General features: G+C 59.8%; 48 protein-coding genes and 1 pseudogene (1 of these 49 cut by a window edge). 24 read left to right on the top strand and 25 right to left on the bottom strand.

Annotated elements, in window-relative coordinates:
- Positions 1-8: 8 nt before the first annotated feature.
- The 5 genes from ABTW55_RS23385 to ABTW55_RS23365 form a co-directional block, all read right to left on the bottom strand.
- On the bottom strand, positions 9-419 hold the full coding sequence (locus ABTW55_RS23385) for a hypothetical protein (protein ID WP_060420966.1): 411 nt from the start codon (positions 417-419) through the stop codon (positions 9-11).
- 3 nt (positions 420-422) lie between these two features.
- Positions 423-881, bottom strand: coding sequence for a hypothetical protein (locus ABTW55_RS23380; protein ID WP_072008444.1), 459 nt, complete (start codon positions 879-881; stop codon positions 423-425).
- 141 nt (positions 882-1,022) lie between these two features.
- Entirely contained in the window at positions 1,023-1,400 is a 378-nt protein-coding gene (locus ABTW55_RS23375) for a hypothetical protein (protein ID WP_033650451.1), read from the bottom strand.
- A 1-nt stretch (position 1,401) separates the two neighbouring features.
- Positions 1,402-5,712, bottom strand: coding sequence for an RHS repeat-associated core domain-containing protein (locus ABTW55_RS23370; protein ID WP_080435358.1), 4,311 nt, complete (start codon positions 5,710-5,712; stop codon positions 1,402-1,404).
- Between the two features lie 31 nt (positions 5,713-5,743).
- Positions 5,744-6,175, bottom strand: coding sequence for a DcrB-related protein (locus ABTW55_RS23365; RefSeq protein ID WP_033655257.1), 432 nt, complete (start codon positions 6,173-6,175; stop codon positions 5,744-5,746).
- A gap of 234 nt (positions 6,176-6,409) precedes the next feature.
- On the opposite strand from ABTW55_RS23365, the gene ABTW55_RS23360 reads away from it, so the two are divergent.
- Together ABTW55_RS23360 and ABTW55_RS23355 are read left to right on the top strand one after the other, a co-directional pair.
- The gene (locus ABTW55_RS23360; RefSeq protein WP_060420962.1) at positions 6,410-7,411 is read left to right on the top strand and encodes an alpha/beta fold hydrolase; all 1,002 of its coding nucleotides are present in this window, start codon (positions 6,410-6,412) and stop codon (positions 7,409-7,411) included.
- Between the two features lie 69 nt (positions 7,412-7,480).
- Positions 7,481-8,131: a dihydrofolate reductase family protein gene (locus tag ABTW55_RS23355; RefSeq protein WP_060420959.1), complete on the top strand. Its 651-nt coding sequence runs from the start codon at positions 7,481-7,483 to the stop codon at positions 8,129-8,131.
- A 43-nt stretch (positions 8,132-8,174) separates the two neighbouring features.
- Here ABTW55_RS23355 and ABTW55_RS23350 read toward each other — a convergent pair whose 3' ends face one another.
- Positions 8,175-9,791, bottom strand: coding sequence for a serralysin family metalloprotease (locus ABTW55_RS23350; RefSeq protein ID WP_060420955.1), 1,617 nt, complete (start codon positions 9,789-9,791; stop codon positions 8,175-8,177).
- 410 nt (positions 9,792-10,201) lie between these two features.
- Here ABTW55_RS23350 and ABTW55_RS23345 point away from each other — a divergent pair, with 410 nt between their 5' ends.
- A complete protein-coding gene (locus ABTW55_RS23345; protein ID WP_060422303.1) occupies positions 10,202-10,555 on the top strand; it encodes an AprI/Inh family metalloprotease inhibitor in 354 nt (117 codons plus the stop codon).
- Between the two features lie 4 nt (positions 10,556-10,559).
- Here ABTW55_RS23345 and ABTW55_RS23340 read toward each other — a convergent pair whose 3' ends face one another.
- Positions 10,560-11,081 (bottom strand): chromate transporter, encoded by a 522-nt coding sequence (locus ABTW55_RS23340; RefSeq protein WP_033655286.1) that lies wholly within the window; start codon positions 11,079-11,081, stop codon positions 10,560-10,562.
- Complete coding sequence (locus tag ABTW55_RS23335; RefSeq protein ID WP_033634481.1) at positions 11,078-11,644, bottom strand: chromate transporter; 567 nt, start codon at positions 11,642-11,644, stop codon at positions 11,078-11,080. The genes ABTW55_RS23340 and ABTW55_RS23335 overlap by 4 nt, the downstream gene beginning before the upstream one ends.
- Positions 11,645-11,747: 103 nt before the next feature.
- Between ABTW55_RS23335 and ABTW55_RS23330 the strand changes: the two genes are divergently transcribed.
- Together ABTW55_RS23330 and ABTW55_RS23325 are read left to right on the top strand one after the other, a co-directional pair.
- Positions 11,748-12,659, top strand: a complete 912-nt coding sequence (locus tag ABTW55_RS23330) for a LysR family transcriptional regulator (protein ID WP_033655263.1) — start codon at positions 11,748-11,750, stop codon at positions 12,657-12,659.
- Positions 12,660-12,946: 287 nt separating this feature from the next.
- Complete coding sequence (locus ABTW55_RS23325; protein ID WP_060420952.1) at positions 12,947-14,116, top strand: cupin domain-containing protein; 1,170 nt, start codon at positions 12,947-12,949, stop codon at positions 14,114-14,116.
- A 43-nt stretch (positions 14,117-14,159) separates the two neighbouring features.
- Here the strand turns inward: ABTW55_RS23325 and ABTW55_RS23320 are convergent, their stop codons facing one another.
- Positions 14,160-15,080 carry an alpha/beta hydrolase gene (locus tag ABTW55_RS23320; protein WP_060420949.1) on the bottom strand — a complete coding sequence of 307 codons (921 nt, stop codon included), beginning with the start codon at positions 15,078-15,080 and terminating at the stop codon, positions 14,160-14,162.
- A 151-nt stretch (positions 15,081-15,231) separates the two neighbouring features.
- Between ABTW55_RS23320 and ABTW55_RS23315 the strand changes: the two genes are divergently transcribed.
- Positions 15,232-16,143 carry a LysR family transcriptional regulator gene (locus ABTW55_RS23315; protein WP_033655268.1) on the top strand — a complete coding sequence of 304 codons (912 nt, stop codon included), beginning with the start codon at positions 15,232-15,234 and terminating at the stop codon, positions 16,141-16,143.
- 23 nt (positions 16,144-16,166) lie between these two features.
- Here the strand turns inward: ABTW55_RS23315 and ABTW55_RS23310 are convergent, their stop codons facing one another.
- The 5 genes and pseudogenes from ABTW55_RS23310 to ABTW55_RS23290 all read right to left on the bottom strand — a co-directional run bounded on the left by ABTW55_RS23310 (position 16,167) and on the right by ABTW55_RS23290 (position 21,780).
- Entirely contained in the window at positions 16,167-17,471 is a 1,305-nt protein-coding gene (locus ABTW55_RS23310; RefSeq protein ID WP_060420946.1) for a cytochrome c, read from the bottom strand.
- Positions 17,472-17,482: 11 nt separating this feature from the next.
- Positions 17,483-17,941, bottom strand: coding sequence for a (2Fe-2S)-binding protein (locus tag ABTW55_RS23305; protein WP_047567588.1), 459 nt, complete (start codon positions 17,939-17,941; stop codon positions 17,483-17,485).
- The gene (locus tag ABTW55_RS23300) at positions 17,941-20,163 is read right to left on the bottom strand and encodes a molybdopterin cofactor-binding domain-containing protein (RefSeq protein WP_060420943.1); all 2,223 of its coding nucleotides are present in this window, start codon (positions 20,161-20,163) and stop codon (positions 17,941-17,943) included. Before ABTW55_RS23300 ends, ABTW55_RS23305 begins: the two co-directional genes overlap by 1 nt.
- Positions 20,164-20,428: 265 nt before the next feature.
- Positions 20,429-20,662 (bottom strand): annotated as a pseudogene (locus tag ABTW55_RS23295) (M55 family metallopeptidase); the annotation flags it as partial.
- Positions 20,663-20,724: 62 nt separating this feature from the next.
- Complete coding sequence (locus ABTW55_RS23290; protein WP_060420937.1) at positions 20,725-21,780, bottom strand: P1 family peptidase; 1,056 nt, start codon at positions 21,778-21,780, stop codon at positions 20,725-20,727.
- Between the two features lie 170 nt (positions 21,781-21,950).
- Here ABTW55_RS23290 and ABTW55_RS23285 point away from each other — a divergent pair, with 170 nt between their 5' ends.
- On the top strand, positions 21,951-22,109 hold the full coding sequence (locus ABTW55_RS23285) for a hypothetical protein (protein ID WP_154609293.1): 159 nt from the start codon (positions 21,951-21,953) through the stop codon (positions 22,107-22,109).
- Positions 22,110-22,179: 70 nt separating this feature from the next.
- On the opposite strand, the gene ABTW55_RS23280 is transcribed toward ABTW55_RS23285, so the two are convergent.
- Together ABTW55_RS23280 and ABTW55_RS23275 are read right to left on the bottom strand one after the other, a co-directional pair.
- Positions 22,180-22,446, bottom strand: a complete 267-nt coding sequence (locus tag ABTW55_RS23280; protein WP_060422300.1) for a hypothetical protein — start codon at positions 22,444-22,446, stop codon at positions 22,180-22,182.
- A 287-nt stretch (positions 22,447-22,733) separates the two neighbouring features.
- Positions 22,734-23,480, bottom strand: a complete 747-nt coding sequence (locus ABTW55_RS23275; RefSeq protein WP_060420933.1) for a sulfite exporter TauE/SafE family protein — start codon at positions 23,478-23,480, stop codon at positions 22,734-22,736.
- Between the two features lie 107 nt (positions 23,481-23,587).
- Here ABTW55_RS23275 and ABTW55_RS23270 point away from each other — a divergent pair, with 107 nt between their 5' ends.
- On the top strand, positions 23,588-24,493 hold the full coding sequence (locus ABTW55_RS23270) for a LysR substrate-binding domain-containing protein (protein WP_060420930.1): 906 nt from the start codon (positions 23,588-23,590) through the stop codon (positions 24,491-24,493).
- Here the strand turns inward: ABTW55_RS23270 and ABTW55_RS23265 are convergent.
- The 5 genes from ABTW55_RS23265 to ABTW55_RS23245 form a co-directional block, all read right to left on the bottom strand.
- Complete coding sequence (locus tag ABTW55_RS23265; protein WP_033648247.1) at positions 24,477-25,337, bottom strand: alpha/beta hydrolase; 861 nt, start codon at positions 25,335-25,337, stop codon at positions 24,477-24,479. The two genes, ABTW55_RS23270 and ABTW55_RS23265, sit on opposite strands and share 17 nt — an antisense overlap.
- A gap of 99 nt (positions 25,338-25,436) precedes the next feature.
- Positions 25,437-29,009, bottom strand: a complete 3,573-nt coding sequence (locus ABTW55_RS23260; protein WP_060420928.1) for a molybdopterin cofactor-binding domain-containing protein — start codon at positions 29,007-29,009, stop codon at positions 25,437-25,439.
- Positions 29,002-29,544 carry a (2Fe-2S)-binding protein gene (locus tag ABTW55_RS23255; protein WP_060420925.1) on the bottom strand — a complete coding sequence of 181 codons (543 nt, stop codon included), beginning with the start codon at positions 29,542-29,544 and terminating at the stop codon, positions 29,002-29,004. Before ABTW55_RS23255 ends, ABTW55_RS23260 begins: the two co-directional genes overlap by 8 nt.
- A gap of 85 nt (positions 29,545-29,629) precedes the next feature.
- A complete protein-coding gene (locus ABTW55_RS23250) occupies positions 29,630-30,103 on the bottom strand; it encodes a MarR family winged helix-turn-helix transcriptional regulator (protein WP_033634451.1) in 474 nt (157 codons plus the stop codon).
- A 66-nt stretch (positions 30,104-30,169) separates the two neighbouring features.
- Complete coding sequence (locus ABTW55_RS23245) at positions 30,170-31,228, bottom strand: 2,5-dihydroxypyridine 5,6-dioxygenase (RefSeq protein ID WP_015377796.1); 1,059 nt, start codon at positions 31,226-31,228, stop codon at positions 30,170-30,172.
- Between the two features lie 327 nt (positions 31,229-31,555).
- On the opposite strand from ABTW55_RS23245, the gene ABTW55_RS23240 reads away from it, so the two are divergent.
- From ABTW55_RS23240 to ABTW55_RS23220, 5 genes are all read left to right on the top strand, one after another.
- On the top strand, positions 31,556-32,707 hold the full coding sequence (locus ABTW55_RS23240) for an FAD-dependent monooxygenase (RefSeq protein WP_033655192.1): 1,152 nt from the start codon (positions 31,556-31,558) through the stop codon (positions 32,705-32,707).
- Positions 32,704-33,498 (top strand): alpha/beta hydrolase, encoded by a 795-nt coding sequence (locus ABTW55_RS23235; protein ID WP_039566278.1) that lies wholly within the window; start codon positions 32,704-32,706, stop codon positions 33,496-33,498. The genes ABTW55_RS23240 and ABTW55_RS23235 overlap by 4 nt, the downstream gene beginning before the upstream one ends.
- A 15-nt stretch (positions 33,499-33,513) precedes the next feature.
- Entirely contained in the window at positions 33,514-34,266 is a 753-nt protein-coding gene (locus ABTW55_RS23230) for a maleate cis-trans isomerase (RefSeq protein ID WP_015377793.1), read from the top strand.
- A gap of 9 nt (positions 34,267-34,275) precedes the next feature.
- Positions 34,276-34,905, top strand: coding sequence for an N-carbamoylsarcosine amidohydrolase (locus ABTW55_RS23225; protein ID WP_033655190.1), 630 nt, complete (start codon positions 34,276-34,278; stop codon positions 34,903-34,905).
- 142 nt (positions 34,906-35,047) lie between these two features.
- Complete coding sequence (locus ABTW55_RS23220; protein WP_033655189.1) at positions 35,048-36,358, top strand: MFS transporter; 1,311 nt, start codon at positions 35,048-35,050, stop codon at positions 36,356-36,358.
- A 71-nt stretch (positions 36,359-36,429) separates the two neighbouring features.
- Here the strand turns inward: ABTW55_RS23220 and dcp are convergent, their stop codons facing one another.
- The gene (gene dcp / locus ABTW55_RS23215) at positions 36,430-38,631 is read right to left on the bottom strand and encodes a peptidyl-dipeptidase Dcp (protein WP_060420923.1); all 2,202 of its coding nucleotides are present in this window, start codon (positions 38,629-38,631) and stop codon (positions 36,430-36,432) included.
- Between the two features lie 316 nt (positions 38,632-38,947).
- Here dcp and ABTW55_RS23210 point away from each other — a divergent pair, with 316 nt between their 5' ends.
- The 9 genes from ABTW55_RS23210 (at position 38,948) to ABTW55_RS23170 (ending at position 50,583) form a co-directional block, all read left to right on the top strand.
- Positions 38,948-39,223 carry a hypothetical protein gene (locus ABTW55_RS23210; RefSeq protein ID WP_060420559.1) on the top strand — a complete coding sequence of 92 codons (276 nt, stop codon included), beginning with the start codon at positions 38,948-38,950 and terminating at the stop codon, positions 39,221-39,223.
- The gene (locus ABTW55_RS23205) at positions 39,220-39,507 is read left to right on the top strand and encodes a hypothetical protein (RefSeq protein WP_125460888.1); all 288 of its coding nucleotides are present in this window, start codon (positions 39,220-39,222) and stop codon (positions 39,505-39,507) included. The genes ABTW55_RS23210 and ABTW55_RS23205 overlap by 4 nt, the downstream gene beginning before the upstream one ends.
- Before the next feature lie 81 nt (positions 39,508-39,588).
- On the top strand, positions 39,589-41,115 hold the full coding sequence (locus tag ABTW55_RS23200; RefSeq protein ID WP_128884729.1) for an MchC protein: 1,527 nt from the start codon (positions 39,589-39,591) through the stop codon (positions 41,113-41,115).
- An 18-nt stretch (positions 41,116-41,133) separates the two neighbouring features.
- Positions 41,134-41,574 (top strand): toxin-activating lysine-acyltransferase, encoded by a 441-nt coding sequence (locus ABTW55_RS23195; RefSeq protein ID WP_060420920.1) that lies wholly within the window; start codon positions 41,134-41,136, stop codon positions 41,572-41,574.
- A 27-nt stretch (positions 41,575-41,601) separates the two neighbouring features.
- The gene (locus tag ABTW55_RS23190) at positions 41,602-45,408 is read left to right on the top strand and encodes an AMP-binding protein (RefSeq protein ID WP_060420918.1); all 3,807 of its coding nucleotides are present in this window, start codon (positions 41,602-41,604) and stop codon (positions 45,406-45,408) included.
- Positions 45,408-49,556, top strand: coding sequence for a non-ribosomal peptide synthetase (locus ABTW55_RS23185; RefSeq protein WP_060420916.1), 4,149 nt, complete (start codon positions 45,408-45,410; stop codon positions 49,554-49,556). Before ABTW55_RS23190 ends, ABTW55_RS23185 begins: the two co-directional genes overlap by 1 nt.
- 244 nt (positions 49,557-49,800) lie before the next feature.
- Positions 49,801-50,061 (top strand): hypothetical protein, encoded by a 261-nt coding sequence (locus tag ABTW55_RS23180; protein ID WP_049196799.1) that lies wholly within the window; start codon positions 49,801-49,803, stop codon positions 50,059-50,061.
- A 24-nt stretch (positions 50,062-50,085) separates the two neighbouring features.
- Positions 50,086-50,253: a hypothetical protein gene (locus ABTW55_RS23175; RefSeq protein WP_154609292.1), complete on the top strand. Its 168-nt coding sequence runs from the start codon at positions 50,086-50,088 to the stop codon at positions 50,251-50,253.
- Between the two features lie 42 nt (positions 50,254-50,295).
- Positions 50,296-50,583, top strand: a complete 288-nt coding sequence (locus ABTW55_RS23170) for a hypothetical protein (RefSeq protein WP_025302730.1) — start codon at positions 50,296-50,298, stop codon at positions 50,581-50,583.
- Between the two features lie 184 nt (positions 50,584-50,767).
- Here the strand turns inward: ABTW55_RS23170 and ABTW55_RS23165 are convergent, their stop codons facing one another.
- From ABTW55_RS23165 to guaD, 3 genes are all read right to left on the bottom strand, one after another.
- Positions 50,768-52,867 carry a peptidase domain-containing ABC transporter gene (locus tag ABTW55_RS23165; protein ID WP_033638474.1) on the bottom strand — a complete coding sequence of 700 codons (2,100 nt, stop codon included), beginning with the start codon at positions 52,865-52,867 and terminating at the stop codon, positions 50,768-50,770.
- Positions 52,860-54,146 carry an HlyD family secretion protein gene (locus ABTW55_RS23160; protein WP_033648236.1) on the bottom strand — a complete coding sequence of 429 codons (1,287 nt, stop codon included), beginning with the start codon at positions 54,144-54,146 and terminating at the stop codon, positions 52,860-52,862. The genes ABTW55_RS23165 and ABTW55_RS23160 overlap by 8 nt, the downstream gene beginning before the upstream one ends.
- A 439-nt stretch (positions 54,147-54,585) precedes the next feature.
- Entirely contained in the window at positions 54,586-55,908 is a 1,323-nt protein-coding gene (gene guaD / locus ABTW55_RS23155) for a guanine deaminase (protein WP_033655182.1), read from the bottom strand.
- Positions 55,909-56,333: 425 nt separating this feature from the next.
- Between guaD and fecI the strand changes: the two genes are divergently transcribed.
- A complete protein-coding gene (gene fecI, locus ABTW55_RS23150; protein WP_033638471.1) occupies positions 56,334-56,858 on the top strand; it encodes a ferric citrate uptake sigma factor FecI in 525 nt (174 codons plus the stop codon).
- A protein-coding gene (gene fecR, locus ABTW55_RS23145; protein WP_060420911.1) for a ferric citrate uptake sigma factor regulator FecR crosses the window boundary here: on the top strand, positions 56,855-57,671 show its 5' portion. The gene runs 140 nt beyond the window's last position; 817 of the gene's 957 nt are visible here — the first part of the coding sequence; its start codon is at positions 56,855-56,857; the stop codon falls past the right edge of the window. Before fecI ends, fecR begins: the two co-directional genes overlap by 4 nt.

Raw genomic sequence — 57,671 nt, 5'->3', positions numbered from 1 at the left:
AGGTTTTTCTATGAAATCAAAAAACCAAAGAAATTCTTTGGCTCTAAATGCAGTGAACTTTCATGGTCACCATCTTTATATCTTACAATGAATACTGAGAACGGCTTTTCACTATAATCCACTGCAACTATTTTAACTTCCCGTTCAGTTTTAAACGCTTGTGAATAGATTGACATCATAGAAAATTGATCATCCACATCTACCTCAAACCACGGAGTGATGTTTTCAACCAAATGTGAATTAACAACCCCATCATCATCAATGTAAAATTCAAATATAACCTCACCAGATATAAAGTAAGCCCTGTCATACATCGGGTGAAAAACCGGCGGCATATCCGAATCTATGTAACCAGTGACAACTATATCACTGACCCCAAATTTAATCACATGCTCACTAAACTTACTCACATACTCCATAAGCTATCGCCAGAATGAAAAATCAGATACGAAAATTTCGTTTATTGTCAATCCACTAGGAATATGGCTTATCGCATCGGCGATTTCATCATATGGAGGTGGGAGTATAAACGAAACGCCAAAGTCATCATTAATAATGATTGAACCATTGTATATTTTCTGTGAAACCGTCAGCTTGATTACATCTGTTATTTCCATTCCGGGGGATATGATTTCGTTGTAACTCCCATTATAATAAGAATTACATCCAAGTGATAAAATAATACCGTCTTTATCAGTTACGACGGTCAAGGTATTGTCGACTATATATGACTTTCGCTCACTCCCGTCAGGTAGGAAGTGGGTTTTAATCTTAACGCTAAATCTGGAGTGCATCTCATTAATATATAATGAAATATTTTCATTTAGAACGACATTCCCTATAGAAGCACCCGAAACAATTCTAGCGTTAAAATCAATCATGTTAGATACCGTAATATTAAATTATTTATCAATGTGTACGGATGGATATTTGAAAATTATCAAATCTGCTCGTTTAGATACTTTTCATTCTAAACATTCAGAACCGACTGAGAATTGTCGGCTCTAGCAACATCACTTATTTTAATCATTAAAAACTAGAGTGTTTCTCTCAAGATTGTGATCTTTTATATAGCTATCCTCCCATTCAAAATAATCATCCGGTGCTGTACGAGGAAAACCCTTCTCAAAATATCTATCACCATGTGACATTACCATACCCCAATAATATTCATCCTCATGACCTAACATACAGGCCTCCATGAAATTCTTGGGTGGTGTCGTAAACATAGGTGTATTGTTAATTATGTAACTTGCTTCCTCTTCACTTTTTCTTCCATAAAAAACAATTACTCCATAAATAATATGGACCCAAGAATAAAAATTCATAATGACACTTTCATTTTTATTGGATTCATTCACAAACACCAATCCATCTTTTAGTTCATTTCGTTCAATCATGTTACTTACATCCTGATTTGTATTTATTAAATGTTGTTGCTGCTTTATCACTATATATTGCAAATTGGGAACCACCAGCCCTAGGTTTACCCCCTCTCCTGAAATCTTTTAAATTCAATAGCATAGGGCCACTCACGGCATCATATGAATGTGCAAGAGTTCCTGCTCTAGCCTTCGTGACAAACTCAGCCCACTCTGCATTTGCTGAACCAAACGTTTTAATATTAAGTTTGGCTAATTCTGAATTTGGCACATCAAATTGAGTTATAGACATATTTCGGTCGGTTCTCATCTGAGCCCACCTTTCCGCTTGAGCTCTATCAGTCGTAACATAGAATCCACCTTTGCCTGCTGGATCAAAGTCTTTTAGTCCGTTTCCGTAAGAAGGGTCTATTGCTCCTTTAATATCACCAGCATGATAGAATGTCGTTACATCCTCATTTGTCAACCCCAACGGATCCACCCACATCAGCGGGTTCGGCGCATACTGATACAGGTTCAACCCGCCGCGCAACCCTATCGGATCCTGCGTGGTGAAACGCCCCACCTCGGGTTCGTAGTAGCGGAACAGGTTGTAGTGCAGGCCGCTTTCGTCGTCCTGATATTGCCCGGCGTAGCGCAGCGGCTGCTGGTATTGCGCGCCCTGCCGCTGCGCCGCGCCGGCCACCGTCTGGCCCTGCAGCTTGCCGAAGGTGTCGTATTGCCCGGACCAGCACAGGTTGCCCGCCGCGTCGGTCACCTCCAGCGGCGCGCTGTTCAGATCGGTGTGATACCAGTAAATATCTGCCGAGCGGCTGTCGCCCGCCTGCTCCAGCGCCGCCAGCGGGCTCCACGGGCTGGCCGGATCGTAGCTCCAGCTGCGGCGGCTGCTGTCGTCGCGCTGCTCCTGCAGCAGCCGGTAGCCCTGCCACAGGAAACGGGTCGTCTGTTCGGTTTTGCCCTTGTAGCGCACCGCCTTGCGGCTGCGGCGGCCCAGCGCGTCGTAATGATACTGCGCCTCGAACTCGCCCTGCGGGCCGCGGCCATGCGCCTGCACCAGCCGGTTGTCGGCGTCGTAGCGGTAGTGCTGTTCATACAGGCCGTTGCGCCGGCTGATCAGGTTGCCCCAGGCGTCGTAACGGTAAAACAGTTTTTGCCAGTGCGTCAGGCGGTTATCGGCGATCGGCGCCAGCGGCAGGTGCGCGTCGATGTCGTTCTGCGGGCTACGCTCGCCCAGCAGGTTATCCGCCAGATCGTACACCAGCCGTGCGCCCGGTTTGCCCTGATTGGGCTCGCGGTGTTGCAGCAGGCGGCCTTCGGCGTCGTAACCGTAGTGTACTTCGCCGCGCAGCGCGTCGCTCACCCCGGCCAGCTCGCCGCGGCCGGTGTAGCGATAGGCGCGCCACAGCACGCCGTCTTCCGGCCGGGTCAGTTTGTCGTGGCCGAAGGCGCTGCTCTGCCAGCTGCTGCGGCCCATGGCGTCGTAACGCCGCTGCTGCTGCAGCGCGCCCTGGCTGCGGCCGGTTTCCCGGTGCAGGCGATCGCGGGTGAACTCGCTCACCACCTGCTGGTTGAATTTGATGGCGCTGGCGTGGCCGGAGCCGTAATACAGCCACTGCAGGCGATCGCCCTGCGGCAGCGTCAGCGCCTGCAGGTTGGCCAGCGCATCCCACTGGTATTGCAGCTCGCCGTTCACGCCCTGCTCGCCGAGCAGCCGCCCGGCGGCGTCATAGCGCATCTGCACGCTGTCCGGCTCGATGCCCAGCGCCGCGCCGCTCGCGGTCGGCAGGCGGTTCAGCTCGCGCAGCCGCCCCATGGCGTCGAAGCGGTAATGCCATTCCGCGCTGGCGTTGCCGCGCCAGACCAGCTGCCCCGCCTCGTCGAAGCGGAAGCGCTGTTCGCGCTGCGTCAGCTCGCCCGCGCTGCCCGGCAGGCCGACCTCGCGGTGCTCCTCCAGCAGCCCGGCCGCGCCGTAGCGATAATAGTGGCGGGTGTCGTCCGGGCGCTCTTCGGCCAGCACGCGGCCCACCGCATCGTAGCTGAAGCGGTATTCGCCGCCGTTGCCGTTCTCCAGCCGCGTCAGCCAGCCCTGCGGGCTGTAGTGATAGCGCCGGGTGCGGTTGATGCGGTCGGTGATGCTGACCGGCAGCCCCAGGGCGTTGTACTGCCAGCGGGTCAGGCTGCCCAGCGCGTCCTGATGTTCGGCCAGCTGGCCGTGTGCATTCCAGTTAAAGCGCTCTTCACCGCCGTCCGGGTGGATCAGGGTGTGCAAGCGCCCGCCGTTATCCCACCGGTAGCGCGTCTGGTGGCCTTCGGCATCGGTCTGCGCCGTCAGTTGCCCCAGCGCATCGTAGGTATAAGCCGTCACGCTGCCGGAACAGTCGGTGTAGCGCGTCAGCTGGCCGCGGGCGTCCCACTCCAGCTTCACTTCCCCGCCCAGCGCGTCGATCACGCCGGCCGGCAGGCTCTCTTCGTCATCCGGATAGCGGTACAGCGTGGCATTGCCCAGCGCATCGACATAGCGCGTCGGGCGCCCCAGCGTATCCCAGTGCTGCGCCTCGCTGCTGCCGTCCGGGTACGCGACGGCGAACAGCCGGCCGCTGTTGCGCGAATATTGATAGCGCGTCACGCGGCCGAGCGGATCGGTCTCCGACAGCAGGCGGCCGTAAGGATCCCATTCGCTCTGGCGCTGCGCGCCGCCGGGCAGCAGCACGCTGCACAGTTCGCCGCGTTGGTAGATAAAACCGTAGCGGCGCTGGTCGAAGTCGGTGTACTGCGCCACGTTGTCGTCGTCATCCAGCCGCCACTCCGCGCGCTTGCCGTCGCCGCGCACCGCGCTGCGGCGCCCACCGGCGAAGTCATAACCGAACTCCAGCGATTCTCCGGCGCTGTTGCGGTAGGCCGTCACGCGCGGCACGCCGTCAATCTCTTGCCATTGGTATTCGTTCAGCAGCCCGGCGGCGTCCTGGTGGCTGATCATCAGGCCGTCGCGCCAGCCGAAGCGGCGCGTTACCTCACCGGCACGGTTGCTCACCGTCGTCAGTTGGCCCTGCTCATCGTAATCGTAGCGCGCCAGCGTCCGTTCGCCTTCAGCGGTTTGCAGCGCCACTTCGCGCAGGCGGCCCTGCGCATAGCGGCACATCAGGCGCTGCCCGGCGCTGTCCACCAGTTCGCTCAGCAGCCCCTCGTCGTCGTAAAACAGCGAGGTGGCGTTGCCGATGGCGTCGGTGATCATGCTGAGCCGGCTCGGCTGGTCGCCCGCCAGCGGCGGGTAGTGGAAAATCTGTTCGCCGACGTCAAACAGCTGCCAGCTGCCGTCGTCGTTGTGCATCAGCCAGCATTTTTCGGCTTCGCAGTAGGTTTTGTGGCCGCGCGGCACTCTGGGGAAAGCGACGAAGTCGCCGGAAGGCGCGCGCCACACCAGGCCGTCCTGATACGGCTGCAGGCTGCTCTCCCAGAACAGGTTCCAGCCGCGGCCCAGTACGCCGTCGCCGGGGTTGCCGCTGCGCCAATAGCGCTGCCAGGCGACCGGCAGGCGCGAAGGCAGCACGAAATCGAGATCGTCTTCGCCGTCGAGGAATTTCTGGCCGCTGACGATATCCACCGGCCGGGCGATAATGCCGACGGCGGCGGTGGCGGTCATCAGGGTGCCGGCGCGGCAGGCGATGCGCGCCAGCTTGTTGATGCCGGGCAGCTTGCCCAGCAGTTTGCCCAGCGCCCCCAGCTTGCCGGCGGCGCCGCCCACGCCGCCCACCAGGCCGGCGAACAGCAGCGTCAGGTCAGAGACCTTGTACAACCAATCCGGCACTTCGGGCTTGATCGGCAAGGTGGTGACGGTGCCGCCGCCGATAAACACGTTGGGAGAACCTTCCATCACCTGCGCGTCGCAGTTGGTTTTGTCCCCCACACGCGAGGCGGGCTGGCCGTTGATGCTGACCTTGTCGGAGCCCTGCGCCATCTGCATGCTCGGGCCGTCGTCGCTGCAGGCCACCTGGCTGTTGGTGGCGAGCGCGGCGGGTTTGCCGTTGATGAAGACGTTGGGGGAGCCGGTGACGATATTGCCTTTGGGGGTCAGGCTACCGGCGCCGGCGTCGGCAATGCCGTCGCGCGCCGCGGTGGCCGCCTCCCCGGTGAGATACCCCACCGCCAGGCTGGCGCCGATGAGCAGCACGCCGACGCCGATACAGGAAGCCGCCAGGCCGGCGACGAACAGCGCACCCGCCGCCACCGCGCCTGCGGCGGCGATCAGGCCGCCGACAATCGTGCCGGCAATCATGCCGGCCAGGGCATGGGAATGCCCGATGGTATCGCCGACGCGAGCCGCTTCGGTCATCGTAAGGTCCTTTTACGCAAAGAGTTCATCGTTAGGCCGCCCGGTAGCTGCTCAGCACCTGCTGCAGCAGCGCGTCGTCTTGCGGCGTCAGCTTGCGCGCCATCGCCAGGGTGAACACCAGCACCCGGCCCTCCGCCAGCGCGAACACCGCCTGGTTTTGCCAGATGCGCTTGCCGTCGCGCAGGTAGCTGGCGCGCACCCATTCACCGGCGGTTAATCCATCGCCCAGCGTCGCCGGCTCGCGGCTTTTGAATGCCCAGCCTTTCAGCCCCTGCGCCAGCGCGTCGAGCTGGCGGGTGACGTAGCCTTCCAGGTTCTCCGCCGGCTGCAGCGCATCGCGGGAAATATTGATTGAGGGGGAAACATCATCGCCGGCCAACAGCACGTTGACGGTGCGATCGGCATAACCTTCCGGCAAAGCGACGCTGCCTTCGCTGAAAGCGCAGCGGGATAAAGCGGACATGCGAGGATCCTTTTGCATAAATAATGCTTAAGCATCGCATAACTTAGCCTTGAAATAAAACCTTCAGGCTCCGCCAATATTGCGCGGCGTGACCGCGTTCACTGTGTACAAGGCCGTGGCCGGAACCTTGCCCGGGATCGGGCCGTAACATTACAGAATTATCTGAAACTGCTGGCGCGCCGACGCCCTGATTGTGGCTATACTCGGCTATCGTCCGTTTTTCAGGAGATCAGGATGCTGAGATTCACCCGTCGCGCGCTGCTGTGCGCCACGCTGGCCGCGTTCCCCGCCGCCGCCGAAACGCCTAAGTTCGGCCCGGAGCTGCAGGGCTTTCACTACCCTTACCCGTTGCAGCAGTTCAGCTTCACCTCGCAGGGGCAGCCGTTAAAAATGGGCTATATGGACGTGCCGCCGGAAGGTGCCGCCAACGGCCGCACCGCGCTGCTGCTGCACGGTAAAAACTTCTGCGCCGCCACCTGGCAGGACACCATCAAGGCGCTGAGCAAGGCCGGTTACCGCGTCATCGCGCCGGATCAAATCGGCTTTTGCTCCTCCACCAAGCCGGCGCATTACCAGTACAGCTTCCAGCAGCTGGCGCAAAACACCCACGGCCTGCTGCAGAACCTGAAAATCAGCAAGGCCATCGTCATCGGCCACTCCACCGGCGGCATGCTGGCCACGCGCTACAGCCTGATGTATCCGCAGGCAGTGGAGCAATTGGTCATGGTCAACCCGATCGGCCTCGAGGACTGGAAGGCCAAAGGCGTGCCGTGGCGCAGCGTCGATCAATGGTTCGAGCGCGAGCTGAACACCTCCGCCGAGGGCATCCGCAACTATGAGCAGCGCACCTACTACGGCGGCAACTGGAAGCCGGAGTACGATCGCTGGGTGGATATGCTGGCCGGGCTGAACAACGGGCCGGGCCATCGCCTGGTGGCGTGGAACTCGGCGTTGATCTACGACATGATCTTCACCCAGCCGGTGTACTACGAGTTCAAGGATCTGCAAACCCCCACTACGCTGATGATCGGCACCGCCGACACCACCGCCATCGGCAGCGATATCGCCCCGCCGGCGGTCAAGGCCAGGATCGGGCATTATGACGTGTTAGGCAAACAGGCGGCGAAGCTGATCCCGCACGCCACGCTGATCGAGTTCGCCGGGCTGGGCCATGCGCCGCAAATGGAGGAGCCAGAGCGTTTCCATCAGGCGTTGCTCAAGGCGCTGCAGCCCTGAGCGGCCGGTTGGCGCAGCCGCCGCGCGGCGGCTAAACTTTCAGCTGGCACTCAACGGCAGGAGACAGCCATGCGACAGATTATTGCCAGCGCCTTCGTCAGCCTCGACGGCGTGATGCAGGCGCCCGGCGGGCAGGACGAAGACCGCAGCGGCGGCTTTCGCTTAGGCGGCTGGACAGCCCCCTACTGGGATGACGCCATTGCGGAAACGATGGGCGATCTTTTCTCCGCGCCGTTCGATCTGCTGCTGGGGCGGCGCACCTACGACATTTTCGCCGGCTACTGGCCGCAGATCACCGACGAGGCCGACCCGTTATCCGCCGATATCGCCCGCGTGTTCAATCAGGCCACCAAGTATGTCGCCACCCACCACGGCGAGACGCTGGCGTGGCAGAACAGCCAGTGGCTGGGGCGGGACATCCTCGCCCGGCTGCGCGAGCTGAAACGCGCGCAGGGGCCGATACTGCTGGTGCAGGGCAGCAGCACGCTGATGCAACAGCTGCTGGCCAACGATCTGGTGGACGAACTGCGCCTGCTCACCTACCCGGTGCTGCTCGGCAGCGGCAAACGGCTGTTCGATGACAACGCGGCGCCGGCGGCCTTCACGCTGGCCCAATCGGTAGTCTCGCCCGGCGGCGTGATCGTGGCCCACTACCGCCGCGCCGGCGCGGTGACGACCGGCTCCTTCGTGGTGGAAAGCGCGGCGGTGGCCCAGCCGTAAAAAAAGGGCCGTTCGGCCCTTTTCTCTTTCCCCTGCATCGCCCTCAGGCAAACAGAATATCGCTCTGCTCCACCTGCCCGACCACATGGATCTTGAAGTCGGCGGCATAGCTGTTGCTTTGGGTGTTCATCAACAGATCGGTGGTGCCGTTGAAGGCGTCGAAGTTGAGCTGGATCTCGCCTTTCTGGCCGCTGAAGGCGCTGCCGCTGTCGATAAAGCGCAGCTCGCTCAGGCTGTTGTTGAAGCGCAGGCCGGAGAGATCGATCTTGTCGATGCCGTGCTCGAAGTCTTCAATCACGTCGAACGCCGCCACCGTGGACTCTTTGGCATTGAGATAGACGAAATAGTCGGTGAAGTTGTTGGCATCTTTGCCGCCCCACAGATGATCCGCCCCCAGGCCGCCGTACAGGATGTCGGAGCCGGCGTTGCCCGCCAGCAGGTTGTCCTGATCGTTGCCGATGATCACATCGCGCCCGCTGCCGCCGATGGCGTTCTCGATGATCGCCCCGCGCGCGATGGCGACGTTCTGCGTGCCGCCGCCGACGCTGGAGAACGCGCCGTCGTTCAGGTTGATCATCTGCTGCTGGCTGTAGCCGGAGAAGTCCAGCGTGTCGTTGCCGCCGGCGTCCCACACCGCGAAGTTGACCGGTTTGCCGTTGTCCGCCGTGGCGGTCAGGAAATCGCGCCCGGTGTTGGAGTTAAAGCCGTACACCGTGTCGCCGGTGCGGGTGTTCATGTTGGCGCCGTACAATTTTTGGATCGCGGCGATGTCATCCACCATCGGGCCATAGCCATACACCCCTTTGGTGTCGGCGCCGGTGTAACCGGCGTTGAAATAGCTCATGATCGAGTATTGCAGCGAATCCTGATAGTAAGCCGCGTCGTTCTGGTAACTCGGGTTGCCCAACGAGGCGTCATAAGATCCCGGATGCGCCAGCCCCAGGGCATGCCCCAGCTCGTGGGTGAAGGTCTGGCTGCTGAAGTCGCCGCTAACCGGCGCCTGATGGGTGGCGAAGTTCTTGTTGAACCACACCGTGCCGGCAAAGGCGTTATCACTGCCCGGTTTGGAGCTCGGCGGGTAATAGGCGTAAGCATTAATGGCATTCGGGCCGCTGCCCTCAGCGGTGCTGCCGTCGGCGCGCTGGGTGAAGTAGGCGAAGGTGATGTCCGCGCGATGGTTGATATCGGTGGACGCCGTTTCGGTAAAGGTCACGTTCGCCACGTCGGCCCAGGCCTGCATCGATTTCAGCGCCTGCGCCTGCGCCGCCTGGGTCAGCGGCTGCAGCCCCTTGTCGCCGTCGCCGGTCTGGCCGATGCGGTTCAGCGCGCTCTGCGTCAGGAAGGAATAGGTCAGCGCGATCGGCTGATGATACACCTGATCGCCGTTGTGCGTCAGGCCCGGCCGCGTCAGCTGGTCGGCGGCGCGATCGAAGCTGAAGTTATCGCGGATTTTACCCAAGTTGTTGATGGCTGCCCCACCGCGCTGGTTACTGTAGAGGTTGGCGTTGTCCAGCGTAAACAGCGCGCCGTAGCCCAATCCGTCATAGGGGCTGCCGGGCTGGTGATAGTAAAATTGATAGTTATGATCGTTGGGGGATGTGGCGGCCAGGCTGGTGAACTCATCATCATCTTGCAAAATGTCGTTGTAGCGACTGCTCATTGCATTCTCCTTTTACACAATAGGAACCCACTCGCTTTGTAAGACTATTCATCAGTCGTTCTAATCTAAGCCAAGGCTTAGGAATGACCAGTATAGTGACTCACCCCGGCGGCGCGAGCCCGCTCGGCCTGGCTTCACCGTGCCGGGCATTGAGATGAAGATACTCGTAACAATTTGTATTCTCACTATATTAATGAGAAAAATAAGTGCATTAACGGGTTAATCATTCGTCTTTTTGCGCATTTTATCGCCGGTTAGATCAGAATAATCGAGGATTAAAAAACCTAATCCTTCCCTCATCAGCACGGGGGTACGTGCTAAAGTGTGAACGGAAAGCCGAAAGGAGTGACCCGATGCCAACCTTTTTTCTTATGCGCGCCTTGCGCCGCGCCAGCCTGACGGGAGTCGTTATGAGCGTATTGTGCAGCAGTGCCCTGGGCAGTTCACTGCCGTTGCTGGAACCCGCCGTGCTGAAGGGCGATTGGCAGCTCGCCGCCATCGGCGACGGTAAAGCCGTCTGCGAGGTGCAGCTGAGCGACGAAGCGGTAGCCAACACCAACGCCTTCCGCTTCAGCGCCTCCGCCCAGTGCCTGCAGCCGCTGGCGCTGCAAACGTTGCCGGTCGCCTGGCGGCCGACGCCGGACGGCATGACGCTGACCGACGCCGAAGGCGGCATGGTGGCGTTTCTGGCCCTGACCGCGCCGAAGCGCTATGAGCTGATCGACCGCAACCGCCCTTCGCGCTTTATGCTGATCCCGCGCTAATCCCTCAGGCGAACAGCAACCCGAGCAGCGCGCCGCCCGCCAGCACCCACAGCGGATGGAGGCGCTTGCTCATGCTCAATCCCGTCGCCAGCGCCACGATCGCCGCCAGCCGCCAGCTGGGCGCAGAAGCCTCGGCGATCAAGATGCCGCTGGCCGCCACCAGCCCCACGGTCAGCGGCACCAGACCGGCCTGCACGATGCGGCGCCACGGGCGATCCTTAAAGCGCCGCCAGGCGCCCATCACCAGCAACGTAACGATGGAAGACGGCCCGAACTTGGCGACCGAAGAAACCAGCAGCCCCGCCCAACCGGCCACGTGCCAGCCGACCAGCGGCACGATCATCATGTTCGGCCCCGGCGCGGCCTGCGCCATGGCGAACAGCGCGCTGAACTCCTGGGCGCTCATCCACCGATGCACCTCCACCACCTGCCGCTGCATCTCCGGCAGAATGGTCATGCCGCCGCCGAACGCCAGCAGCGAGAGCTCGGTGAAGATCAGCGCCAGCGCAATTAAAACCCCGCTCATGACGGCCACCGCCACATCAGCAGAATGCTCAGCGGCGCCAGCACCAGCATGGTCGGCAACAGCGGCAGGCGCAGCCAGGCGATGGCGATCAATGCCAGCGCGACGATCGCCAGCGCCGGCCATTTACCGCGCAGCGGCAGCAGCATCTTGATCCCGGTCGACAGCAGCAGCCCGGCGGCAGCGGCGGCCAGCCCGGCGAACACATGCTGCACATGCGGATCGTTTTGGAAGCGGGCGTAGACCACGCCCAACCCCACCACGATCGCCGTCGGCGCGCTGATGAGGCCCAGCAAGGCGCACAGCGCGCCGCGCAACCCGCGAAATTCCATGCCCACCGCCACCGACAGGTTGATGACGTTGCCGCCGGGCAGGAACTGGCATAGCCCGAGCAGCTCGGTAAACTGTTCGCCGCTCAGCCAGCGCCGGCGCTCCACCAACATGCTGCGCGCCAGCGGCAGCACGCCGCCGAAGCCGATCAGCCCCAGCCACAGAAAGCCCACAAACAGCTCCGCGTTGCCCGGCGCTGCCGCCGGGTGCGGTTTTAACGTATTGATATCTGACATGACATTGCCATTCCACATCGCTTGTTTTGATGTCTGGTATCATGCGCGCCGCCGTGCCATGATGTCTAATGCATTCCTAAACAACTAAAGATACCTTTGAGGTATGGCAATGATCGAACTGCGTCGCCTGCGGGCGTTCGTCACCGTGGTGGAAGAAGGCAACATCACCCGCGCCGCCGAGCGGCTGTTTATCCAGCAGCCACCGCTGACCCGCCTGCTGCAGGGGCTGGAAGATGAGCTGGGCGTAACCTTGTTGCAGCGCCTGCCGCGCGGCGTGCGCGTCACCGAGGCGGGCGGCGTGCTGTTCGAAGAGGCCCGCGCCCTGCTGGCGCGCGCCGAACGCCTGCGCGAAGCGGTGCAGCGCGCCGCCCGCGGCGAGCAGGGCCACATCGCCATCGGCTTCACCAGTTCCGCCGCGCTGCACCCGTTCGTGCCCAACCTGCTGCGCCGCTACCGCGACATCCTGCCGGGCATTACCACTCAGTTGGAAGAGGCCGGCAGCGGCGAACTGATGGAGGCGTTGCTGGAACAGCGCCTCGACGCCGCCTTCGTGCGCTCGCCGGCCAGCGGCATTCCCGGCCTGAGCGTGGAGCCGGTGCTCAGCGAGCCGATGATCGTCGCCCTGCCGCTGGGCCACCGGCTGGCGCATGAGACGCAGCAACCGCTGCCGTTGGCCGAACTGGCCCACGAGGCGTTTATTCTCTATCGCCGCCCGGCCGGCCAGGGGCTGTACGACGCCATTCTGGCCGCCTGCCACCGCGCCGGCTTCAGCCCGCGCATCGTGCAGGAAGCGCCGCGCCTGCCGGCCACCCTCAGCCTGGTGGGCGCCGGGCTGGGGCTGTCAGTGGTGCCCGGCTCGATGCGGCGGCTGGGCGGCGACGGCATCGTCTACCGCACCCTCGCCGAAGAGGCGCAGCTCAGCGCCCCGCTTTACCTGGCGCTGCGCCGCAGCCCGGCTTCGCCGATCGTCGAGCGCTTTCGTCAGCTGGTGTTGGAGACCGTGGCGCAGTCATAAAAAGCCCGAACGGCCAATAATAAATGAAGTTCGTTTATTATTTATTTAAACTATTCGGCGACTAAATTTAATTCCACTTAATGACTATTCAACTTCCGATTAATTAATTAAACCCGCTCTCACTTAGTAACAAACGCAAACAAATAAGCGCCTACGCAATACATTCCAGCCGCTAGGATTTAAGGGTCGCAGCCTATTTCGCCGATGACAAAACACCTTTTAAGAGCAATTTTGCCTTCCCTGCGCCTGCCTATTCAGACGCGCGGTTTTATATTGGAGAAAATGCTATGCTATCGCGTCGTGATATATTGAAAGTCTCCGCCGTCAGCGCGGCCGCCGCCGGCATGATCGGCGGCATCGTAAAAAATGCCGCTGCCGACGATCATCGCAATATCGTCCCCCCCAGCAGCTATCAGCCGCCTGCCGATGCGCAGCATCTCTATAAATACAAATTCACCGACAGCAAGAAACGCAGCCTGCCCAGCGGCTGGGCGCGCGAAGCCACCGTCGAGCAATTTCCGATCTCCGAAGGCGTGGCGGGCGTGGACATGACGCTGGAGCCGGGCGGCGTGCGCGAGCTGCACTGGCACGCCATCGCCGCCGAATGGGCGTTTATGCTGGAAGGCCATGCTCGCATCACCATCCTCGATCCCGAGGGAAAATGCGAGGTGGCGGATTTCGGCCCCGGCGACGTGTGGTATTTCCCGAAAGGCTATGGCCATTCCATTCAGGCGCTGGCAGACGGCGCGCATTTTATTCTGGCGTTCGATAATGGGCACTTCTCCGAATTCGGCACCTTCAGCATTACCGATTGGGTGGCGCATATGCCGAAAGAGGTATTGGAAAAAAGCGTCAACATGCCGGCGGCGGTATTTTCCAAGGCCAAACAGGGCGAGGCCTATATTGTCGGCGGCGCCGTTCCGCCCACCTTGCCATTGCCGAAAAACGACGGCGGATTAAATAACGCCCCGCTGACCCACCGCTATGAATTAATGAAGCAAAAACCGTTCTTTGAAAATGACGCCGGCAGCGTCCATTTGGTGTCGTCGAAAGAATTTCCCATCTCAACCACCATGACCGGCATCATCGAGATCGTGAAACCCGGCGCGATCCGGGAATTGCACTGGCACCCCAATGCCAACGAATGGCAATACTATATTGCCGGTAAGGGCCGCATGACGGTGTTCAGCTCGCACGGCCACGCGCAGACGGAAGAGTTCGCCCCTTCGGACGTCGGTTACGTGCCGCAGGGCTTCGGCCATTACATCGAGAACATCGGCGATGAGGATTTGAAGGTGCTGATCGTGATGGACAACGGCATTTATCAGGACATTTCGCTGTCCGACTGGCTGGCGAAAACCCCGGCCTACCTGCTGGCGGACAACTTCAATAACCAGGTTGAAGACTGGCGAGATCGGCCGAAAGACAAGCGGGTCATGTCGCGCCGCAGCCGCTGACGCCACGGCGAGGGAGAAGCTCCCTCGCCCCCTGGCCTGCCCCTTACAGCGTGGTTTTAAAGAATGGCACCAGCTTCTCCAGCGCCCGGGCTACCGGCTCCGGTTTGTCGTAGAGATCGTAATGCGACCAGCCTTCCACCACCACCAGCTCTTTGTGCTGCGATTTGGCGCGGCGCACAATCTCATAGCCGTCGCGCAACGCACCGAACAGACCGGGCTTGCCGCCGACGATCACCAACAGCGGCTGGGTCAGCAGCACTTCCGCCAGGTGGAACGCGTCCCAGCCTACGGCCGCCGCGTTGTGGGAATACAGCGTCTTGTTTACGCCGTTCGGCTTCTCGCCGCGCGCCGTACGGTAGTACTCTGTCGCTTCGCGCAGATCGATATCGGCGCCGTCTTGTTGCGCCGCCTCAACGCTCGGATACAGGCCTACATCCACGCGCAGCGCCGCACCGTGCGCCTCTGCGGTGCGCTGCCGGGCAATATCCTCAAGAAAAGCCACTGGATCGCCATTGGCCAACACGCCCTCGCGCATCACCCGGCCATAGTTGGCGCCGGTGATGGTCGCCACCGCTTTGATGCGCCGCTCCGTCATCGAGGCGTTGATGGCGTAACCGCCGCCGCCGCAGATGCCGAGCACGCCGATACGCTGGTCGTCAACGTAATCCAGCGTCACCAGATAATCGGTCACGACGCGAAAATCTTCCACGCGCTGGGTGGGATCTTCGATAAAGCGCGGTTCGCCGCCGCTCTCGCCCTGGAAGCTGGCGTCGAACGCGATGACCACAAAACCGGCTTTCGCCAGCGCCGCGCCATAGACGTTCCCCGAGGTCTGCTCTTTGCAGCTGCCGATCGGGTGGGCGCTGATGATCGCCGGGTACTTTTTCTGCTCGTCGAAATCCGGTGGGAAATGAATATCCGCCGCGATGTCCCAATACTGACGTTTGATTTTGACCGTTTTCATCATGAGTTCCTCACAGGGTTGCTGGCTCGGGAAACGCGCTCGGCATCGCTTCCGCTGGGATAACGCTCACTTTAGACGCCGTATTGTTCTTTGAGAAGCCCAGGGAATGGACTACAGTGTTAAGCTGTGATTTACAATGCGGAACGTATCGATGGATCCTTCCCTGCTTCCCTCACTGGCGTGGTTCGCGCATATCGCGCAGCATCGCAGCTTTACCAAAGCGGCGGCCCAAATGGGCGTTTCCCGCGCCGCGCTGTCGCAAAATCTAAAGGCGCTGGAAAAACAGCTGAACGTCAAGCTGCTCTACCGCACTACCCGCGATATGTCGCTCACGGAGGAAGGACAACGCCTGCTCGAGGCCCTGGCTCCCGCCCTCAACGCGATCGAACACGCCGTCGGCACGCTGGAAGAGAGCCGCCACGAGCCGGCGGGGCTGCTGCGGATAAATGCTTCGCGCACGGCCGCCAAGCACTTTATCGAACCGCATGTCGGTGAATTTCTGGCGCGCTATCCCAGGCTGAAGCTTGAGCTGGTGATGGACGACGGCATGGCCAGCATCATTTCCGAAGGCTACGACGCCGGCGTGCGGCTGGGTGAAAGCCTCGCCGAGCATATGGTGGCGATCCCCATCACCCCGCAGGTGGAACTGGTGGCGGTGGCCACGCCGCAGTACCTCAGCCGTAACGGCACGCCCGCCACGCCGGCGGATCTGGTCAACCACAACTGCATCGCTTTTCGTCACGCAACCAGCGGTGCCATTTATCAATGGGAGTTTTCCACTATCGAGCGGCACGCGCGCCATACCTTTTCCGTCGAGCCGCAAGGCAGCGTGATCACCAACGACGACGACGGCATGATCCGCGCCGCGTTGCAGCATGTCGGCATTATTCAGCACTTTGATTTCGCCGTGAAGGCGCTGGTGGAACGCGGTGAATTGGTACGGATCCTGCAGCCTTGGTCGCAGCCGTTTCCCGGCTTCTACCTGTATATCCCCTCCCGTGAGCACATGTCTTCCAAGGTCAGGGCGCTGCTGGACTTTCTGGTCGAGAAGCGCGCAGGCTAAACCGGCCCGCGCGCCTTTTCGCTTTACTGCTTGCGCTGCTCCGCCACCTGTTTGGCGGTGACTTTGCCCTGCTTATCGCCGAAATGGCCGACCACGAAGTTGGCGACCGCCGCCACTTCCTCGTCGGAATAGGCGCTGCCGAACGCCGGCATCATTTCATGCCGTTCGCCGATGCTGATGCTCGTCCCCTTCAGGATGGCCTGCACCACGCTGCGCCCCTGCGGATCGTTCACCGCCGTGCTGCCCACCAGCGACGCATACTCGCTCTGGCGGCCCGGCCCGTTCCACTGGTGGCAGCCGCTGCAGTCGTTGGCGAACACCCGCCGCCCGAGCGACTGCTCTTGCCCGCCCGGCAGGATCGGGGTGGAAGCCCCCGCGCCCTTCGGCTGCAGATTCACCGCCGCGGCGGCGTCGCCGGCGATCGGTTCGATATCGCGCAGGTATTTCACCAGCGCCAGATTATCTTCCGGCGTCAGGAACTGCAGGCTGTTTTCCACCGCTTCCGCCATCGGGCCGGCGGCGCTGCTGCGCCCCGGCGCATGGCCGGTGGCCAGATATTGCGACAGCTGCTGGTCGCTCCAGCCGCCGATGCCGGTCTGTTTGTCCGGCGTGATGTTGGCGGCGAACCAGCCCTGCACCACTTCACCGCTCAGGTGCTTGCTCTGGTTGAGGCCGAACCCCAGATTGCGCGGCGTGTGGCACTCGCCGCAGTGGCCCAGCGCGGTCGCCAGATAGGCGCCGCGGTTCCACTGCTCGTCCTTGTTGAGATCCGGCGTAAAGCGTTGCTCATGGAAGAACGCCAGGTTCCAGAATTTCATGCCCCAACGCTGGTTGAACGGGAACGACAGATCGTTTTGCGGGTTGGCCTGCTTCACCGGCGGCAGGCTGAACAGATAGGCTTTGATCGCCAGCACGTCGTCGCGGCTCAGCCCGGTGTAGGAGGTGTACGGCATCGCCGGATACAGGTTGCCCTGCGGGCCGATCCCCTCACGCACCGCGCGTACGAACTGATCGTCGCTCCAGTTGCCGATGCCGGTCTCCTTGTCGGCGGTGATGTTGGTGCCGTAAATGGTGCCGAACGGCAGTTTGAAGGCGAAGCCGCCCGCATAAGGCGTGCCGCCCGGCGCGGTGTGGCACGCCACGCAGTCGGCGGCGCGCGCCAGGTACTCGCCGCGCGCCAGTTTATCGGTGATGCCGGCCGGCGCTCCGGCGATCGGCGCCGCAGGCTCCGCGCCGGTGGGCCGCAGCAGCGTGTACAGCGCATATCCTCCCGCCAACACCACCACGACGATAATCAGCCATAACAGCCCTTTCAAGGCGTTGCTCATCGCATCTCTCCCTAACCCAACGCCTTGGCGGCCTGGTGGATGGCGGCGCGAATGCGCACATAGGTGGCGCAGCGGCAGACGTTGCCGCCCATCGCCGCGTCGATGTCCGCATCGCTCGGATTTTTACTTTGCACCAGCAGCGCGCTGGCGCTCATGATCTGGCCGGACTGGCAGTAGCCGCACTGCACCACGTCCAGATCAAGCCAGGCCTCCTGCACCGCCTTGCCTTCCGGCGTGGCGCCCACGGCTTCGATGGTGGTGATTTTTTTGCCGACGGCGGCCGAAATCGGCGTCATGCACGACCGCACCGGCACGCCGTCCAGATGCACGGTGCAGGCGCCGCACATGGCGATGCCGCAGCCGAACTTGGTGCCGGTCAGGCCGGCTTCGTCACGCAAGAACCACAGCAGCGGCATGTGCGGATCGCCCTCGAAGGTCAGCGGCTGCTCGTTTACGGTTAATTGAATCATCAGGTTCTCTCCTTGTCAGACGCCGGGTTCGCGGTGGGATTATGCAGCGGCAGGCTCAGCGAGGTGCGCGGCCGCCCGAGCAGCGCCAGCGCATTGCCGACCGCCGGGGCGATGGTCGGCACCCCCAGCTCGCCCACGCCGGTCGGTTTCTCGCTCGAGGGCACGATGATCACTTCGATCTCCGGCATCTCATCGATGCGCAGCGGGCGGAAGTTATTGAAGTTGGACTGTTCGACCACGCCGTCTTTCAGCGTGATATTGCCGTACAGCGCCATGCTCAGGCCGTAGCCGATGCCGCCCTCGATCTGCGCGCGGATCACATCGGGGTTCACCGCCACGCCGCAGTCCACCGCGCACCACACCTTGTGCACTTTCGGGATGCCGCCTTCGCCGATCGACACCTCGGCCACCTGCGCCACATAGGTATCGAACGCCTTGGCGACGCCCACGCCGCGCGCGCGCCCGTCCACCACCTTGGCGCCCTGCCAGTCAGCGGCTTTCGCTACCGCCCGCAGCGCGCCCGCCGCGCGCGGCGCGTCGCCCATCAGCGCCAGCCGCCCTTCGACCGGATCCTGGCCGGTTTCCTGCAGCAGTTGATCGATAAAGCTCTCCACCGCGTGGCCGGTGTGGGTGCTGGCGACCGACCGCAGCGAGGTGGTCGGCACCTTGCCGGGCACAATGTGCGCATCGCAGCGGAAGGCTTCGAAGGTGTATGACACTTCGCTGGCGCCCTCGACCATCATCTGATCGAGTCCGTTGACCACCAGCGCATCCATCGCGCTGTGGCGCGTCCAGGAGTGGCCGACCACGGTATCGGTCCAGCCCACCACCTTGCCACCGCGAATGGCGCCGCGCAGGCGGTGCAGGATCATCGGGCGATACCAGCCGTTGCGGATGTCGTCCTCGCGCGTCCATACCACCTTCACGCCGTGGCCGGGGCCGATGCCCTTGGCCGCCGCCGCCATGTCGGCCGCCAGATCCGGCCCCAGCGTCGGGTTGCCTAAATCGATGCGCCGGCCGAAGCTGCCGCCCGCCAGAATGGTTTCAATCTGCACCTTGTCCGGCGGCAACTCGAACAGATCGCACAGCTGCTTGTGATCGAGCGTTTGAATTTGGCAGCCGTAGCGCGCCTTGACGCTCTCGCCGTCCCAGAACAGATAGCCGTCCAGCGGCTCCATCGGCGCGTGGGCGACGTACGGGAAGGTGTATTCGGCCTCGATCACCTTGTCGGCCTTGTCGAACACCTCGTCCGGCTTGCCGTGGCTCTTCGCCACCACGCCGGTTTTCTGCGCCACCTGGCGGAATTCGGCGTAGATCTCCTCGGTGTTGCGCCGTTCGGCCTGCGCATCGTCCCACGTCACCTTCAGCCGCTCCCGCCCCTGGATCGCCGCCCAGGTATTTTTGGCGTAAACCGCCACGCCGGTGGCGATTTGCTTCACCGCTACCACCCCCGGCACCGCCAGCGCCCGTTCGGCGTCGAAGGCCGCCACCTTGCCGCCGAAACGCGGCGGTTTCTTGATGGTGACGGTCAGCATGTCCGGCTCATGGATATCCTGCGAGAACTGCGCGCTGCCGTTGGTTTTCGCCAGCGAATCGACGCGATGCAGGCCGCGCGTTTTGCCGATCAGGGTGAAATTAGCCGGTTCCTTCAGCGTCAGGCTGGCGGGATCGGGCGGCGGCAGCGTGGCGGCCAGCGCGGCGAATTCGCCGAAGCCCGCTTCGCGTCCGCTGGCGGCATGGCGAATCTTGCCCGCCTGCACGGTAATTTCCTGCGCCGAGGTTTTCCAGCTCTGCGCGGCGGCCTGCACCAGCAGCGCACGCGCCATGGCGCCCATGCGGCGCATTTGCTCATAGGCATTGGCCACCGAGCTGGAACCGCCGGTGCCCTGGAATCCGAAGCTCAGGTTTTTGTAGATATGGGTGTCCACCGGCGCGGCGACGACCCGCACCTGCGCCCAGTCGGCATCGAGCTCTTCGGCAACCAGCGTCGCCATGCCGGTATAGACCCCCTGGCCCACTTCGGTGTGTTTACTGATGACGGTGACGACGCCGTCGGCGCCGATCTGAACGAAGGCGTTGGCGTCAAACGCCGCCGCGCCAGAGGCGGCCGGGGCATTCGACCGCGCCAGCGCGCCGGTGGACGGCAGATAGGCGCCGATCACCAACGCCCCGGCGCCGACGATAAACCGCCGCCGCGAAAGCGGAACTTGGGATATGCTCATTGCTCATGACTCCAAAAAAGCCGAAGGCGTCACTGCCTTCGGCGAAACAAATCTTGTTATGGGAATGGCTTGTTGCGCCGGTCGGGTGACATAGCGCAACAGAGCAATAATTAGCGTAGCCTATTATCCAGCAGGCCTAATCTTGATAAGGGATTTTTTCGTTGAGGAATCGTGCGCTGCGGGCGGCTAGCCCGCACATCGTGCATCAATTCTGCGTCGTCGCCAGATACGAAAAGACGCTGAGCAGGCGGATTGGCGCCGCCATGTTGTCGCCACTCACCAGCCACAGCGGCACGCTCAACTCGGCCGCCGCCGCGTACAGATCGCTTTCGCCCACCGCTTCGCCGTTCAGGCTGACGCGGTAAAAGGCTCGGCCGTTGATGGTATGCGCCAGCACGCCATGCTCACCGGCGGCGCTGTGGTAGCCGATGAACATCAGGCCGCCGTAACGTTGGTGTTGCAGCCCTTCCGCCATCGACAGCCCACGCGGTTTACCCTGTTACGCCGGCGATACCTTCGATATCCGCAGAGATAAAGACTTTCACATCACGCTCCCGTTATTTAATTTTCCGCCAGCCGATCGAGCAGCGGGCCCAGCGCCATGCGATCGTGCCGCTGGAAACCGCTGACGCCCTCGGCGCTCAGCAACGCATCCAACACCGCGTATTCGGTGGCGTCCGCCGCCGCCGCAAACAGCGGCTCCAGCCGTTCGTCCGGCAGCGTCGCCCCCAGCAACCGGGTGGAAAACGCCAGCGCGATATCGCCGGAGCCGTGCCCCCAATGGCTGCCCACTCGCCCCAGGCCCGCGCCCGCTCGGCGGGCGATGCGGTTCAGCTGGCGGCTGTCCAGCGCCCGATCGCAGGCGATGATGATAATGACCGAACCGGCGTCCACCTGCGGCGGCGGATCCGCCAGCAGCCTGCCCAGCGCCTGGCCAACGCGCACGCCGCTCAGCGTCAACGAGTCGAGGGTGCCGAAGTTGGCCAGCACCAGCACGCCGAGCGTGGTGCCAAGCCCCGGGCAATAGCGCGAGGCGGTGCCGATGCCGCCTTTCAGGCCGAAGCTGCTCATGCCGCGCCCGGCGCCGACGCTGCCGCGCGCAAAGCGGGTGGAATGGTTATCCAGCGCGCTGAAGACGTGCTCCTCGCGCACCGCCATCGCCTGAATATCGTTGAGGTAGCCGTCGTTGCACTCCAGCACCAGCGGGTTGATGGTGGCGCTGCCGCGGCCGATCTGCGGGTAGCGCAGACAGCTGCGCCGCACCATGGCATTGAACAGCGTGCCGACGGCGAAGGTGTTGCTCAGCAGGAGCGGCGTTTGCAGCACCCCCAGCTCGTTCAGCTGCACCAGCCCCAGCGGTTTGGCGAAGCCGTTGAGCACCGCGCTGCCGCACGGCAACGGCTGGTTGAACAGATCGCCCGGCGGCACGATGGCGGTAACGCCGGTCTGGCATTCGCCGTCGGCCAAGGTGTGATGCCCGACGCTAACGCCCGGCACGTCGCACAGGGTATCGGTCGGGCCGGCCGGATAGCGCGCGCCCGGCAGGCGGCGATGGCGCCGCCAATAGCTCAGCAGATTGTCGAGGCTTTGTTGTTCAAACGCCTGGCTGTCCGTCATGGTTCCCTCATCCGCCTTAGCCCATCAGAAAACCAGAATATCGCGCAATGTAAGCGCCCAGTAAATTGAAAACCGGAGCGGGCAGAAAAAATAGCCTTGCCCCATCGCCGTTCATTGCCTGCACGACTTTTTTGCCGCCGCTCCTACGGGCAGGGCGACGCCGCTATCGAGTGAAACAACGGGTGTTGAAAGCGCACAAGCGCTGCGACCTCACGCACGGCAAAGACAGGGTCATCGCCCACGGCGGGTATGAAGAACGGGAGAGCGAAATCGGCGAACGCATCCTCTCCGGCATGCAGGAGACCATTTGGAGTGGAGCGCAGGCCTGAGCCTTATTGGGGTTTTGGCGGGCAGTCGTATAGTATAAAAAACCTGAATTACTCAACACTAGATCATGGATCACCTAAATAAATAAACCATGACCATAACAATGACACAAATAGAGCAAAACAATAAATCACCGGAGAAATTTTTCAATGAATCCAAATAGTCATTGCTGTTCTTATTTAATTTGTTAACGGCATCGCTTTCGTTATCAGCCTCTACTTCGACATGATGCTTTCTGAAGCCCTTCCGCTTCATATCCTTAATAATCTCGCGTGTAACCACGTCCTTTCTTAGCACTTTTGATTCATCACTCTTTATAAAAACAACATATCTATTCATCATATACCCCATAAAAGCACAGAATTTTACTTCTGTGCTGGGATTGCAGCGGTTAATTAGCGTTTGGTTCCGGATTCTCGGGCCTCTCTCGGTTCAGTGCCATTGCCGCCATAACCATTTCCTGTAGAACTGCCATTCCCCCAGAAACCACTGGCTCCGTAACCGCTGCCACAAGGGCTGTTTTTGACAAGAATGACTGCAAGTGTATTCTCAATGCTGGAAACAATCATATTAGAATAAAACCCAGAATAATATACCGAACCTGATTACACGTAGATGCTATCGATTCAATTAATTGAACGCCAAATAATCTCAACGCCCAAGATTAATAACCCAATAAAGAAAAGGCGACGAAAAATCAGCGGGCTGCTGTGACGACGCGCGATCCCGCCCAGCCACATGCCGGCCAACGCCGGCAGCAGTGCCAACAGCGAAACACCGAGCAGCGCGCCGGGCAGCGCCTGATGCCAGGCTAATCCGGCGGCCAGCGCCAGCGTCGAGACGGTGAACGACAGCCCCAGCGCCTGCACCAGATCGTCACGCGCCAGGCCCAATGCGTTCAGATAGGGCACCGCCGGTATGACGAACACGCCGGTGGCGCCGGTCAGCACGCCGGTCAACAGGCCGCACAGCGGCCCCAGCCACGGCTCCGCCGCAGCGGAAACGCGCCAGTCGAAACGGGTAAAACCCAACAGCGCATAGCCGGTCAGGCAAATGCCCAGCGCCAGCGGCGCCAGGCGGCCGTCGATGGCGGTGAGCGTGCCGGCGCTCAGCAAGGTGCCCAGCGTGACGCACAGCATCATCGGCCAGAGCCGACGGCACAGCGCCCCCAACCGCGGCCCGCACAGCAGTTGCCACAGGTTGGTGATCAATGAGGGCAACAGCAGCAGCGCGGCGGCCTGCCCCGGCGGCATCATCAGGCTGAGCAGCCCCATCGACACCGTCGGTAATCCCAAACCGATCGCCCCTTTGACCGTGCCGGCCAGCGTAAAAATGCCCGTCAGGGCGACAATTTCGAGTAACGTCAGCGACATGCGTCTATCCTTATGGCGAATCAACGGCCCGATTGTGGCCGGCGCCGCGCCACGGCACAATGCGGCAATGGCAGAGCCTGCCTGCGGCAAAGACAGAGGAAGAACGCATGCATTTTGACTTTATCGATCTGCGGCTGTTGGCGGCGGTGCTCGAGACCGGCAGCATCACCGCCGGCGCCGAGCGCGTCGGGCTGTCGCTGGCCGCCGCCAGCGCACGCATGCGCGGGCTGGAGCAACAGGCCGGCGTGGCGCTGCTGACGCGCAATCCGCGCGGCGTCCAGGCGACGCCCGCCGGTGAACGCCTGTTGCAACACGCGCGCGTGCTGCTGCAGCAGCGCGACCGGCTGCGCGGCGACATGGCCGAGTTCGCACCGGGCCAGCGCAGCCAGCTGCGCATCGTCGCCAATACCGTCGCCGCCGACGCTTTTCTGCCGGAACTGCTGGCGGATTTTCTGGTGCTGCATCCGTACACCGACATCACGCTGGAGGAGCTGCCCAGCCCGGCCATCGCGCAGGCGATCGCCGAACGGGCGGCGGATATCGGCATCGTGGCGGATCATGCCGATCTGCGCGGGCTGGCAAGCTACCCCTTCCGGCAGGATCGTCTGGTGCTGGCGCTGCCGCCGGGGCATGCGCTCAGCGGCCGCCGCCAGCTCAGCTTTGCGGACGCCCTGCCTTTCGACTTTATCGGCCTGCCGGAACAGAGCGCGCTGCAACAGCATTTGGAGCAGCTGGCGATACGCAGCGGCGGCCCGATGCGGCTGCGGGCGCGCGCCGCCAATTTCGACGCCATCTGCCGCATGGTGCTGCGCGGCGCCGGTCTGGCGGTGGTGCCGGAAGAGAGCGCCCGGCGGCTGCCCGAGATCCTGCGCAACGCCCTGCCGCTGACGGACGACTGGGCGATCCGGCGTCTGTCGATCGTGGTGCGCGAACGGGCGCAGCTGCCATTGCCGGCGCAGCGGCTGGTGGCATTTCTGCGCCAGGAGGAGGACGGTATTACAGGTGCTCGTTGAACCAGGCGATCTGACGGCCGATGATGCCGGCGAAATGCGGGCCGGCGTACATGTCGTAGTGCTTCGCATTCTGCTCGACGTGCAGCGCCTTTTTCGCGCTGCCTACCGCCTCATACAGCGCGATGCCCTGCTCCGGCGGGTTGACGGTATCGTTGCCCGCCACCACCACCAGCACCGGGCATGTGACGCGCGCCGCATTGTCGCGCGGCTGATAGCGCAGCGTTTCGCGCACGGTCAGGAACGGGATCTTGATGTCCATCGCCGGGTAGCGCGCCTTGTTCTCCTCGAAGAACGCTTTCGACTCGTCATCGCTCAACACCCGGGTGACGGCGACAAACATCTCTTTGCCGGTGGCCTGTTTCTTCTCCGCCATTTTGTCCAGCGTGGCGATGAACGCCTGTTTTTCATCGGCGGCCATTTTCCCCGTCACGATGGTTTCCCCGTCGGCGAAGGCCAGCTGGCTAACGATGCACTTGATGGCCGGTTCGGCCGCGGCAGCGCCGAACACGTGGCAACCGCCAAACGATGTGCCCCACAGGCCGATGCGCTCACTGTCGATCTGCGGCTGCGTTTGCACCCAACGGCTCACCGCCAGAATGTCCTCAATCTGCAGCGCCGGCACCAGCCGCCCGCGTTCACCCTCGCTAGCGCCGAAGCCGCGATAGTCAAACGTCACCGCCGCAAAACCGGCGTTGACGAAGGCCTCGGCAAAGGCCGGCAGCAACAGCTCCTGAATGCCACAGAAGCCGTGACACAGAATAATCGCCGGAACTTTGGCCTGATTCTCAGGTAAACGAACTGTTACGGCCAGGCCGCTTTCCATTTTATGCGTGGTTAATGCCATGTTAACTTCCTGTTTTTTATAGGTAAGGTAAAAATCAGGCTAACATTAATCACCAAATGAGCGCCGCCAGTCAATAACCCAATGTAACAATTTACAATGTTAATGATTTCCCGGCTCCGCGCGCAGCCGCGCCACCTGCTCCTCCACGTCGCGCCAGGCCGGTTTGTCGCCGGCATAGCGTTGGCGCAGATAATTCACCAGCGCCGTCACCTGCCGATCGGAAAAGCTGTCCTTAAAGCCCGGCATAAAGCCCAATTCGGCGGTAGCCGGTTTGGGGATCCCTTGCAGGATCACCTTGATCAGGTTATCGGGGCGATCGCTGAAGATATTGGTGTTATTGGCCAGATCGGGACTGACGCCGAACAGCTGCGGCCCGCCGGCGGCGGCGCTGTGGCAGGCCTGGCAAGCGCCCTGAAATAACCGCTCGCCGGCCAGTTGCCCCGCCGCCGGCAAGGCGCGGGCCGCCAACTGCGCCTGCGGTTCCACATTCAGCGTCGCCTTGGTGCTCAGCGACATCACATAGTTGGCCATCGCCCGCAGATCGCTCTGCGGCAACGTCGCCAGTTCGCTGACCACCGGCCCCATCGGCCCGGCCGCCACGCCGTGCTCGGCGGAATGCCCGCTGCGGAAGTACTGAAACAGCTGTTCCTCGGTCCAGGGCTTGTCCGCATTGGCCAATTGATTCAGCGCCGGCGCTTCCCACCCGTCCACCATTCCCCCCGCCAGGAAAGCCGCGCCGCCCTTTTCCGCCCCCAGCAGATTGCGCGGCGAATGGCAGGCGGCGCAGTGGCCGAGCCCGTTGACCAGATAGGCGCCGCGGTTCCACTGCGCGCTTTGTTGCGGATCGGGTTGATATTCCCCCTGGCGCAGGAACAGCGCGTTCCAGCCGGCCATCAGCGGCCGCAGGTTAAACGGGAAGCGCATCTGATTGGCCGGATTGCTCTGGCGCACCGCCGGTTGCGACATCAGATAAGCGTACAGCGCCTGCATGTCGCCGTCGGTCATTTTGCTGAAGGCGGTGTAAGGAAATGCCGGATACAGATGGCGGCCGTCGCGGGCGATGCCCTGGCGCATCGCCCGATCGAACGCGGTAAACGACCAGTTGCCGATGCCGGTTGCCACGTCCGGGGTAATGTTGGTGCTGTAGAGCGTGCCGAACGGCGTCGCCATCGCCAGCCCGCCGGCGTTGGTCGCCCCTTCCGACGCGGTATGGCAAACCGCGCAGTCTCCGGCAGCGGCCAACTGGCGGCCGCGCTCCAGCGTGGCCGCCGACCAGGTGCCGGCGCCGGGCGTCGCCACCGGCGCGATCTCCGCCCGCCACGGCAAGGCGCTGCCGGCGATGCCCAGCACCGCGCCGAACAGCCCCGCCGCGCCGCCGAACCACCATTTGCCGCGCTTCTTTTTCTTGGGCGGGGCGGCCTGCCGCTCGGTGTCCGGCCCGTTCAGCGCCTCGCGCAGTTTGTCCGAGGTGATCGGCAGCTCGCGAAAACGAATGCCGGTAGCGTCGAATACCGCGTTGGCGATGGCCGCCGCGCTGGGCACCGACGCCGATTCCCCGGCGCCCAGCGGCGGATCGTAAGGGCGCGGCATCATCACCACGTCCACTTCCGGCACCTCCGGGAAGGTCAGGATCGGGTAAGCTCCCCATTCTTTGGCGGAGACCGTCGATTCCTCAAAGGTCACGCGCTCTTTCAATACCCGGCTGGTCGATTGCAATACGTTGCCGTGAATTTGGTGGCGCACGCCGTCCGGGTTGACCATCATGCCCGCGTCGTGGCCGACCACGATGCGCGTCACCGCCACTTCGCCGCTGGCTTTGTCGATCGCCACGTCGGCCACCCAGGCGGCCCAGGCCGCGCCAAAGCCGGGAAACTTGCTGTGGATGTAACGGGCGTAGGCAAAGCCGCGCCCGCGCAGCACGCCGTCTTCCGCCGGGGTCTGCATCGGTTCGGTATGCGGCGTCCAGCCGGCGCGTTCTGCCGTGCTGCGCATCAGCTCACTGGCGCGTTCGTCATCGATATAGCGCAGCCGATATTCCAGCGGATCGACGCCGGCGGCGTGGGCCAGCTCATCGATATAAGATTCGTGGGCGAAGGTGTTCGGCAAGGCGGAAACGCCGCGCATCCAGGAGGCGCGCACGATCGGCGCCATGTCCTCGATGCTGACGCGCAGCGCCGGATATTCGTAAGGCGGTACCGAGGTGCGGTCGCCCATTTCATAGGCCACCGGCAGCGGCTCGACCCGGCCGGTCAGCAGCAGCGCCAGCGTCGGCGCGCCGTTGGAAGGATAATAGGTGCGAAAATCGTAGGCGACCGGATGCCCGGCGGCGTCCAGCCCGCCGTCCACCTCCATCAGCTGCGCGGTACCCTTTGGTTCCCACACATGCTCTTGCTCGCGGGTCAGCTGCACCCGCACCGGCCTGCCCACCGCACGCGACAGCAGCGCCGCGTCGGCGCAGACGTCATCGGCGCAATTGCGGCCATAGCAACCGGCCGCCTCCATGCGAACGATCTCGATCTGCGCTTCCGGGTATTCCAGCAGCCAGGCCAGATCGGCGCGCAGCAGGTGCGGGTTCTGGCTGCCCGACCAGACCTGCAGGCGCTCCGGCCGGTAGTCCGCCAGCGCGCAGGAAGGGCCAATCGAGGCATGCAGCTGATACGGCCACAGGTAGCTGCGGGTGAAACGCCTGTCGGCCGCCGCCAGCGCCGCGTCCACATCGCCGGTATCGTGCACCACCCGGGTCGAGTGCGGGTTGTCGCGCAGCGCCTGCGCCACGTCGGCCATCTGCGGCAAATTGCGCCGCCAGTCTTTCCAACTGACCTGCAGCGCCTGCGCCGCCTTGATCGCCTGCTCTTCGCGCTCGGCGACAATGCCGATGAAATCGCCGATCACCACCAGTTTGACGATGCCGGGAATATGCGCGATCGAGGTTTCATCCACCGCCAGCAGGCTGGTGCCGACAAATTCGCCGCTGTCGTACCCGGAATAGGGCGGCCGCACCACCCGGCCGTGCAGCATGTTCGGCAGGCGCATATCGTGTACATAGGTGATTTCACCGGTCGCCTTGGCCGGAATATCGACGCGCGCGGCGCTGGTGCCCACCAGGCGATACTCCGCCTGCGGTTTCAGCGGTGCGTCGCCGGAAATCGACAGCTCGACATGACCGCCGGCCACCAGCTCGGCGTAGCTCAGCGCCTGCCCCTGCGGGCTGCGGATCACGCCCTCCTCCAGCGTCAGCTGTTCCACCGGCGCATCGAAGCGCTGCGCCGCCTGGCGCAACAGCCAACGGCGCGCTTCGGCGGCGGCGTTGCGCAGCGGCACGGCGGAGATCTGCAGCGTGGCGCTGGCGATGGTGGCGCCCTGATTCGGCGCGCGCTCGGTATCGCCCAACACCATGCGCACCTGATCCATGCGCAGGTACAGCTCTTCGGCGACGATCTGGCCGAGCGCGGTGCGCACGCCGGTGCCGAGATCGACATGGCCGTTAAAGGCATAGATTTCGCCGCTGTCGCACAGGGCGATAAACAGCCCCTGCTCCCTGGGCTTCAGCACCGGCGTTTGCCCTTTGGGCACCGGCCCCGAAGGCGGTTGCACGCTGTCGACGATCAGCAGCACGCCGTCGCGCTGCAGCAATTCGGCCTGGCTCGGCGATGAGGGACGGGAATCAGTCATAAGCGTGAGCGCCCTCATCGCGGCAGAGAATGATGGCGCGCTGAACCGCACGCAGGATTTCGAGATGGGTGCCGCAGCGGCACAGGTTGCCGGACAGCGCCTGACGGATCTCCGCCTCGCTCGGGGCGGGATTGCGATCCAACAGGGCTTTGGTGGTCATGATCATGCCGTTGAGGCAGTAGCCGCATTGCGCCGCCTGCTCTTCGATAAAGGCGCGCTGCACCGGGTGCGGGCGCTGGCGATCGCCAAGGCCTTCCAGGGTCACGATCGCCCGGCCGGACACGCCGAGCGCCGGGATCACGCAGGAGCGCGCCGCCACGCCGTCGATCAACACGGTACAGGCGCCGCATTCGCCCAGGCCGCAGCCGTATTTCGGGCCGTTGAGCGCCAGATCGTTGCGCAGTACCAGCAAGAGCGGCGTATCCGCCATCACCTGCGCATGAAGCTGTTCGCCGTTCACCGACAGCATCATCGGATGCTCCGTCAGCGTGGTTTTCGCGCCTTCCCTGGGCGATTGCACTTCAGATATCGCCATTGTTCGCGTCTCCGCCTGCACTTGATGGTCTTATGGGCTGGCCTCTCGCCACCGACCACCAGGCAACCGACGTTGCGCGGGCGAATCAGCCGGTGGGCGGATCTTCCAGCATTTTATTCAGCAGGAATATCAGCGCTATCCGTTCGGCCGGGTTGAGCGTGCCGAACGTCAGCTCTGTGATTTTCGCCGCCTGCGGCACCGTTTCCGTCAGCAGCACGGCGCCGGCGTCGGTCAGGCCGACCACCACCTTGCGCCGATCCACCGGATCCGGCGTCACCGTGATCAGATCGCGCGCCTTTAGCCGCTCGACGATGCCGCGTATGGTGGCCTGATCCACCGCCGTCACCTGCACCAGCTCGGTCAGCGAGCTCGGCCCCATATCGCGCACCGCGCACAGGGTGATGAACTGCACCGCCGTCAGCTGCGAATCGCCGACGTTTTGCTGAAAAATCGCCAGGTGGCGCTGATAAACCTTGCGCAGCAGGTGCCCGACTTGCTCGGTAAAATGATAATTTTCGGGTTGGCCGCTCACGGCTGACGGGTATTCGGGGGGCGTCATTGCGTTACTCTCACCATCTATGGAATTCACGAGAATAGTACAAACCCCCGCCGTTGGCAGCAACGATTAAGCCCGACGCACGCGCGAGGCCTCCGGTGCCACCACTTCCCCGTCCGCCACCACCGTTTGCCCGTCGAGGCGGATGTCGCAGCGGCGCAGCGCGATGTCCATATGGCAAGGCGTTTTGCGCGTGCCGCCCACTTCGGTGTTCGGCCCGGTGGAGAACAGGAAGTTGCCGTAGAACGCGCGCGCGTCCATGCACATGCCGTCGTTCTTGTCGTGCAGGCCCATCGCCGTCCACTGGGCGCGCGGCTGCAGGCCCCAGCCGATATGCGAGATGCCGTACACCTCCGGATCGTCGAAGTATTTCATGTATTCGCGCAGGTATTCCGCCTCGAAGCCGCCGTGAATGCGGGTGACGAACCCTTGTTCGATCTCCAGCGTGATGCGTTCGCGCGCGTAGCTTTTAAACGGCAGCAAGATATCGCCGACCTCCAGCACCAGCACCCCTTCCGCCTGCTCCTCATTCGGCCAGGTGAACAGGAAACCGCTCGGCCAGTGATCCCAGCGCCCCGGTTCATCGGCATAGCCGTACTCGGTCACCGTCGGGTATTGCCCGAGCGGCGCGCGGAAATCGCTGCCGGCGGCGGAGGTTACCTGCATCAGCTTCGCCTGCTCCAGCACGGCGGCGGCGGCCAGCACCCGCGCCTTGTCCTCCGCGTTAGGCAACATGCGCGCCAGCACCTCCGGCGGCTCCACCGCCAGCAGGATGCGGGTGCCGGTTTTCAGGATCTGCTCCTGCTCCGGCGAATGCAGCAGCATCATGGTATCGACGATCAGGTCGGCGGCCTCCAGCGCACGCTGCGCCGCCAGGTTGCCGGTCAGCGCGGTATCGCCGCAATAGGCGGTCATGTCGTTGCCCATCGCCCGCGGATGGTTGAACGCCGGCAGCTCGACGGCATACACCCTGGCGCCCAGCCGCAGCGCCGCGTCGGTCGCGGCGCGCACCGTGCGCGCATCGGAATAATGGCTTTTCAAAATCGCCACGCTCTGCGAAGCATCGACCTTCGACAGCGTAAGCACCTGCTCGAACAGCTGTACCAACTGGGTTTCATTGACCGCCATGGCCTGTCTCCTGTCTCGTCAAGGGTGTCCGACGCCCGCAAGGCGGCGGTGATTTTTTAAACAATTTAAAGCGAACACACTTATTTTTATCTAAGTCAAAAAATCAAAGGAAAGCAAGCTGCGAATATCCACCATAAGAAAGTCCTATTTCACCCCTTGTCAATCCTGTGATTAACATGATTTTAACAGTAAAGCGCTGTCAATTAGCGTGAGCAAGATCTGATTTAACACTTTTGCAACTTTGCGTTATTTAGTGCATACACTATAAATCGATCGTCCAGCCATGCGTTGGACCTACGCTGAAAAAAGCCAACAGACAGGGGAAACATGATGAGCAAACAACCACGCATCGCCGTCGTCGGCGCCGGGCTGGGGGGCGCCGCCGCCGCCGGGCTGCTGCAAAAAGCCGGCTTTACCGTCGATCTGTATGAACAGAGCCCGGCGTTCTCGCGCCTCGGCGCCGGCATTCACATGGGGCCGAACGTACTGAAGATTTTCCGCCGGCTCGGTATTGAGCAGCGGCTGGAGCAGATGGCGTCTCATCCCGATTTTTGGTTCAGCCGCGATGCCGAAAGCGGCGACTACCTGTCGCGCATCGAACTGGGCGGCTTCGCCCGCCGGGAGTACGGCGCCGCCTATGTGACGGTGCACCGCGGCGATTTGCAGGCGTTGCAGCTCTCCGCGCTGCAGCCCGGCACCCTGCACTTCGGCAAATGCCTGAGCAAGATTGAAGATCGCGGTGACGAGGTGGTGCTGAACTTCATCGACGGCACCTCGGCCCATGCCGACATCGTGATCGGCGCCGACGGCATCAATTCGCGCATCCGCGAACATCTGCTGGGCGCCGAAGCGCCGACCTACAGCGGCTGGGTGGCCCACCGCGCGCTGATCCGCGGCGAGAAGCTGGCGAAATACAACCTGACGTTCGAAGACTGCGTGAAGTGGTGGTCGGCGGACCGCCATCTGATGGTCTACTACACCACCCAACGGCGCGACGAGTATTACTACGTCAGCGGCGTGCCGCACCCGGCCTGGGATTTCCAGGGCAGCTTCATCGACAGCAGCCGCGAAGAGATGTTCGAGACCTTCGCCGGCTACCACCCGATCGTGCAGGCGCTGATCGAATCCAGCGAGCAGGTCACCAAATGGCCATTGCTGAACCGCAAACCGCTGCCGCTGTGGAGCGAGGGCCGCCTGGTGCTGCTCGGTGACGCCTGCCACCCGATGAAACCGCACATGGCGCAGGGCGCGGCAATGGCGATCGAAGACGCCGCCATGCTGACCCGCTGCCTGCAGGAAACCGGCCTCGGCGACTACCGCACCGCCTTCCAGCTGTATGAAGCCAACCGCAAGGAGCGCGCATCCAGGGTGCAGGCGGTGTCCAACGCCAACACCTTCCTGCGCACCCAGGAAGATCCGGCCTGGGTCTACGGCTATGACCTGTACGCGCAAGCGCTGAAATCGGAGAACGCCGCATGAGCACCTTCCTCTACGGCGCCCACGTTCACGCCAACGGCATTCGCCAACACTATCTGCGCTACGGCGGCCACGGCCCGGCGCTGATCCTGATCCCCGGCATCACCAGCCCGGCGATCACCTGGGGCTTCGTCGCCGAGCGGCTGGGGGAAAAATACGACGTCTACGTGCTCGACGTGCGCGGCCGCGGTCTGTCGTCCAGCGGCCCGGAACTGGCTTATGACGCGGAGACCTGCGCGCAGGACGTTAACGCCTTCGCCGCCGCGCTGAGCCTGGACAGTTACGCCCTGCTCGGCCATTCGATGGGCGCCCGCTTCGCCCTGCGCGCCGCCGTTTTGCAGCCCGCCGGCGTGCGGCGGCTGGTGCTGGTCGATCCGCCGGTTTCCGGCCCCGGCCGCCGCGCCTATCCCGGCCAATGGCCGTGGTACGCCGACTCGATCCGGCAGTCGCTGCCGGGCATGAGCGCCGAGCAGATGCGCGCCTTCTGCCCGACCTGGAGCGAAGAGCAGCGCCGGCTGCGCGCCGAGTGGCTGCACACCTGTTACGAGCCGGCGATCCAACGCGCCTACGACGATTTTCATCAGGTGGACAGCCACCGCGACTACCCGCTGCTGACCATGCCGACGCTGCTGATGGCCGCAGGCAAAGGCGGCGTCATTCAGCCCGAAGACAGGGCGGAGATCCGCGCGCTGCAGCCGGAGATCGCCATCGTCGAGGTCGAGAACGCCGGGCACATGATCCCGTGGGACGACTTCGACGGCTTCTTCCGCGCCCTGGGCGATTTTCTGGATTAACTGAGGAACACCGACATGAGCAACCACTACCGCATCGGCCAGATCGTGCCCAGCTCCAACACCACGATGGAAACCGAGATCCCGGCGATGCTGGGCGCGCGCCAGCTGATACGCCCGGAGCGCTTCACCTTTCATTCCAGCCGCATGCGCATGAAACACGTCAATAAAGAAGAGCTGGCGGCGATGGACGCCGAGTCCGATCGCTGCGCGCTGGAGCTGTCCGACGCGCGGGTCGACGTGCTCGGCTACGCCTGCCTGGTGGCCATCATGGCGATGGGGCTGGGCTACCACCGCGAATCGCAGGCCCGGCTGGCGCAGGTGACGAAAGACAATCAGGCCGCCGCGCCGGTTATCAGCAGCGCCGGCGCGCTGGTCAACGGCCTGAAGGTGATCGGCGCCAAACGCATCGCGCTGGTGGCGCCCTACATGAAACCGCTGACCCAGCTGGTGGTGGACTACATCCAGCACGAAGGCATTGAGGTCAAGGTGTGGCGCGCGCTGGAGATCCCGGACAACCTCGAAGTCGGCCGGCACGATCCGGCCAGGCTGCCGGGGATCGTCGCCGAGATGGATTTACGCGAGGTCGATGCTATCGTGCTGTCCGCCTGCGTGCAGATGCCTTCGCTGCCGGCGGTTCCGACGGTGGAGGCCCAAACCGGCAAGCCGGTGATCACCGCCGCCATCGCCACCACTTACGCGATGCTGACCGCGCTGGAGCTGGAACCGATCGTTCCCGGCGCCGGCGCCCTGCTGTCCGGCGCCTATTGAGGAGGCAGGATGAACGACACCCTCAGCGACAACTACCGCGGCGTCTGGGGCCAGCGCATCGGCTTCGGCCGGCGCCCGGCGCTGCTGGCGATCGACTTTATGCAGGCCTACACCACCGAAGGCGCGCCGCTGTTCGCGCCGGGCGTGGTGAGCGCGGTCGAGGAGAGCCGCGAGCTGCTGGCCTGCGCGCGCCGCACGGGAATTCCTGTCATCCACACCCATATCCGCTATCATGCAGGCCATTTTGCCGATGGCGGTTTGTGGGTCAAAAAAGCGCCGGTGATGAAGGACATGGTGGCGGGCAACCCGCTGGCGGCGTTCTGCCCGGCGGTAGCGCCGCTGGCCGATGAGGTGGTGCTGAGCAAGCAATACGCCAGCGCCTTCTTCGGCACCGCGCTGGCGCCGCTGCTGGTGGCGCAAGGGATCGACACGCTGCTGATGATCGGCTGCTCCACCAGCGGCTGCATCCGCGCCAGCGCGGTGGACGCGGTGCAGCACGGCTTTCGCGCCATGGTGGTGCGCGAGTGCGTCGGCGATCGTCACCCCGGCCCGCACGAAGCCAACCTGTTCGATATCGACAGCAAATACGGCGACGTGGTGCACAAACGGGAGGCGCTCGACTACCTGAACCGGTTATGAGTCAAGGATTCACCTGCAACGACAATAACGAAGGCGCAAACAGCGCCTCACGCGACCGCCCGAAACAGGGCGGCGCCCCTGCAACGCAAACACAACAGGCGCCTCCTGCGGAGGCCAATACGCACCACCTGGAGACAACATCATGGCCATTGTCGACACCCCGCTGGCGGGGAAAGCGGACGCAGAATCGCTGCTGCTGTACCGCAAAATCACCTGGAAACTGATCCCGTTTCTTTGCCTGTGTTACCTGGCGGCCTACCTCGATCGCATCAACGTCGGGCTGGCCAAGCTGCAGATGGCCGACGCGCTGCAGCTGAGCGAAGCGGCCTTCGGCCTCGGCGCCGGGCTGTTCTTCGTCGGCTATATTCTGTTCGAGGTACCGAGCAACCTGATCCTGCAGCGCGTCGGCGCCAAGATGTGGATCGCCCGCATCATGATCACCTGGGGGCTGTTGTCCACCGCCACCATGTTCGTCACCACGCCGACCCAGTTCTACGTCATTCGTTTCCTGCTCGGCGTGGCGGAGGCCGGTTTCCTGCCCGGCGTGCTCTTTTACCTGACGCTGTGGTTCCCGACCTATCGCCGCGGCCGCATCATCGCGCTGTTCATGATCGGCCTGCCGCTGTCCAGCGTGATCGGCGGGCCGCTGTCCGGCTGGATCATGGGCCATTTCGACATGCTTCACGGCCTGCACGGCTGGCAATGGCTGTTTTTGCTGGAGGGCATCCCCAGCGTGCTGTTGGGCGTGCTGACCTTTTGGCTGTTGCCTAACACCTACCAGCAGGCCAAGTGGCTGACGCCCGAGGAGAAACAGCGCATCGCCGACGATCTGGCGCGCGACGACGCCGAGGCCGATCACGGCAAGCACAGCTTCCGCGACGGCTTCTTCAACCTGAAAGTCTGGATGCTCGGCGGCATCGACTTCGCCATTCTGCTCAGCGCCTATGCCATGGGCTTTTGGATGCCGACCTTCATCAAAACCGCCGGCGTCACCGACATCACCACCATCGGTTACCTGACGGCGATCCCCAGCGTCGCCGCCCTGCTCGGCATGCTGCTGATCGGCAGCAGTTCCGACCGGCTGCGCGAACGGCGCTGGCATATCATCGTGCCGTTTATCGTCGGCGCGCTGGCGATGGCCGGCAGCACCTTCTTTACCCACAACGCGCTGGCCACGGTGCTGCTGTTCTCCATCGCCCAGGCGGCGATCATCGGTGCGGTGCCGGTGTTCTTCAGCCTGCCGGCCACCTTCCTGCGCGGCACGGCGGCGGCGACCGGCTTCGCGCTGGCCTGTTCGCTGGCCAACATCGCCGGGCTAGTGAGCAATTCGCTGATGGGGCTGGCGCTGGATCTGACCGGCAAGAGCGGCGGCGCGCTCTGGGCCTTCGCCGGCTGCCTGCTGCTCAGCTCGCTGCTGGTAGTGGCCCTGCCGGCCAAGGTGGTGAACCGCTGAATGTCGACCAAGCCAAAAAGACCAAGGGCGCATAACGCGCCCTTTTGTTTGCTTACCGGGAGTGGCCGAACTTACTCGTCCTTCAGCCCGCGGTTGATCAGCATCGGCTCGATGCTCGGCTCTTTGCCGCGCCAGTCGATGTACAGCTTCTCCAGATCCTGGCTGTTGCCGCGCGACAGGATCATGTCGCGGAAGCGCTGGCCGTTTTCGGCGGTCAGGCCGCCGTGTTCGGTGAACCACTGGAAGGCGTCGTCCGCCAGCATTTCCGTCCACAGATAGGCATAGTAGCCCGCGGCATAGCCATTACCCCAGATGTGCTGGAAGTAGCTGGAGCGGTAGCGCGGCGGCACGTAGCTGAGATCGACCTTGTCTTTTTGCAGCGACTCGGCCTCGAACTTGTCCACGTCCTGCTGCGGCTGATCGGCGGTCAGCATGTGCCAGTGCATGTCCAGCAGCGCGGCGGACAGCAGCTCGGTCATGCTGTAGCCCTTGTTGAACTTGTCGGCCTTCTTGATCTTGTCGACCAGTTCCTGCGGCATCGCCTCGCCGGTCTGGTAGTGCTTGGCGAAGTGGCTGAACACTTTCGGATCGCTGACCCAGTGCTCGTTGAACTGCGACGGGAACTCGACGAAGTCGCGCGCGGTGTTGGTGCCCGACAGGCTCGGGTATTCCTGATCGGCAAACATGCCGTGCAGCGCATGGCCGAACTCGTGGAACATGGTGATTACGTCGTCATACGACAGCAGCGCCGGCTGGCCCGGCGCCGGTTTGGTGAAGTTGGCGACGTTGTAAATCACCGGCTTGGTGCCGTTGAGCTTCGACTGATCGACGAAGTTGCTCATCCAGGCGCCGCCGCCCTTGTTGTCGCGCTTGAAGTAGTCGGTGTAGAACAGCGCCAGCGACTTGCCGTCCTTGTCGAACACTTCGTACACCTTGACGTCCGGTTGATAGACCGGAATGTCCTTGCGCTCCTTGAAGCTGATGCCGTACAGCAGGTTGGCGGCGTAGAACACGCCGTTGTTCAGCACGTTGTTCAGCTCGAAGTAAGGCTTGATCTGCGACTCGTCCAGATCGTACTTGGCCTTGCGCACCTGTTCGGCATAGAACTGCCAGTCCCAGGCCTGCACCTTGAAGTCGCCTTTCTGCTGGTCGATCACCGCCTGAATGTCTTTGGCTTCACGCTCGGCGCGCGCGGTGGCCGCCGGCACGATGTTGCGCATAAAGCTCAGCGCGGCATCCGGCGTCTTGGCCATCTGGTTTTGCAGTTTCCAGGCGGCGTAGTTCGGGTAGCCCAGCAGCTTGGCCTGTTCGGCGCGCACCTTAGCCAGACGGGAAATGGTCTGGCGGGTATCGTTGCCGTCGCCCTTCTCCGCACGCGTCCAGGAGGCGTCGAACAGCGCCTGGCGGGTGTCGCGATCTTTCAGGCTCTGCAGCAACGGCTGTTGCGTGGTGTTTTGCAGCACCAGCAGCCACTGTTTCTCCAGCTTGCGTTCGGCGGCCGCCTGGGCCGCCGCAGCCAGCTCGCCTTCCGACAGGCCGTCCAGCTTCGCCTGGTCGGTTATCGCCAGCGCGCCGTTTTTGCTCGCCGCCAGCAGCTTGTTGGTGAACTGGGTGCTCAGCGTCGCCGCTTCCTGGTTCAGCGCCTTTAGCTTGGCCTTGTCGGCGTCCGACAGGTTGGCGCCCGCCAGTTCGAAGTTCTTGTAGGTCACTTCCACCAGCCGGCGCGACTCCGGATCCAGCTTCAGCGCGTCGCGATCCTGATAGATGGCCTTGATGCGCGCGAACAGCTTGCCGTTGAGCATAATGTCGTCGTTCAGCGCCGCCAGCTTCGGCGAGGTTTCTTCATCCAGCTTTTGCAGCGCGTCGCTGGTGTTGGCCGAGGTCATGGCGCCGAACACGTTCATCACCCGCGTCAGCAACGAACCGGCCTGCTCCAGCGCCACCAAGGTATTTTTGAAGTTGGGCTTGGCCGGGTTGTTGGCGATCTTCTCCACCTCTTCCCGCTTTTGCTTGATGCCCGCTTCGATCGCCGGCGCGTAGTCGCTCTCCTTGATCAGGTTGAACGGCGGCGCTTGGAACGGCAGACGGCTTTGATAGAAGAACGGATTTTGAGTCTTTTGCTTGTCGTGCTGATTGGCTTCACCGGTCACGTTAGCCTCCTTCGCCTGGCCGCTGGGCAGTGCGCTATGGTCGGCGTGAGGTTGGGTTTCTGCTGCCTGTGCCTGCGAGCCCAGCGCCATGCCGATCGCCAGCACCAATGTGGATAAACGCATCAAATCGAAACTCCTCCATGTCCACGGAATAAGGTCTCGGGGAATCGCTCCCTCTGAGTCACCTCCTAGCTTAGGTGCAGTTGGCAGTTTGAGCAAAAACAAGTGATTAGAAGTTAGCCGCCTCGCCGGCCGCTGCCAGAAGCTCCAGTGACATCTTTGTTTTTTATCATCAATATATAGTCACATAATGTAATTAGTTTATAGGAAATTAATTCAATGCCATTGATAAATAAAGAAGAATCATAAAATACCCTGTTGACTTATCAGGTTACTCAATGTAACTTGATGTAAATTTTGATTAATGGAGCTAATCAAATTGCAGCTTATAACGGAAATAGTTCTTATTGTCATTTTCATCCTCATTATCAGTGCAACTTATAAAAACGCGAAGAAAAAAGGCTTGCGCACGTACCATATCGTCATGCTGTTCTTGATATTCCCCCTTGCCGTATTTTTAGACTACTGCCTGCAGCGCCAAGCGATCCTTTTGGATACGGCCGCCCTTAAAATCACGGCAATGTATGGTTTGTCGATGGCAGTTATTTTTTCGCTTGTGTTATCTATTACCTCTCGCAAGAAGGAGCTTAAATGAGAGCCTTAACGGAAGTTGAGTTGTCATGTATTAACGGTTCTGACGGCAATGATTCTTATAATCCGACTTCACTTATTGTCGGCAGCCTGAGCACAATAGCGAAATTGCCCACCCCCGTATCATTAGCCGTGGGCGTGGGCACGGAAATCGCTATTCAGGCCGCACCGCACATGCCGGTTAACGTTGCTATTCCACAGGTTCCCATGGGCCCAACATGGAATGGCAGTGGCGGTGGTCGCCCTTCACCGTCGTCGTCACTTTCAACACCGGATTCTTCAAATTAAAAAACGTGGACCTTATTATCCCTTGAACAACAAGGCCGATATTTAACTTGCCCTGCGCCCATAAAAATAACGATTAAAAAAATGAAAAACCTCGCCATGCTTCACGAAAGCTTGATTCCTTTTGTCGCAAAAAAGACAGGTTCTCAATTACTCTGGCACAACGAATTAAGCCCTGCCGAGCAGGACGAACTGAAAAATGAGGCCAGCTATCTCATCGAAGAAAATAATCGTCATGCTATTTTTGATGACGGCACGCCGCTCTTAAACGATGAAAAAGTCTTTTTCGCCGAACGTTATGGCGGCGGGGCTATTTCGCGCAACGGCGGTGGCGCACGCTGTGGCTTTGATGGGCGATGGCAGGTTAAAGGCATCGGAGCCAATGCGTTAGTCGGTCAAGGGGCAAAGCATGTCGATGGCGAGTTGACAATGACCGGCGCAGTATTGGAGGCATTGTGGGGAAACGTCATGGCCAAACTGCTGCCTTACGGCGCCGTGCCCAATAAGGCGATCTTGCTGACCGACAACCCCATCGCCACCCTCTCTCCTGCATCGGCGGGAGATGTCCATAACCGCAAGGCGTTGCTGGTGCGCGAACCCGTCGTGCGCCCTGCACATTTTTGCCGCGCGCCCTACTATCATCCTCATGATGCGATGCAAAGGCAGCCTTCGGATATTGAGCGGACCGAAAAGCTCATTGTCGCCGCACCGTCCTTTCTGCCTCGTCCCTCTGAGTTTGACGCTGTGCGCTGGTTGGCATTGCCGCAGGAAGAACGAGCATTCTACGGGCTCTGCGAGCTTGCCCGGCGCCTTGCGACGCAGATAGCTTACTGCCGTACCCGCCATTTGGTGATGATGACCTCACCCTCCAATTGCGATATGGCCGGCAGGCTGCTGGACTTTCATGGTGTTCGCAGCGTTTTTCCCGCAGAACGTCGAGATCCCGGCCGCAGCTACATTCAGCACAACAAACTCAACGAAGACGCCCCTTTGTTGCTGAGAGGGATGCAAGATCTCGCTTTTTATTTAGCCAAGCATCAATTTGGCCCGGCATTTCTCGCGGCAGCGCACCAAGGCATCGGCGCGGCCTTTAGTATGGCCTACAAGCGAGCCTGCCTGCTGGATAATCTCGGTATGGCAGGTTTTGCCCCTGCATTTTTACAACGCCTGCCTCTCACCGCTGAATGGTTCGCCTTAGGCGAACGCTTGCAAAAAATGTTCGATTTGGCTCCCGGCGTCTTTAGCCGTCGACAAGGTCTGGGCCAGGGGAATGCTCATCCGGCGATTGCCCTGTTGCATCGGCTCATCGACTCGCCCGTAAGGGTTTCCGCCGAACAACAGGGTACGACAGCGGAGGAGAAATTTTCTCTGGCATTCCAGCGGTTATACGCGAAGTACCTTCAGGAAACATCAGCGGATCAAACCGCCGCCGGATTACAACAGGCGATGAAGCAGACCGTCACCCGAAGGTTGGGCTCCCGCGCGTTCATGCGCCGTGAAGTGATTTTTCAAGAAATTGCCGGCTGGCGCGGTGAAGTCAGCGAGATCAGCGAACAGTTGCAAACCTATCTGGATCGTTTCGAGCGCCAGGCGATCAACGTATTACAATAATAACGCTGAGGATATTTCGTGAGTTTTATCAAAGAAAACCAGCAGGGTAAAAGTAAGTTCAGTCAATACGAGAGCCTGGGCTTCGCCGTTAACTGTATGCTGATGAATAAAAATTACAGTTTGTACCATATAAAAACGTTGCAGCTATGGACTCAGGAAGCGATTAATCAAAACCAATTCAAAATATTATTCGACCATTTGGACAATCCGTTAGGATATATAACCTGGGCCTACCTGAGAGATGAGGCGCTGGGTCGATTTATTAACGATCCGCAGTTTCTTCTCCATACCTCAGAATGGGATGAGGGCGGCACGCTGTGTATTTTAGATTTTTGCTGCAAGCCAGGCAGCGCACATTTATGTTTGGAACACCTTAAAACAGTTCACCCAATCGCAGAACGTCGCACGGTTGTATGGCGTTCCCGCCGAACGGGCAAACTGATGACGGTAAAAAAATAAAGAAAAATAAACATCAGGGATGAGGCGATGAGCAAGCATCAACTATTGGATTCACAGGCGGGATTTTACTACGGCACCAAGATCGGCGATGACAAATCGAGCTATAATATCGCGGAATATGTCGAAATAAATCACACTCTCGATATCGCAAGAATGAAACGTGCCATTCATCGCGTCATCAGCCAAACGCCGACGCTGCACGTTCTGTTTGATGAAGATAACGGTACGCCTTATCAATATCCCGTCACCGCCAACATCTCAGTGGAATGGGTAGATCTTTCGCAGCGCGCCAACAATATGGCCACCGCTATCGAATTAATGGAAGCGGATACCAAGCGCCCGTTCTCGTTGAACGCTGCGCCGTTATTCAGACAAAAAATCATTAGACTGGGTGAGCAACGCTTTCTGTGGTATTTCTGCAGCCACCATCTGCTGCTTGATGGTTACGGCACTTATTTGCTGATCCACCAAGTGGCACAGGCCTACCGAGGCCAAACGCAGCAACCGCAAAACGTACCTGCGATCGATGCCTTGCTCAGGGCTGAATCTGAATATAAACAGTCAGCCGCCTATCAAGCGGACCGACATTTTTGGCAAGCAGCCAGCGCCTCACTGCCAGACCCGATGACATTAGCCTGCGCCAATATTCCCTCGGGACAAACGATCCGCCATGTGACGTCGTTGCCCTATCCTGCCGAGCGCCTTGCGCTGCAAACCGGGCACCCTTCTTGGCTGGCGCGCACTTTCGTGGCAGTGATGGCATATTTGTACTTGTGTACCGGCGAGAAACAGCAAACGATCGGCGTCCCAATGATGGCGCGAACAGACTCCCTGACGAGGCAGGCGCTGACTTGCAAAACCAACGTTGTTCCTTTGACGCTCGATATTGAGGACACGGCCTCATGCCGACAGTTGGCGCAAACCATTGAACGCATGCTCAGGCAACTCAAAAAACATCAAGCGTTCCGTTACGAAGAGATAAAAAGTCTGAGGAGCGTCACCAGCCGCTCGCCGCTGTTCAACATCGTGGTCAATATCATTCCCTTTGAAGCGGCAGCCTCATTTTCTTCCGCGCAGCGCAGCGAAATCCGTAATTTACGCTCAGGAGGCGCGCAGGATCTGGTCTTCAACATGCGTCCCGATCTCGATAACCAAACGCTTCGGCTGGAGATCGATGCCGACTCAGGGCTTTACGATGCGGCCAGCCTGGTGCGGCACAGCCAGGGGATACAGACCTTGTGCGACTTGCTGTATCACGACCCGGAAAATCTTTCCGTCGCGGCATTGCGACAACGTTTCCCGCTCTCGCTGCAGGGTAAAGCAGCCAACGAGAACGTGGTCGATATAATGCAACGTATCGATCGTGCCGTCGTTCAAGCGCCGCAACGCACGGCGATCCTCACGCCCGCACACGCTTCGTTGTCGCTAAGAGCGCTGTCTTATGCCGTTTTGCAGCAACAGTGGCGTGCGCTGGCCGATACCCTGGCCCCCGCCCGTGCTGCATACACCGTGCTGTTGCTCGACTTGCCGCAAGGGCCGGAAGCCATCATCTGCATGCTTGCTGCGCTGCAGTTGAAAATGCCGTTCGTCAACCTGAATGCCAAAGGGGATGGAGCGGCTCATCGTCAACTGCTTGAACAGTTTAGCGACGCTATCCTGATTACCGATCGCACACTTCCCTCCTTTCATTCCGAACCTGACGCATTGGCGCATTGGCGCGCATCGACACTCGATATGCCGGCGGATTTCGCGCACTTCACCGTGTTTCGCCGGCAAACAGCGGCAGAGGCGCCGCCATTCCCGGCCGGAACCGGCTATATCATGTTTACCTCCGGCTCGACGGGAATGCCTAAAGGCGTGATAGGCGCCCGACATGCTCTCAACGTTTTTGTCGATGCGGCGATAAAATGCTATGGCATTCAACCGCATGAACGCGTGTTGCAATTTGCGCCCTTGCATTTCGATGCGTGCATTGAAGAAATTTTCATGACGCTGGGTGCCGGCGCCCACCTGTGTATCGCCCCTGAGGCCGTCAAGCACAGTTTTGCCGCTTTCTTCACATTCTGCGCCGATCATCAAATCAGCCTGCTGGATCTGCCGACTGCCTACTTTAATGAGATGCTGTTCGCCTCCGGCGGCGAACAGACGCTGCCGCCGGCCGTCACGACCGTTATCATCGGCGGCGAAAGCCTTTCACCGCGAGCCAAAGAAAGCTGGTTCGCGCACTATCCCAAAGGCAGAAAGTTATTCAACTCCTACGGCCCAACCGAGACAACCGTGGTGGCGACGGTCGCCGAAATCAAAAACGATGGCGCCGCCGTGACGATAGGCGCACCATTGGACGGTATATACACGGCGATCGTCGGCGAGGATCTCAGGCTGTTGCCGCTCGGCTGCAGCGGCGAATTACTGATAGCCGGAGCGACCGTCAGCCTGGGATATTTGCATCAGCCAACGCTGAGCGCGGAAAAGTTCGTCACCCTTGAGGTTAACGGCCATCCCATGCCCGCCTTTCGTACCGGCGATATCGCCTGCCAGCGCCACGATGGGCAGCTGGTGTTCCTTGGCCGCAAAATTCGTGAAGCGAAAATCGCCGGGCAGCGCGTCAATATGGGTGAGATAGAAAGCTGTCTGGCCCGGTTGCCCGCAATTGTCGAAATTGCCGTGCTGGCCAAAAGCGGCGACGCGGGAACGGAACTGTACGCGCATTATCACAGCCGGCAGCCGCTCAGCGAGGCAATGCGCCGCACGCTGTATGGCGAGCTGCCCAATGCACATATTCCTCAGCGCTTCGTGCATCACCCAACGCCGCTGGCCAAACTGGCTAACGGCAAGATTGATTATCGCACCCTGGAAAGACAATCCCGGCTGCCTGAACCCACACGGGAATTGCGTTCGACGACATTCAACACCCTGGTGAATGAGGTTTGGCTGGCGACGCTGGGCAGTGACGATGGCGACTTCTTCACGCTCGGCGGCGAGTCGCTGCAGGCCATAAAAATCATTAACGCGCTTAACGCCCACTGTCGGTTGGATCTGAACCTGAGCGACATTTTTGAACATCCGAGACTCGCCGATTTCTGCCGACACCTAACGCAGCTGGCCCATGCACGCTATGGCCTGGATCCGCAGCATCTTGACATCCGTTGCGCTATCGGCCGCCGCCTATCAACCGAGGCGCCGGCCAGCAGCCGGCTGTTTATTCAATCTCCCGAAGGCGCAGATGAACGACTTTTGTTGGCCGCCCTCGCCGACAAACACGGTGTGGACATTCTGTCACCGCAGGCGCTGCCGTTGCATGCTGAATGGCCGCTGAACGCGGCCATATTCAACGTACCGAACGAAGCCACGCAATATGCCAGCTGGCTTGATGCGCTTTCGGCCCTGCTGCTCGTCCTGCCCGGCCGAGTTAACTACATGATCTTTATGCATGATACAGCCGGCGGCGCCAGACTCACGCAAAGCCTGCTGCGCGATTTTCGGCATGAGCGGCTGCTGTTGCTGCATAAAACCGATTCGCGCCGCCAAGCCGTCGACGCCGGCGTTACTGAGTTGATAGCCTTTTCTGCGCGGCTTGGCTATTTCCCGCACATCCGGTTCGATACGGCCAATGAGCGATTGAACGGCTGCGTACTGAGGATCTTCGGCTTCGATGATGGCGAGAATATCGATCATCGCGCCGCCTTCACAATGGCACAGCGGAGAAACCCGGGAGTGCAGTTGTGTAGCTTGTCGCATTGGCTGAATTTGATTTCCACCCACAGCGACAAACGCCCGAATAAAAGCGGTCGAACAGGGAAAGCTATCGACGTCAACATGGAAGGAGTGCACTGATGAGCGTCATCGGCCTGATCAATCTGATAGAAATGGCGAAACAGGGAGCAACATTCGGCGAGCTGTCGCCTCGACGCCAAACCATTGAGCATGTCAACGCCGCCGCCCTCAGTGCGGTGCAGGAAGACATCACCGCATTTTTATCTGTCTGTACGCCAGATAATGCAGTGCGAGACACCGGGGAGAAGCCTTGTTACACCGTCAATCACTACGCGGGGCAATACCTGTGGCTGTATGAAAACTTCACCAAGAACAGCCCGCTGTATAACATTCCGATCGCCAAAGAGATCCTGGGGCCCTTTGAACCCACGCGTTTGCTCGCCGCGCTGAAAAAACTACTCAAGCGGCACGGTGCGCTTTGCGGCCGCTATCGGCTAGACGGGGAAGCCATCACCGTTGACATCGTGCATCCTGATGAAACCATTTTCGAACACAGTCTCGAGGACATCAGCGGGCAGAATAGTGAGGAGCAGCAAAAAAGTATGCTGGCGGCGCTTAACGCCCAGTGCACGATTCCGTTTGATCTCGGTGCCGAGTATCCCCTGCGCTGCCGGATCTTGAGAAAGAGCGCGCAGCACCACTATCTGTTCTTGACTTTTCACCATTGCGTGGTCGACGGCTGGACGGCCAATTTGCTGGTGGATGAACTGAGCCGTGGCTATCACGCGCACGAAGAGCATTGCCATTATGACAACGGCCAGGCGTTTTTCCGCTACCTTGAAGACCCTTTCCTCGCCGTCGCCAATGTCGATGACAGCATGGCGTTTTGGCGCGATGAACTGGATGGTGCGCCGGAAAAACACGCGCTTGAATACGATATCGCCATCACCGCGGCAGGAAAAACACAGAATATCGTCAGAACATCGCTGACGAACGAACTGCAGTCGGCTCTGGCCCAGTTAGCCAAACATAACGGTACGACGCTGTTTACGCTGTTGCACTCCGCCTTCGCGTTACTGATTGCCAGAGAATCTGCGACGGATCGCGTGGTCATCGGTAGCCCGATCGCCAACAGGAACGAGCCAACGTTAAACGATGCCGTGGGCAGCTTCGTCAACACGATCGCTCACCAATTTATCATCACTGGCGACGACAGTTTCACCGCGCTGCTGCAAAAGAACGCGAATAAATTTGCGCGCGCTTTCAAACATCAGGGTTTGCCATTCTCTTACCTGGTTGAACAACTCAAGCCCACGCGCGGCAAGTTTCACCCCATTTTTCAAATCATGTTCGTCTGCCAACATCGCAAAAGCAATGAGCTGAATGTTGGCGGTGCGCAGGTTAACACCCTGCCGAGACGCTATGCGCCGCCCAAGTTTGATCTGGTTCTGGAGGTGATTTCCAGCGCGGAGGGCATTCAGTTGGAATGGCAATACAACGCCAAGCTGTTTACGTCGGAGCGCATTGACGGATTGGCGCAAGCTTACGCATTGCTGCTGCAGCAAATTGCCTGCGATCCCTCGCGGGCCGTCGGCCACTATTCGCTGGCGTCAATGGCCGATAACCGGCAATTGCATCAGCTCTCCATCGGACAGGCGATGCCGGCATTCTTGCGGCAACCTCTTTCCGATCGGCTGTTACGCACTGCCCACCAGCATGCGGATCGCCCGGCGTTGTACGAGGGCGATAGCGTATGGCATTACGATCGGCTGTTGCGGCACGCCGGCCTCGTGGCGCATTGGCTGATCGCCCATACCGCCCCAGGCGCGCTCATCGCCATCGATCTTCCACGCGGCGCTCATCAAGCTATTGCGGCGCTCGGCGTGATCCTCGCCGGACGCGCCTACTTGCCGTTGGCCGAAGGATTGCCGGATGCCCGCGCAGCGGCCATTATGCGGATATCAGGTTGCGCCTGGGTTTTGAGCAACCAGGCTCACCATCGCGCCCGCTATCCGCAGACTACCCGCATTCAAGATCTGGAGGCGCTGTTTTCCCCTCATGTCACAGACACAGCGACGACCTTCCCGCCAGGCGAAGCGGAAGCGCTCGCCTATGTCATTTATACGTCGGGGACGACCGGCACGCCAAAAGGTGTGGCTATGGAACAGGGTGCCGTCACCAATACCTTGCTGACCATGAACCGACAGTTTAACGTTTCTCATCGTGACAACGTATTGGCGCTCGCCGATCTGGCCTTCGATTTATCGGTCTATGACCTGTTCGGCAGCTGGCTAGCAGGCGCATCGGTAACGGTGCTATCGCCGCATGAAGCGAAAGAGCCGTCAGCATGGCTAAATGCGATACGCCAGCGGCAAATCAGCATCTGGAACTCGGTTCCCGCCATCTTGCAAATGTTGGTGCAATATTGCGCACAAGAAAACATCCTGTCGCTGCCTCAACTGCGGCATATTTGGCTGAGCGGCGATCGCATCTCTTCGCGGCTGATCGCCGAGGCACATCGGCTTTGCCCCAACGCCACCATCACCAGCCTTGGCGGTGCAACCGAAGGGGCAATATGGTCAATTTATCATCCGGTTACACGAGATACGCACTACAGAAACGCCATCCCCTATGGAACCGCATTGCCAAATCAGAGCATGTGGGTGTTGGATGAAAAACTCGAGCCGTGCGGTTTCGGCGTTACCGGCGACATTTATATCGGTGGCGTTGGGGTTGCCCGCGAGTATTGGCGCGATAGCCAAACCACCGCCGGCAGCTTTGTGCTTTTCCCAACCACCGGAGAACGCGTGTACCGCACCGGCGATCGCGGCCGTTGGCATCGCAGCGGTTACATCGAGTTTCTCGGCCGCGAAGACCAACAGGTGAAACTGCAGGGTTTTCGCGTCGAATTGGGTGACGTCGAATTCGCGCTCAAAAGCAGCGAGCTGGTCGCTGAAGCGTGTGTCGTCTGTCGCGATGAAACCGGGAACGGCACACCGCATCTGGAGGCTTACATCACATTGACCGAGGCGGGGAAAACCTGCATTCAAGCAGAGCAAAGAATACGCGAGCTGGTTACGGCCGCATTGCCCACGTATATGGCGCCATCCCGCTATCATCTCATTGAACGTTTCCCGCTTTCACGCAACGGCAAATTGGATCGCACCTTGCTATCGCCAGGCACCGAACGGAGTCAGGCCAGCGATGTTGCACCCGCGGCGTCCGCGGAACTCATGCTGCTACGAGAGCTGTTGGCGAATACGTTAGGCTGTACCCCAGACAAGATCGACCCCCATGCCAGCTTCTTCAGCAATGGCGGCAGCTCGCTTTCCGGCATCACGTTTTTGGGCAACATCAAGCGCGCCCTTAATGTGGAATTAACCCTGGCGGAAATCCTTGGCTACTCACAGCTCGATAAACTTGCCGAGCGTCTGCGCGCGAATGCGCCCCTGCCGTTATCGATGCTGTCCGGCTCAGCCGATCGCCCCACTCTGCCCACCTTGTATTTGGTGCATGGCGCCGGCGGCCAGGTACATCAATATGCAAAGTGGACAAAACAGCTTTGCGCCTGCGCCAACATCATTACCATCGCCAGCCCGGGGTTGGCCGCGCCAGGCGCAGACGACACACTCACCCTGCAGCGATTGGCCGCCTCCCACTTGGCGGCCATACCGCGTGCCAAACGCGACACGGCCGTTATCGCCGGCTGGTCATTGGGTGGCCAATTAGCTGTCCATATGGCGGCGCTGGCCGCGGAACAAGGCGCGCCCTTTGCGCATGCGGTGGTTGTCGACAGCGGTTTGCCCGCCCAGCAGCCCGCAGTGAAGCGACGTTTCAGCGTGGCCCAAAGTTACCTCAGTCTGTTCGACTCCCTCGGTATTGCGCGCCATTTGTGTCGGCGTCAAGAAACGAGTGCGATAGACAGCTTCGCCAACGAGATAAAAATACACTATGCGCTGAATCAGAGCGTGCTTGCGGAGAAGATCACGCTGGAACATGCCGAAACCTTCTGTTGGGCGCTGAAAAAATCGTTCGAACTAACGAATAACGCCGGCCCCCTGCCGCAGATAGCGATACCGCTAACGCTTTGGCTCAGCCAGCAACGTCAGCGTAAACACCCCCATCTTGCACAACGCTGGGAGATGCAATCCTCGCATAGCGTTCAACTCAGTTATTGTGCAGAAACGCATTACAGCATTTTAAACAACGCTCAACTTCTTCGAGCGCTGACGCAATTGCTGCACGCGTTGTCAACATCATTGGAATAACGCGAGAAGATACCCCCTATCAATCAAACCTATCGAGGCACTGATGAAATTACCAAGCAGTTGGATTTTTTTGTTCTGCTTTTACTACACATTTATGGATATTTTTTATTCTTTATTTTTTTCCGAAGACAGGAGGTTTACCAGCACAATCATTCAATCCTTTATCTTTTCAACCTTGCTAGTGGCATTTTTCTGGTATCGGAAAACTGCAAAAACCAAAAACCAATAATATAAGGAAGTAGTTATGAGAGAGCTTACACTTAATGAAGTGAACTTTATCGCGGCAGCTGGGGATTTCAGCTATGCAGAGTTGGGCGGTGCAGTCGCTGCCGGCGCGGTTGGTGGAGCGATGACCGGCGCCATGGCTGGCGGCGTCGGTGCTGGCCCAGGCGCTGTTGCCGGTGCCGTTATCGGTGGTGCCGCCTATACCGCTGGCAAAATGGTGGAGTCCATGTTGGGTGGCAATAAACAAACATCGACGAACAATCCTGCCGACAGTAACTAATGCAGGAAGATTCGTATCCATCATATGAAAAGATTATTCATTATATTGTTCGCCATTTTAATCGGGCTTGTTGTTGGCGTGATTGCGGATTATTTCAGCCTCAATCGTTTCTTGAAATACGCCCTTATCGCCTTTGCCGTTATCGCCACGCATAAATTGCTCAATAGCGATCGCGGGCGACGCTCAGCATGATCAACGTGGCTTATTTTAAAATTTAATTACTAAGGAGCAAGTATGCGCAATCTTACCTCTGAAGAATGTTCAATCATTTCCGGTGCAGGAGATCGCAGCGGTACATTGACGGTTTCCGCAGAAACTGTCGGCGCAGCGATCGGCGGCGGCATCGGCTCTATCGGTGGCGTGGCGGGCGGCGTTGTCGGCACTATTGTCGGCGGTGCTGTCGGTAACTATGTCACCGGCGATCGTGCCCCCGGCTCAGTTGGCCCATCAGGCATTCCCTGGGGCGGGAGCAACGGCGGCGGTACCATGTGGGGGAACAACAACAATACCGATTCGAACTGATCGGGGCCCTGCAAGCCTCGCGGTTGACCTCAGCGGTTAACATTGGCTTCAGCGCCTAAAGCGTCACATCATGCCAGGGTTATCATTGTGATAACCCTTTTTTCATGGGTTCACCGCAGGATGAGTGCGCGGTTGACGTAGCGAAAATATCGGGGTGAAGAGGCCAGGTAAAGCGAAGCTGACATTACCCGAGTCGAATGACTCTATCCGCAGAGGCAATCGTCGACGGACGGTGCGCAATAATCACGCGGGTAATGTTCAGTTGTGAAATAGCGCGGTTAATATGTGTTTCATTATCTAGATCCAGGTGGCTAGTCGCTTCGTCCATAAACAGAATGCTGGGGCGACGATAGAGCGCACGGGCTATCAATAAGCGCTGTTTCTGCCCGCCAGAAAGGCTCCCCCCCAGTTCGCCGATCAATGTTTCATAGCCCATCGGCATGTTTTGAATATCATCATGCATATTGCAACGTCGTGCGCACGCCTCAATACGCTTCAGATCCATCTCGGCATCAAATCCTGAAATATTTTCAGCGATAGATCCCGCCAGCAGCTTGTCATCCTGCAACACGCAAGCGATACATTGGCGATAATTATTAACGCCAATGTTGCTGATATCCATACCGTCGACCAGCACGGCCCCTTCATCCGGCGACAGCAACCCACACATTAACTTCATCAACGTGGTTTTACCCGCGCCGGAGGGACCGACAATCGCCACGCTTTCTCCCGCTGCAATGCTGAGATTCAAATCCGCGATAATGGGTTTCGCCAAGCGATCATACTGGTAGCGCAGATTCCGCACCTGAAGCTCTGCGGCTTTGCCTTTTGTGAAGAGCTGGCGCGCGGGCATTTGCGATTCCGGTGACGAAAGCACAATGTCCGCCACCCTTTCATTATGCAAACTCAGCATTCGCAGCTGAAGCATCATGTCGATCAGGCTGCTGGCACGCTCCGAAAACTGCCCGCGGTAGGCGTTAAACGCGATAAACATGCCGATCGTCATTTGATTGTCTATGACCAATGCCGCGCCTAGCCAAAGGATGATCACCTGATCGCAGGTGGCGATAAACGCCCCTAGGCCGCCAAACATCATGTTTAATTTGGTCAGCTTGATACCGGCATTGATCGTTTCTACGTTTAGATTCAGCCAATACTGCGAACGGGTTTCAGATAACCCCAGCGCCTTTAACGTACTGACGCTATACAACGTTTCCATGAAATGAGACCCGGCTCGTGCCCCTTTCACCAACTGCTCTTCCGACAGCTGCCGATAATATTGATAGGTCGACAACCTGAGAATAACGTATATCGCCGTAAAGCCGAGCACCACCCAAACCAACCAGCCGCCATAGAGCAGCATCATGATAAATACGCCTACGGACATGATGCCATCAATAATACTGCTGACGATGCTGGTAGTGAAAGTCGCTCTTATCGTATCCAATGAGCCGAAACGGGATTGAATATCACCCAACTTGCGCTTCTCAAAGAAGGAAAGCGGCAATTTCATCAGATGATCGAACACTCCCGCCTTCCATTGCACGTCTATCAACGCGCCCATGACGATAGAGATCCACGAGCGCAACATGGATACGCCGGTACGGAATAAAATAAAAAACAGCAATCCTATGCATATCAGCGCTAAAAGATCATGATCGCCGGCCAGAATCACATGGTCCATGACCAACTGCGTACCGACGGGCAACAGCAGATTAACCGTTTCAATCACGATCGACAGACAGAAGATCTTTAGCAAGGCCCCCTTGAGGCCGCGCACATTGCTCATCAGCTTGCGAAAACGCAATCTGCTTTGCTGTTTGATCGGCTGAAATTCACTGTCTGGCCACAGCTCAAGCGCTACGCCGGTAAAATGCCGCGACAGTTCATGCAACCCCAGCACTTTACGGCCAAAGGCAGGATCATGGATCACCGCCCGCCCTCGGCTGACACTGACAAGCACCACGAAATGCTTCATGTCCCAATGCAGAATACAAGGCATTTTCAATGCCTTAAGTTCATCGATATTCAGCGATAACGCTCTGGATTGCAGTTTCAGTGCGCTCGCGATGTCAATCAGCGCGGACAGCGTCGCCCCGCGTGAAGAAAAGCCGTAGCGGCTGCGCAGATTAAACAGATCGATTTGCAAGCCATGGTAATGGCATACCATCGCCAGACTGGCCAGCCCACATTCCGAGGCTTCAGTTTGCAGGATCTGCGGCACTTTGCGGCGCAGCGACAAATTGAGTTTGCCCTTTAGCGTGTCGAAATAAGATTCAGTCATTGATTGGCCCCATCAGGCTGTTTTTCATATCGTAGAAAGGCGAGAACATCCATTGATATAAAGGCCTTTTTTCCAGAAACAGCGTGGATTGAGCCCGCATGCCGTTAGTGAGCTGCAACGCCTTGCCCTGGTAACTGATATGCGTTTCATCCAGGGAAACGGTGACCTTGTAATAAGATGCCGTTTGCGCGTTGGGCTGATGCACGGGAGAACTGCTGTAAGTTGACATTTCTTGCATGGAGGCCGGCACATAAGCGATGCTTTCTATCCTGCCGGGAAACTGGCCAAACTTCTCATAGGGGAAAGCATCATAACGAATGTTGATGGCGTCCCCCGCTGAAACATAAGGCACACTGGCGTTCGGCAACCATAAAACTAGCTGATAAATCGCGCCATTACGTGGAATAATCTGTACCAGACTGTCACCGCTATTGACCATCTGACCCGGGGTAACGCTGAGAGATTCAATGCGGCCATCGCTCGGGGCGTTCACGATCAATGCGCCGCTGGCATCGGCTTCCGCTAACTGCCGTTGCAAATCATTACGCTGAAACTGGTACTGTGAAATTTGATTATCGAAATCTGCCGCGCGCGTAACGATGTCGCTTTCCAAATTCGTAATTTGCAACGATTCCTGAATGTGTTGGCTATGCAGGTTTTGGAACAGACTTTGTTGTTGATAAAACGAATAGGTTTGTCCGCTAAGCTGATCTTTGGTAATCAGACCGCGCTGCTGATATTCCTTATAGGAACGCATGTTGTCCTGAGCAAATGCCACCCCTTCTCGTGCGTTATCCAACAGCTGTTTGGACTGCATGTGCGCCAATTCATACTGTTTTTTTTGCGCGCGTAGATTTTCCAGCGTCATGCGCTTGTTGTCTTGCAACTTAAGGATGATGCTGTCAACGTGTTTTAACTGGTTTTCCAGCGCCAGGCGCGTATTGGCGCTCACTTTCCCGTTATCCGTCACCCGGCTGACATCAATCTGATAAAGACGCTGGCCTTTTTTAACCACGTCGCCCACTTCGACGAAGCGTTCCGAGATAAAACCCTGCTGGGGTGCAAACACATTGACTGAGCGGGGGAAGGTGGTGATTTCACCATAAACATTAATGCGGCGCGTATAATGACTGAATATAAGAAAAGAGAGGAAAACAAGAATAAATAAAAACGATAAAAGACCAAAGCACCAGGCGGGCAAGCCGTTTATCAATAAGGCCTTACCCGCCCATTTCGCCCGCTGATGATCCGTGGCTTCCTGTCGAAACAAATCACGCATGAAATCCCTTTCCAGAAATAAAGCTCAAGCCAATCCTGGCTCGTAAAATGCAGAAGTACACCGAAAAAACAGCAACAGTGATTAAAACAAGCCTGTTGCTTTTTAAGCAGCGATATCGTAAAGATAATTATTCTCATTATGATATAGAGCCCCCCGAAGAAATGCAATGCTTTTTACGCACTTATCCAGCAACATGGCTGTATATCACTAGGTATATTCATAAAAAACCAATAAAGAGTCTCCTAACCAAATAATCGTATTCAGACTACATCTCGGCATGTCCAATAAATAATCATGCGCCGCCCTTCCATTGTCTGTTTTTCATCCACAATGTGTGCAGCAATAACGCTATCAAGGCTTTCACTTCCTTATGTTAAAATTGTCGCCACGCGGTGTCGGCGTATTCCAATATGCCTTTGCGCCAACACCGCGAATGAAATCAGTCTGACACCGCCGCCTGATAAACCACCTTGCCGTCCACATAGGTGCGATAAATATTGCGATCGTCCCCCAGCGTCATCAGCACGAAGCCTTGTTCCGCCGGCGTGGCGCTGTTGGCGTAGCGTAACTGCTGCAGCGGCGTCACCGCCGGATCGAGCACCACGAAATCCGCCTCTTTGCCGACGTCGAAGTTGCCGATTTTGTCGTCCAGCGACAGCGCGCGGGCGCCGCCCAGGGTGGCGTGATAGAACGCTTCTACGGCGGAGAGCCGGTAATGCTGCAGCTGGCCGACCTTGTACGCCTCGCCCAGCGTGCGCAGCATATTGAAGGAGGTGCCTGCCCCCACGTCGGTGCCGATGCCGAGCTTCACCCGCTTGCGCCAGGCCTGCTGCAGGTCGAACAGCCCGCTGCCGAGGAACAGGTTGGAGGTGGGGCAAAAGGCGATCGCCGAACGGGTCTCGCACAGGCAGTCCCACTCCTGCTCCTCCAGGTGCAGGCAGTGGGCGAACACGCTTTTGCCGCCGGTCATGCCGTAGCGATGGTAAACGTCCAGATAGCTTTGGCTTTGCGGGAACAGCGATTTTACCCAGGCCACTTCCTGCGGATTCTCGCTCAGGTGCGTCTGCAGCCACACGTCGGGGAATTCTTCGCGCAGCCGCTGCACCTGCGCCAGCAGCGCCGGGGTGCTGGTTGGCGCAAAGCGCGGCGTAATGGCGTAACCGAGGCGGCCTTTGCCGTGCCAGCGTTCAATCAACTCGCGCGTGTCGCGGTAACTCTGCTCCGGCGTTTCCAGCAGCGCCTGCGGCGCATGGCGATCCATCATCACCTTACCGGCGATCAGGCGCATGTTCAGCGTTTGCGCCTGGCTGAACAGCGCATCGACCGACTGCGGATGCACGCTGCCGAACACCAGCGCGGTGGTAGTGCCGTTGCTCAGCAACTCCCGCAGAAAGAAGGCCGACATCGCGTCGGCGTGCCGCTCGCAGCCATAGCGGCTTTCGGTCGGGAAGGTGTAATTATTTAACCAGTCCAGCAGTTGGTCGCCATAGGCGCCAATCATTTCGGTTTGCGGATAGTGGATATGGGTGTCGATAAAGCCCGGTACGATCGGTTTGTCGCGATACTCCGTGACCGCGAAACCCGGCGGCAGCAGCGCCTCGCCCTGCTGCCAGCTGCCGAACCAGACGATGACGCCCCCGTTCAGCAGCAACAAACCGTCGGGAATGTGCCGCAGGCGTTCGTCAAGCTGTTGCGGTTCCTCCACGCAGGCCGCGATATCAAAAAAATTGCCACGAATAGCCGTGGTGAATTGCAGTGCCATTATTTTCTTCCTTGTGACGACCGGCCAATCTCACCCGCATAATAACCTGCGTCGATGAAACAATGCCTTCTGTTGCCCAAACTTAAAGACCGGGTTAAGCATAGCAAGCCGTGTGCCAACAGACCGACATAAAATATATTTTCACGTTAAAACAAAGTGATACTAATTAAACAAAGAAAACCAACCGAAGAAAAAGAATAAAACACGCGGCGATCTTCGACGGCAGACTAATAGCAACCGTTTGCTTACCGAAATAACACCGTTGCTGCACCTTTAATGGGCAAAGGGATATTTTCGCGCCCGTCAGCCTATTTCAACGCGATAAAAAGAGGCCGGAACCATTCAGGAACCCACCCGACAAACTTGAAACGATAACCATTCTCAATTATCATCCGCGCATCTTTTTGACCAGCAATGCGAAAACCATGTCCGCCACCGCTTCCGCCCCGCACGCCGCGCTGTCGCGCCTTTACGCCACCCATCACGCCTGGTTGCAGGGATGGTTGCGCCGTCGGCTGGGCTGCGCTTTCGACGCGGACGATGTGGCGCAGGACACCTTTATGCGCCTGCTGAAAAGCGACGCCGCGGCGACCCTGCGCGAGCCGAAAGACTTTCTGGTCACCGTCGCCAAGCGGGTGATGGTCGATCTGTTCCGCCGCAGAACGCTGGAGCGCGCCTATCTGGAGATGCTGACGCTGATCCCGGAAGGCTACGCCCCGTCGCCGGAACAGCGCCAGAGCCTGTTGGAAAGCCTGCAGCAGATAGACGCCATGCTCGACGGCCTGGGGCCGAAAGCGAAACAGGCCTTTCTGCTGTCGCAGCTCGAAGGCCTGGGCTATGCGGACATCGCCGTGCGTCTCGGCGTGTCGGTCAGTTCGGTTAAAAAATACATGGCCAAGGCCACCGAGCATTGCCTGCTGTTCAGCCTGGAAAACGACGTTTTCTCATGAGCAACGCCATTACCCCCGAGCAGCGCCAGGCGCTGAAGATGGCCGCACACTGGTATGCCCTGTTGTGCGATGAGCACGTCACCGACCGCCAGCGCCTACAGTGGCAAGCCTGGCACCAGCAGCACGCCGATCACCGCTGGGCCTGGCAGCGCGTCGAAGCGCTGCAGAGCCAGCTGCAAGGCGTGCCGGGCAAGTTCAGCTACCGTGCGCTCGATCGCGCCGGCCGCCAGTCGGCGATCGATCGCCGCACCCTGCTGAAGAGCCTGCTGCTGTTGCTTGGCGTGGGCGGCGGCGGTTTCCTTTACCAATCGCCGTTCGGCCGGGAGCTGCGCGCCGACTACCGCACCGCCACCGGCGAAATCAAACCCATTGTGTTAAGCGACGGCACCCAACTGGTGCTCAACACCGCCAGTGCGGTGGACGTGCATTACGACGATCGTCAACGGTTGATCCGCTTGCACGCCGGAGAAATCAGCCTGATTACCGGGCGCGACCCCCGGCCGCTGTGGGTGCAAAGCCCGCAGGGGGCGATGCGCGCGCTCGGCACCCGCTTTTTGGTGCGCGATATCGGCGGCGAGACGCGCCTGACGGTGCTGGAGCATGCGGTCGAAGCGCAGCTGGCGCAGGATCCGCAGCAAACGCGCCGGGTGGACGCCGGGGAACAGATCGGCTTCAGCGCCTCGGCCTTCAGCGACAAGCAACCGGCTGCGGCGGAGGACGGCTGGCTGCGCGGCGTGCTGAGCGTCAGCCAATGGCGGCTGGACCAGGTGATCGCCGAACTGGCGCGCTACCGACGCGGCCACCTGAGCTGCG

It is taken from the genome of Serratia sp. SM04, from assembly GCF_040280225.1.
In the GTDB taxonomy this organism is placed as follows: Bacteria; Pseudomonadota; Gammaproteobacteria; order Enterobacterales; family Enterobacteriaceae; genus Serratia; species Serratia sarumanii.
Note: the sequence above shows the minus strand (reverse complement) of the source record. Positions and strands in the feature narration are given on the sequence as shown.

Coding starts and splice junctions, on each gene's coding strand:
- ABTW55_RS23370 (WP_080435358.1), bottom strand. CDS start 5,712: ATGACCGAAGCGGCTCGCGTCGGCGATACCATCGGGCATTCCCATGCC.
- ABTW55_RS23235 (WP_039566278.1), top strand. CDS start 32,704: ATGAGCACCTTCCTCTACGGCGCCCACGTTCACGCCAACGGCATTCGC.
- ABTW55_RS23240 (WP_033655192.1), top strand. CDS start 31,556: ATGATGAGCAAACAACCACGCATCGCCGTCGTCGGCGCCGGGCTGGGG.
- ABTW55_RS23375 (WP_033650451.1), bottom strand. CDS start 1,400: ATGATTGAACGAAATGAACTAAAAGATGGATTGGTGTTTGTGAATGAA.
- ABTW55_RS23355 (WP_060420959.1), top strand. CDS start 7,481: ATGCGACAGATTATTGCCAGCGCCTTCGTCAGCCTCGACGGCGTGATG.
- ABTW55_RS23335 (WP_033634481.1), bottom strand. CDS start 11,644: ATGTCAGATATCAATACGTTAAAACCGCACCCGGCGGCAGCGCCGGGC.
- ABTW55_RS23250 (WP_033634451.1), bottom strand. CDS start 30,103: ATGACGCCCCCCGAATACCCGTCAGCCGTGAGCGGCCAACCCGAAAAT.
- ABTW55_RS23330 (WP_033655263.1), top strand. CDS start 11,748: ATGGCAATGATCGAACTGCGTCGCCTGCGGGCGTTCGTCACCGTGGTG.
- ABTW55_RS23245 (WP_015377796.1), bottom strand. CDS start 31,228: ATGGCGGTCAATGAAACCCAGTTGGTACAGCTGTTCGAGCAGGTGCTT.
- ABTW55_RS23380 (WP_072008444.1), bottom strand. CDS start 881: ATGATTGATTTTAACGCTAGAATTGTTTCGGGTGCTTCTATAGGGAAT.
- ABTW55_RS23310 (WP_060420946.1), bottom strand. CDS start 17,471: ATGAGCAACGCCTTGAAAGGGCTGTTATGGCTGATTATCGTCGTGGTG.
- ABTW55_RS23350 (WP_060420955.1), bottom strand. CDS start 9,791: ATGAGCAGTCGCTACAACGACATTTTGCAAGATGATGATGAGTTCACC.
- ABTW55_RS23180 (WP_049196799.1), top strand. CDS start 49,801: ATGAGAGAGCTTACACTTAATGAAGTGAACTTTATCGCGGCAGCTGGG.
- ABTW55_RS23325 (WP_060420952.1), top strand. CDS start 12,947: ATGCTATCGCGTCGTGATATATTGAAAGTCTCCGCCGTCAGCGCGGCC.
- guaD (WP_033655182.1), bottom strand. CDS start 55,908: ATGGCACTGCAATTCACCACGGCTATTCGTGGCAATTTTTTTGATATC.
- ABTW55_RS23160 (WP_033648236.1), bottom strand. CDS start 54,146: ATGCGTGATTTGTTTCGACAGGAAGCCACGGATCATCAGCGGGCGAAA.
- ABTW55_RS23190 (WP_060420918.1), top strand. CDS start 41,602: ATGAGCAAGCATCAACTATTGGATTCACAGGCGGGATTTTACTACGGC.
- ABTW55_RS23340 (WP_033655286.1), bottom strand. CDS start 11,081: ATGAGCGGGGTTTTAATTGCGCTGGCGCTGATCTTCACCGAGCTCTCG.
- dcp (WP_060420923.1), bottom strand. CDS start 38,631: ATGCGTTTATCCACATTGGTGCTGGCGATCGGCATGGCGCTGGGCTCG.
- ABTW55_RS23290 (WP_060420937.1), bottom strand. CDS start 21,780: ATGACGGACAGCCAGGCGTTTGAACAACAAAGCCTCGACAATCTGCTG.
- ABTW55_RS23230 (WP_015377793.1), top strand. CDS start 33,514: ATGAGCAACCACTACCGCATCGGCCAGATCGTGCCCAGCTCCAACACC.
- ABTW55_RS23225 (WP_033655190.1), top strand. CDS start 34,276: ATGAACGACACCCTCAGCGACAACTACCGCGGCGTCTGGGGCCAGCGC.
- ABTW55_RS23205 (WP_125460888.1), top strand. CDS start 39,220: ATGAGAGCCTTAACGGAAGTTGAGTTGTCATGTATTAACGGTTCTGAC.
- ABTW55_RS23270 (WP_060420930.1), top strand. CDS start 23,588: ATGCATTTTGACTTTATCGATCTGCGGCTGTTGGCGGCGGTGCTCGAG.
- ABTW55_RS23275 (WP_060420933.1), bottom strand. CDS start 23,480: ATGTCGCTGACGTTACTCGAAATTGTCGCCCTGACGGGCATTTTTACG.
- ABTW55_RS23345 (WP_060422303.1), top strand. CDS start 10,202: ATGAGCGTATTGTGCAGCAGTGCCCTGGGCAGTTCACTGCCGTTGCTG.
- ABTW55_RS23175 (WP_154609292.1), top strand. CDS start 50,086: ATGAAAAGATTATTCATTATATTGTTCGCCATTTTAATCGGGCTTGTT.
- ABTW55_RS23320 (WP_060420949.1), bottom strand. CDS start 15,080: ATGAAAACGGTCAAAATCAAACGTCAGTATTGGGACATCGCGGCGGAT.
- ABTW55_RS23315 (WP_033655268.1), top strand. CDS start 15,232: ATGGATCCTTCCCTGCTTCCCTCACTGGCGTGGTTCGCGCATATCGCG.
- ABTW55_RS23260 (WP_060420928.1), bottom strand. CDS start 29,009: ATGACTGATTCCCGTCCCTCATCGCCGAGCCAGGCCGAATTGCTGCAG.
- ABTW55_RS23365 (WP_033655257.1), bottom strand. CDS start 6,175: ATGTCCGCTTTATCCCGCTGCGCTTTCAGCGAAGGCAGCGTCGCTTTG.
- ABTW55_RS23265 (WP_033648247.1), bottom strand. CDS start 25,337: ATGGCATTAACCACGCATAAAATGGAAAGCGGCCTGGCCGTAACAGTT.
- ABTW55_RS23300 (WP_060420943.1), bottom strand. CDS start 20,163: ATGAGCATATCCCAAGTTCCGCTTTCGCGGCGGCGGTTTATCGTCGGC.
- ABTW55_RS23385 (WP_060420966.1), bottom strand. CDS start 419: ATGGAGTATGTGAGTAAGTTTAGTGAGCATGTGATTAAATTTGGGGTC.
- ABTW55_RS23185 (WP_060420916.1), top strand. CDS start 45,408: ATGAGCGTCATCGGCCTGATCAATCTGATAGAAATGGCGAAACAGGGA.
- ABTW55_RS23360 (WP_060420962.1), top strand. CDS start 6,410: ATGCTGAGATTCACCCGTCGCGCGCTGCTGTGCGCCACGCTGGCCGCG.
- ABTW55_RS23200 (WP_128884729.1), top strand. CDS start 39,589: ATGAAAAACCTCGCCATGCTTCACGAAAGCTTGATTCCTTTTGTCGCA.
- ABTW55_RS23220 (WP_033655189.1), top strand. CDS start 35,048: ATGGCCATTGTCGACACCCCGCTGGCGGGGAAAGCGGACGCAGAATCG.
- ABTW55_RS23280 (WP_060422300.1), bottom strand. CDS start 22,446: ATGAATAGATATGTTGTTTTTATAAAGAGTGATGAATCAAAAGTGCTA.
- ABTW55_RS23255 (WP_060420925.1), bottom strand. CDS start 29,544: ATGGCGATATCTGAAGTGCAATCGCCCAGGGAAGGCGCGAAAACCACG.
- ABTW55_RS23305 (WP_047567588.1), bottom strand. CDS start 17,941: ATGATTCAATTAACCGTAAACGAGCAGCCGCTGACCTTCGAGGGCGAT.
- ABTW55_RS23165 (WP_033638474.1), bottom strand. CDS start 52,867: ATGACTGAATCTTATTTCGACACGCTAAAGGGCAAACTCAATTTGTCG.
- fecI (WP_033638471.1), top strand. CDS start 56,334: ATGTCCGCCACCGCTTCCGCCCCGCACGCCGCGCTGTCGCGCCTTTAC.
- ABTW55_RS23170 (WP_025302730.1), top strand. CDS start 50,296: ATGCGCAATCTTACCTCTGAAGAATGTTCAATCATTTCCGGTGCAGGA.